Below are 54653 nucleotides of genomic sequence, written 5' to 3' on the forward strand. Positions count from 1 at the left end.
CTGCGGTCCGTCCGGCGTCGCCTTCTTCGACTTCGACGGCACGCTGATCCACGGTGACAGCCTGCCGATGTTCGTCGGTGAGGTGATCGGCCGGCGCCGCGCCGCCCTGGCTCTGGCCGACGCCATCCGCTCCGCGATGCACCGCCATGTCCGCGGCCGTGGGCCGGGCTGCGATTTTCCGGGATCGGTGAAGGCCATCTATCTGAAGCGCACCCTGCGCGGTCTGCCGGTGGCCGACGCTCTGGCAGCGGCGGAGCGGATGATCCCCCGAGTCCGCTGGCACCAGCCCATGCTGGAGGTGCTGAAGGAGCATCGCCGGCAGGGTCGCCGGGTGGTGGTCGCCACCGGCGCGCTCGACCTCTACATGCCCGCCCTTCTGCGCGGGCTGGAGGTGGACGACCTGCTGGCCACAGGGATGGAGGTGGTGGACGGCAAGCTGACCGGCCGCCTCAGCACCGCCAACTGCGTGCGCCTGGACAAGGCGGAGCGGGTGACCGCCTGGATCGCCGGCAACGGCCCGGTCGCTGCCACCTGGGGCTACGGCAACCACCCCAGCGACCTGCCGATGCTGGCGCTGATGCACAAGGGCGAAGTGATCCGCATTCGACGAAGGTCGAACCGCAGGTAGCAGCCGTTTACAACCCGCCTGCCTCCCCGCATACTCCCAGCCGTCCATAACAAAAACATGATGGACGGAGGGGAACCGTGAGCTTCAGCATCGATGCCGACATCCGGATGCCCGGCTATGGCGGGCGCCGGGCCGTGGTGGCCGATGCCGACCGCATCCAGCGCGAGGCGCTGGCCGGCCATCTGTCCGGCCGCGGTTTCCAGGTTTCGCAGACCGACGACGCGATGGCGGCGCTGACCATCATCGGTGCGGAGGCGCCGGTTGTCGCCTTGCTGCCGCTGGAGCATGAAGGCGACGAGGGCGACCGTGCCGCGGCGCTGGCGGCGATGCTCTATCCACAGACGCGCATCCTGATGACCGGCCAGCGTATGCAGAACGCCCCCTTCCCCATCCTGCCCCGCCCGGTCGACCTGACCGCACTCGACCGCTGGCTGGACGAGGCGACGGCATAGGCCCGGCCATGAGCCCTGCCGCTTTTCCCTATTGGACGCCGGCGTCTCCGAAGCCCGCCACATGCTCCAGCTTTTGCGGATTGGCGATCTGGTAGATCCGCCGGATGCGGCCATCGGCTATGTCGAAGGCCAGCACGCTGCGGAAGGAGCCGCCCAGTTCGGCCAGCAGCCCCGGTCCGCCATTCACCCGCACCGGCACGAAGCCGAACCCGACGCCCCGCTTGCGCTGGACGCCCATCAGGAAGCGGGCGATGCGGTCGGCGCCGAAGAGCGGGTTGACCGCCGTCCGCACCATGCCGCCGCCGTCGCTCAGCCACTGGGCATCGTCCGACAGCAGGGCCACGATGGCGGCATAGTCGCGCCGGACGCTGGCCTCGGCGAAGGCATCGGCCAGACGGCGTCCGGCATCCGCATCGGCGCGGGGCTCGGAGGGTGCGTTCAGCCGGTTGCGGGCGCGCCGCATGATCTGGCGGCAGGCCTCCGCCGACTTGCCGAGCGTCGCCGCGATCTCCGCGTAATCCAGATCCATCGCCTCGCGCAGGACGAAGACCACGCGCTGGTCCGGCGCCAGCCGTTCCAGCAGCAGGAGCATCGCGATCGGCACCGACTCGAACTCAGGTCCCTCGTCAGCCGCATCGGCCCAGGCGGCGACCTCCGGTTCGGGCAGCCACAGCCCGTAATAACGTTCCCGTGCCACCCGGGCGGAGCGCAGCCGGTCAAGCGCCAGCCGGGTCACAAGCGTCGTCAGAAAGGCGGGGGCCGACCCGACACTGCCGGGCGCCACTGCGGACCAGCGCAGCCAGGCGTCCTGCAACGTGTCCTCCGCCTCCGCCACCGAGCCGAGCAGCCGATAGGCCAGGGCGCGCAGCCGCGCCCGCTCGCCCGCGAAGGCGGCGAGCGCGGTGCCCGGATCGGCCAGCGCCGTCACGCCGGCATCCCGATTGCGGTGCCCTCGATATGCTGGGCGATGCCGACACGGTTCCAGGCATTGATCTGCGCCACCGTCACCGTCAGCTGGGCAATCTGCTCGGCACTGAAATGCCGCTGCAGGTCCCGGTGCGCGGCATCGATGCCGTCATGCCGGCCGCGGGTCAGCAGTTCGGCCCAGGCGAAGGCGGCGCGCTCATCCGGCAGGAACAGGTCCGAATGTTCCCACTCCGCCAGCGCGGCGATCCGCTCCTCCGACTGGCCGTCGTGGCGGGCCTCCTTGCTGTGCATGTCGATGCAATAGGTGCAGCCGTTGATCTGCGACACGCGCAGGTCGATCAGATGGATCAGGCCGGTCGGCAGGCCGCTGCCGCGGATCGCCTTGGTGGTGGCATACATCGCTGCGAACAGCGACGGGGCATCGGTGGCGACGGTGAAACGGAAAGCCATGGTTCGCATCCTCGTATGGAGTGTCATCGCCCCCATGACGGGGCGAGCCGCTCCGGCGTGACGCATGGCAGCCTCGCGCCCCGATCAAGGCTGCCGTCCCGGTCCTCAGCCTTCCGTCAGCAACTCCACGGCCTCGCGCAGGATGGCGATCTTGGCGGCGAAACGGCCTTCGGGATCGCTTTCGCCGATCAGCCGGATCATCACGCCCAGGGCATGGGCGACCTGCGGCGCCAGCCCGGCATGGCCCCGCACATGGCGGGCGAGGCCGGCCAGTGCCGTCCGATAGGGGCGCCCTTCGAACCCGTCGGTGGCAATCGACTCGAAACGGTTGGCGAGGTCGAGGATCTCGCGGTTGTCGTTCATGCTTTTTCCGCCAGATCGGATGAACAGATTTGGAGAATGGGGGTCAGATGAACAGCATGGCGCCGCCCTTGGGCGCGTCGTTCAGGAAGGTGACGACGCCGCCGGTGGAGACCGGCACGTCGGCGCGCAGCTGCACGCCCTGCGGCAGGCCTAGGGCCCGCAGCCCCATCTCGCAGGCCATCACCGTCACGCCCATGGCGACGCAGGCCTCCAGCAGTTCCTCGAAGGTGGCGAGGCCGTGGGTGGCGAAATAACGGTCGCGCGCCACCGGCGAGCTGCCGTCGTCGGCCGGGTCCAGATCGTGCCAGCCCAGCACCCCCGGCTCGCTCTCATGCACCAGGGCGCGGAGCGCACGGCCGGTGAAGAACAGCGTGACCTTGCGGTTGGTGGCCGCCGCGGCGCTGGCCATCACCAGCGCGTAATGGACGCGGTCGAAGCCGCCGGCGAACAGGACGATCGACAGGGCCGAGGTGCTCTCGGCCAAAGTGCTCTCGGCCGAAGACTGCGACATGGTGGTGGACATGGTGGGCCGCCTCCCGTCTTTCCCGCCGCGCCCGTCAGTGGACGGAGAGGTCGTGGATGGTCGGATGATCGCCGCAAAGTGCGCAGTCGGGATCCCGCTTGATGGCGATGCGCTGATAGGACGCATAGAGCGTGTCCATCATCAGCAGGCTGCCCGACAGGCTTTCGCCCAATCCCAGCAGTTCCTTCAGCACCTCCGTCGCCTGCAGCGAGCCGACGAAGCCGGCCAGCGCCCCCAGCACCCCGCCTTCCGAGCAGGACGGTACGGTGCCGCGCGGCGGCGGTTCCGGGAACAGGCAGCGATAGCAGGGGTGCGGCGCGCCCAGATGGGCCTTGAAGGTGCTCAGCTGCCCATCGAAGCGCAGGATCGCCGCCGACACCAGCGTCTTGCCGGCCAGAAAGCAGGCGTCGTTCAGCAGGAAGCGCGTGGCGAAATTGTCCGACCCGTCGGCGACCAGATCGTAGCCGCCGATCAGGTCCATCGCATTGTCGCGGTTCAGCCGCATCCGGTGGGCTTCCACCCGGACATCGGGGTTCAGCGCATGGATGCGGGCGGCGGCGCTCTCCACCTTCGGGTGGCCGAGCGTCGATTCGTCATGGATCACCTGCCGCTGCAGGTTCGACAGGTCGACCGTGTCGTCATCGACGATGCCGATGGTGCCGACACCGGCCGCCGCCAGATAGAGAAGCAGGGGCGCGCCAAGGCCGCCGGCGCCGACGACCAGCACCTTGGATCGCAAAAGCCGCTCCTGCCCGATGCCGCCGACTTCCGGCAGCACGATGTGGCGGGAATAGCGGTGAAGCTGGGTGTCCGTGAAGTCCATGGCCGGTAGCATAGCGCAAGGAGGCGCCATTGCGGCAACATTCGATGCGGCATTTTTCAATCCGCGGAGACGGGACCGCGGGCCGGAAATCGTCAGGCGGTGGTGGAGGTGGTCTTCGCTTCCGACGCCCATTGCCGCAACCGGGTCTGGCGTTCGCGCAGCGTCTTGGAGATGGCGCTTTCCTGGTTCAGGCCCGCGTCGGACAGCTCCGTGTTGCGCGGCACGAGGTTCAGCATGAAATCGGTCGGCGACTTCAAATTCGACGGCGGGACCACCACCATCGTGTATTGGCCGGGCTCCAGCTTGTAGGTCGGCTTCTGCAGGAATGACTGCTGGGAATCGGGCTTGCCCGAGTCGCTGGCGGCGACGACCTTGCCGTCCTTGTCCATCATCGCCCAACGCGTGTTGGGAAGCGATATGTTGGCGGTGAAGCTGCCGCCCTGCAGGACGTTGAAGGTGTGCTTCTGCACGCCGGTGTCGCCGTTGCCCGGCGGCTGGGCAGTGCCCTTCAGCGTCGCGCCGGCTCCCGTCACCAGGATGTTCTGCCGTTCCGTGACGTCCAGCGAATAATCGCGCACGCCCGCCGCCCGGTTGGCCTGCGAAATGGTCGCCGTGTAGGTGCCCGGCCCCAGCCGCGCGGTGGCGTCCGACGCCGATTCCTTCGACCGGATGGTCGTAACCACCTCGTTGCGGTCGTTGCGGATCTCGACGTTGGTGAAGGTGTTGTTGACCTTGAAATTGAACTCGCCGGCCTTGCTGACCGTGAAGGTCTGGGTGTCGGCATTGGCCCCGTCGGCACCGATCTTGGTCGTCTGCCCCTTGAGCTGCGAGAAGGAGCTGCTCGACAGGTTCGGGACATAGGTGGCGGCGGTCACATCCGACATGGCGGTCACTCCCCGGCGGCGCGGACGGAAATTGCTCTGCTGACGCCGGAGAGAATAGCGTAAACCGCCAATTCCGTCAAATTTCGCGCCGGAATTTCGCGGATAGGCTGCGGAGCGGGGACGGCAATGCTCCCGCTCCGCAGCGTCGGCGGTTACTCCAACCCTTCGAACAGGGCGGTCGACAGGTAACGCTCGGCGAAGGAGGGCAGGATCACGACGATCTGCTTGCCCGCATTCTCCGGACGGGCGCCGACCTCCAGCGCCGCGGCGAGCGCCGCACCCGACGAGATGCCGACCGGGACGCCTTCCAGGCGGGCGACCTTGCGGGCGGTTTCGAAGGCACGCTGGTTGGAGATGCGGACCACCTCGTCGATCAGCTCCTTCTTCAGGATGTCGGGAACGAAGCCGGCGCCGATGCCCTGGATCTTGTGCGGACCCGGCATGCCGCCGGACAGGACGGGGCTGTCCTCCGGCTCCACCGCCACCGCCTTGAAGCTGGGCTTGCGCGACTTGAGGACCTCGGCGGTGCCGGTCAGGGTGCCGCCGGTGCCGACGCCGGAGATCAGGAAATCGACCTGACCGTCGGTGTCCTTCCAGATCTCCTCCGCCGTGGTGGCGCGGTGGACAGCCGGGTTGGCGGTGTTCTTGAACTGCTGCAGCAGGTAGGCGTTCGGGTCGGCGGCCAGGATCTCCTCAGCCTTGCGGATGGCGCCCTTCATGCCTTCCGACGCCGGGGTCAGCACCAGCTCGGCACCCAGCAGCTTCAGCATCTTGCGCCGCTCGACCGACATGCTTTCCGGCATGGTCAGGATCAGCTTGTAGCCCTTGGCGGCGGCGACGAAGGCCAGCGCGATGCCGGTGTTGCCGGAGGTGGGCTCGACCAGCGTCGTGCGGCCGGGGGCGATGGTGCCGGCGGCCTCCGCGGCATCGATCATGGCGCGGCCGATGCGGTCCTTGACGCTGGCCAGCGGGTTGAAGAACTCCAGCTTGCCGATGATCTGGGCCTCGACCCCGGCATCCTCGGCGAGGCGGTTCAGCCGCACCAGCGGCGTGGCGCCGATCGTGTCGAGGATGCTGTCATAGATCTTGCCACGGAATTCGGGTGCAGCCATGATTCCACCTCTGAGATTTGTGTTATATGTAAGTTCAACACCCCAGGCCGAGCATTATCCAGCGCGGGTGGCCTGTCAAACGGGAAGTAGGGTTCAAACGGGAAGTGGGGTCTCCGGGCCGTCCGTACGACCCCGCCGATTTCGGTTGAAGCCCCAGCCGGAGCATCAGATCGTGAAGTCGATCCGGTCCTCGGTTTCGCTTTCCACCCCGGCGCGTCGGGCGCGCATGCACAGATCCTCGACCGTGATGGTGTCGAGCTTCGCCATGCATTCCTCCTGCAACTCGCCCCACAGCGGACGCACGACCTGATGGCCGAGGATGGAGCCCGCCGGCTCTTCGATGGGATCCGTTGCGGTCTCCATGGCGCGGACCACCCGCACGATCTCGCCCAGCGTGATCCGCCGCCGCTCGCGCGCCAGCCGATAGCCGCCGCGCGGCCCCCGCACCCCGGCCAGCACGCCTTCGCGCACCAGCTGCTGCAGCACCTGCTCCAGGTAACGCTTCGGGATGCCCTGGCGCCGGGTGATCTCCCCGGACTGCACCGGCTCGGTGCCCGCGTTGTAGGCGATGTCGAGGACCGCCTCGATGGCGAACATCAGCTTCTTGGAGATGCGGAGCATCACGAGCGACTCCCGGTGTTCTGACTGTGCGTGCCGCGGCAGCAAGGAAACCGGCGGATCCCGGCGGCACCGGCCTCGTACCGGCCCGCCGGTGGAAACGCCGTCATCTCCCCCAGTTCCGCCTGTTGGTTTAGAGGCGTTTTACACCTCAGATGCGGGAATTCACAACAGGATTTGTCGCAGACAGACTCGGGAAAAGCTCTCCTACACACAGGTCACGCCCGGTGGGGCGGGCGTCACGATACGGCGGCCCAGGCCACCTCCCCCAGATCCTCGCGGAAGGCGAAGCGCTTCAGATGGTCGATGACCACCCCCTGCAGGCGCTCCAGCTGTTCGGCATCCTCCATCTCGATGGTCAGCGTCAACCCTTCGGCATCCGCCGCCATCCGGCAACGGCGGTCGGGAGAGAAGGGCACCAGACCCTGGTTCTCGTCATAGGCGACCTCGAACTTGTGCGCCCAGTGCTTGCACAGCTGGGTCATGTAGCGGCGGCCGTTGGGCGTCGCGATGCGGGCGGTCGATGCGATCATGGTCTTCTTCTCCTCCAATCAGGTCCGTTCGACCGCGCGGGCGGCGGCGTCGATGGCCTCGGCGATGGCCTGGGTCTGCTCCGCCGTCAGGTCGCCACGCGACAACCGCAGCCGCAGGGCCAGCTTGAAATTCTCGACGGCGCGGACGATCTGCGGCGAGGATTCGCGCTGCTGGCGGGCCTTGGCGTGGGCGATCCGCTCGCGCACCGCGGCCACGGCGGGCTCCGCCGCCTTCAGCGCCTCCGTCCCTTCGGGCGTGATCTCGTAGAGCTTCTTGTTGCCTTCCGTCGAACCGACGCGGATGTGGCCCTGCTCCTCCAACAGGGTCAGCGTCGGGTAGACGACGCCGGGGCTGGGGCTGTAGGCGCCACCGACCATCTCCTCGATGGTCTTGATCAGGTCATAGCCAGAGCGCGGCTTCTCCGCGATCAGCCAGGACAGGACGAGGCGCAGGTCGCCATGGTCGAAGACGCGCCGCTCTCCCCGGCCGCCCCGCCCCCCGCCGAAGCCGCCACCCCGACCGCCGCCGAAGCCTTCCCAACCGCCGCGATGCCCGTGGCGGCCGCGCCCGTCCGGCGCCTCGTCGTCGAAGTCCGGACGTGAAAAACGGCGCCCGCGACCATGAAACAGATGCCGAAGCATGGAACCCTCTCTTGATGCAGTTTCGATATAACGAAAACTTAGATATATCGAAACCCGCTCTTTGACAAGGGGGTGCATTCGGGTGGCCGCACAGGCGCCCCGGCTAACCGCCGCCTCCTGCAAATCACTGTCGCCCGCCCGGCCGAAGGGGCTATAACCAACGCCCTGGCTTTGCTTTCGCGCGTGTGTGCCCTGATGCCCCTTCGGATCGAGACCTTTTCCAACGTCACCGGCGGTTCCAGCTTCTTCAAGGCGGTGGGCCATCCGCTGGCGGCACCCAAGGCAGCGATCCTGATATCGCGGCTGGCCTCATACGGCCCGGTGGCCGTCTATGACCCGCTGGGCCTGCTGTCGGGGCTGGCGGAGTTCTATGACCTGTCGGCGGTGCCGGTTTGCGGCATCTATGTCCAGGACGTGGAGCAGGTGGGCAAGGAGGTGTTCGGCCACGCGGCCCGCCCGGTGACCGACCTGCCGTCCAGCGGCGCCCGCACCGTCTTCATCGTCGCCTTCGATTCGCAGCGCTTGGAAGGCCACATCGCGCATCTGATCCCGAAACAGGCCGGCGTCGTCTCGCTGGACGCCATGCGCGTGCCGGAAGACATGCTGAACGACCCCGGCCATTACCTGTCGAAGTTCAACTGGGCGACCAATTTCGCCTGGTTCCGCGACGGCGACGGCCATCATACCCGCGTGGTGTCGGCCAACTACTGGCCGCGCTACGGCGCCAAGGGCACCCGGCTGTGGGCCTGCCTGTTCGATGGCGAGGGCCGCCCGATCGCCGACTGGACGGAGCCGATGCCGCCGACCGACGGCACCGTGGCGATCGACAGCCGGCAGGTGCGCGAGCGCTTCAACCTGTCCCCCTTCTGCGGCTCGCTGTTCCTGCACGTCATCGGCGCCGCCGGGCACGACGTGGTCAAATACGCCCTCGACACCTATGGCGACGACGACACGGTGCTGTCCTGCACCCACGACGCCAACGCCTGGCCGGCCGATCTCTATGCCGGCCTGCCCGCCCCGCGCGAGGGAGAGCGGGTGTCGTTGTGGATCCAGAACAGTCACCCGACGCCGATCCCGGCCGGCGCCGTCGGTCTGAACCTGATGGGGTCGCCGGAGATCCGCGTGCTCGACCGCGCCATCCCCGCCTTCGCCACCGTCGAGCTGGACACCGCCAGCCTGTTCCCCGAAGCGCGCTGGCCCCAACAGTTCGAGGTACAGGCTGGCAAGCATTTCGTTCGCCCGCGTTACGAGATCGTCGCCGCCGACGGCCGCCGCCGCATGGCCCACGCCAATGTGGAACGCACCGATCTGAAGCCGGACCCCAAGCTGCCGCTGCTGACCGGCGGCGCCGTGGACAAGGGCGTGGTCGGCAAGGGTCACATCCTGCCGGCGCCGCTGCTGCCGATGGGCCGCTGGCGCACCATTCTGCTGCCGACGCCGATGAGCACGGCGCAGACCGAACTGCCGGTGAAGGCCGTGGTCTATGACCGCAACGGCGCCGCGGTGGCGGAACACCGGTTCGGCAATCTCAAGCGTTCCGACAGCAGGGCACTGGACGTCACCGGGCTGGTCGCCGACAGGACGGTCATCGATAAACTAGGGGTCGATGGCTGGGGCCATGTCGAACTGGTCTATGATTTCGAAGCCGGAACGATTGCCGACGGCTGGCTGCACGCGCTGATCCGTTACGAGGACGTAAGGACCGGCCATGTGGCGGAGACCAGCTTCGGCAGCCATATGTTCAACATGGCGATGGTCTATCGCGACGAACCGCAGAGCTACCATGGCCGCCCGCCCGGCCTGTCGACCCGCCTGTTCCTGCGGTTGGGCACCGACCCGTGGGATACGCTCTGCCACCTCGTCTACCCAGCCTCGACGCAATGGCATGCCCTGTCCGACACCAAGCTGATCCTGCGCCGCCGCGACGGCGTGGAGGTGGCGCGGAAGCGGCTGGAAATCCCCTGCGGCGGCTCACGTTTCTGGCGCTATCACGAGATGTTTTCGGAAGCGGAACGGATTGCGGCGGACGATCATGCCTATGTGCTGATCCGCGACACCACCTGCCGCCTGTTCGGCTACCATGGCTGCCTTGCTGCCGGTGAAAGCGCCTTCAGCCTCGACCATATGTTCGGTTTCTAGAACCGTTCCAATCGCAAACTCCCTTCTGCCGATCACTGCGGGATCAGACCCATGGCCACCACGCACCACACCAAGGTCCTCATCATCGGCGCCGGCCCGGCCGGCTACACCGCCGCCATCTATGCCGCGCGCGCCAATCTGGAACCGCTGATGGTCCAGGGCATGCAGCCGGGCGGCCAGCTGATGATCACCACCGATGTGGAGAATTTCCCCGGCTTCGCCGATCCGATCCAGGGCCCCTGGCTGATGGAGCAGATGCAGAAGCAGGCGGAGCATGTCGGGACGAAGATGGTGTTCGACCTGATCACCGACGTCGACTTCACCCGGCGCCCCTTCGTCTGCAAGGGCGACAGCGGCGACACCTACACCGCCGACAGCGTCATCATCGCCACCGGCGCCCAGGCGCGCTGGCTCGGCATCTCGACGGAAGAGATCTATCGCGGCTTCGGCGTGTCGGCCTGCGCCACCTGCGACGGCTTCTTCTTCCGCGGCAAGGAGGTGGCGGTCATCGGCGGCGGCAACTCCGCTGTCGAGGAGGCTCTGTACCTGACCAACCACGCCTCCAAGGTGACGGTCATCCACCGCCGCAACAGCTTCCGCGCCGAACGCATCATGCAGGACCGCCTGTTCCGCCACCCGAAGATCGAGGTGGTGTGGGACAGCACGGTCGAGGAGATCGTCGGCGAGGGCGACGGGACGATGGGCAACCCGCGCGCCGTCACCGGCGTGCGCATCAAGAACGTCAAGTCGGGCGAGGAGCGCGTCATTCCGGTGGCCGGCGTCTTCGTCGCCATCGGCCATGTGCCGGCGACCGGCATCTTCCAGGGCAAGGTGAAGATGGACGACTCGGGCTACATCCTCACCGCCCCCGATTCGACCGCCACCGACATTCCCGGCGTCTTCGCCGCCGGCGACGTGAAGGACAAGATCTACCGCCAGGCGGTCACCGCCGCCGGCATGGGCTGCATGGCCGCGCTGGAGGCCGAGCGCTGGCTCGCCCACCACGAACCGGCCGCCGGTGCCCATGGCGATCCCAGCCCGGCGGGGACCTGGTGAGCTGAGGGTTAAGTTCAAGCGGCGGATGCCCCCTCCCTAACCCTCCCCCGCTGGGCGGGGGAGGGAACTCCGCCGCTATGCGCCCCCCCCTCTCCCGCGAAGCGGGGGAGGGTCGGGGAGGGGGCAAGCGGCGCACCCGCAGCAACCCCCTCCATATCCCCTATGCCCTTGACGGGCTTTGCACAAAGCCCCGACTGTGATTCCCTTGGCGTTCGAACCGCGAGGGAGTCCTCTTGCCTACGCTGAAACGCGGCCTGACCCTGCTGGTCACGGTGGCCGTCACCCTGCTGGGCCTGCTGCTGGTCACCTTCCTGATCGGGCGCGTGGTGCCGATCGATCCGGTCCTGTCGGCGCTCGGCGACCGCGCCAATGCCGAGAGCTATGCGCAGATGCGCACGCAGCTGGGCCTCGACCTGCCGCTGTGGCAGCAGTTCCTGCGCTATGTCGGCGACGTGGCTCAAGGCGACCTCGGCACCTCGGTGCTGACCTCCCGCCCGGTGCTGGAGGATGTGATGCGCGTCTTCCCGGCGACGCTGGAACTGGCGACGGTCGCCGCCATCGTGGGAGCGGTGCTGGGCATCCCCGCCGGGGTGTTTGCCGCCGTCAACCGCGGGCGCTGGCCCGATCATGCCATCCGCCTGCTTGGGCTGCTCGGCCATTCGGTCCCGGTCTTCTGGTTGGGTCTGATGGCATTGCTGCTGTTTTACGCCAAGCTGGACTGGGTGCCGGGGCCGGGGCGGGTCGACATCTTCTATGAGGGGATAGTCGATCAGGTGACCGGCATCGTCACGGTCGACGCCCTGCTGGCCGGCGAAACCGACATCTTCTGGAACGCGGTGGGGCATCTGGTTCTGCCCTCGGCCATCCTCGGCTTGTATTGCGTCGCCTACATCGCGCGGATGACGCGCGGCTTCATGCTGGACCAGCTGCGTCAGGAATACATCACCACCGCACGGGTGAAGGGCCTGTCGGAGACCCGCGTGGTCTGGGGCCATGCGCTGCGCAACATCACCGTGCCGCTGATCACCGTCATCGCCCTGTCCTATGCCAGTTTGCTGGAAGGCTCGGTGCTGACCGAGACGGTGTTCGCCTGGCCCGGCCTGGGGCTCTACATCACCAATTCGCTGCTCAGCGCCGACATGAACGCGGTGCTGGGCGGGACGCTGGTGGTCGGCGCCGTCTTCATCGCGCTGAACCTGCTGTCCGACCTGCTCTACCGCCTTCTGGATCCCCGGGCCCGATGACCGCGCGCACCGACACCCGATCCGCCGGCTGGCGCGACTGGCTGACCACCGACACGCCGCAGTCCCGTGCGCAGGCCCGGCTGGGCCGCGCCTGGGCCGGCTGGACCGCCTTCCGCCGCAACCGTCTGGCCGTCGCCGGGCTGCTGATCGTGCTGGCCCTGGTCGTCGTCGCGGCACTGGCCCCGGTTCTGGCGCCCTACCACCCCTATGCCCAGGATCTGAACAACCGGCTGCTGCCGCCGAGCGCCGCCCATTGGCTGGGCACCGACGCCTTCGGCCGCGACATCCTCTCCCGCCTGATCCACGGCGCTCGGCTGACCTTGATGATCGTCGCGCTGGTGGCGGCGACGGCACCGCTGGCCGGGCTGGTGATCGGCACGGTCGCCGGCTATTTCGGCGGCTGGGTCGATACCGTGCTGATGCGCATCACCGACATCGCTCTCGCCTTCCCGAAGCTGATCCTGGCGCTGGCCTTCGTCGCCGCGCTCGGTCCCGGCATCGAGAATGCGGTGATCGCCATCGCCATCACCTCCTGGCCGCCCTATGCCCGCATGGCGCGGGCGGAGACGCTGACCGTCCGCCGCGCCGACTTCATCAGCGCCGCCCGGCTGCAGGGCGCGTCCAGCCTGCGCATCATCCTGGGCCACATCATGCCGCTGTGCGTCGCTTCGCTTATCGTGCGGACAACGCTGGACATGGCCGGGGTGATCCTGACCGCCGCCGGCCTCGGCTTCCTCGGCCTCGGCGCCCAACCGCCGCTGCCGGAATGGGGGGCGATGATCGCCAACGGCCGGCAATATGTGCTGGAACAATGGTGGGTCGCCGCCATGCCAGGATTCGCCATCTTCATCGTCAGCCTGGGCTTCAACCTGCTGGGCGACGGGCTGCGCGACGTGCTGGACCCGAAGGGGGACTGACGATGACGGACAACACGCCCCTGCTGGACGTCTCCAACCTCCGCGTCGCCTTCCCCACCCGCACCGGCATGGCCGAGGCGGTGCGCGGCGTCTCCTTCACGCTGGGGCGGGAGAAGCTGGGCATCGTCGGCGAATCGGGATCCGGCAAGTCGATGACCGGCCGTTCCATCCTGCGCCTCGTGCCGCCGCCGGGGCGTGTCACCGCCGACCGGCTGGCCTTCAACGGCGAGGATCTGCTGGCGGCGTCGCCCAGGCGGATGCGCGACATCCGCGGCCGGCGCATCGCCATTGTGATGCAGGATCCGAAATACTCGCTGAACCCGGTGATGACCGTCGGGCGCCAGATCGCCGAGGCCTACCGCGTCCACAGCAAGGCCGGCGCGGCGGAAGCCAAGCGCCGCGCACTGGAGATGCTGGCCGCCGTGCGCATCCGCGATCCCGAGCGGGTCTATGACCGCTACCCGCACGAGGTGTCGGGCGGCATGGGCCAGCGCATCATGATCGCGATGATGCTGATCCCCGATCCCGACCTGCTGATCGCCGACGAGCCGACCTCCGCGCTCGACGTCACCGTGCAGATGCAGGTGCTGGCGATCCTGGACGACCTCTGTTCCCAGCGCGGCATGGGCATGATCTTCGTCAGCCACGACCTGAACCTCGTCGCCTCCTTCTGCGACCGCATCCTGATCATGTATGCCGGCCGGGTGGTGGAGAGTTGCCGCGCGTCGGAACTGCACGCGGCGCAGCACCCCTACACCCGCGGCCTGCTGGCCAGCCTGCCCAGGATCGACGAGCCACCCGGCGACCTGCCGGTGCTGAGCCGCGATCCCGCCTGGTCGGCCGATGGGCTGGAGGCGTAAGGATGATGATCGATATCCAGGACCTGCAGGTCCGCTTCGGTCAGGGCGCGGACGCCGTCACCGCCGTGGACGGCGTCACCCTGTCGGTGCGGGAGGGGGAAAGCTTCGGACTGGTCGGCGAGTCCGGCTCCGGCAAATCCACCGTCCTGCGTGCGGTCAGCGGCCTGAACGACGAGTGGACCGGCCGCATCGCCGTCGCCGGCACGGAGCAGGGACCGAAACGCCAGAAGGGGTTCTATAAACTCTGCCAGATGGTGTTCCAGGACCCCTACGGCTCCCTGCACCCGCGCCACACGGTGGACCGCATCCTGGCCGAACCCATCGCCATCCACGGGCTGGGCGATGCCGACGCGCGCATCGACCGGGTGCTGCGCGATGTCGGGCTTGGCCCCTCCTTCCGTTTCCGCTATCCGCACCAGCTGTCGGGCGGCCAGCGCCAGCGCGTCGCCATCGCCCGCGCCCTGGTGCTGGAGCCCCGCGTCCTGCTGCTGGACGAGCCGACCTCGGCGCTCGATGTGTCGGTCCAGGCGGAGATCCTGAACCTGCTGCGCCGCCTGCGGGCCGAGCATGGCCTGACCATGGTGCTGGTCACCCACAACCTCGCCGTCGTCGCCAATTTGTGCGACCGGCTGGCGGTGATGAACCGCGGCCGGCTGGTGGAGGAGATGACGGTGGAGGAACTGCGCCGCGGCGCCGCGCGCGAGCCCTACACCCTGCAGCTCCTGCGCGCCAGCCAGGGCTACGACCGCGCGACGGCGGAAAGCTTCCGGGATTATGCGTGAGGGAAGCGCCCCCGGTTTGCCATCACTCGGCCGCCAGAACCTGGGCAACCATGTCGGGTTGCTTTTCGATGACGCGCAGGTAGGACGCAACCGCGGCATCCGGCTCCCGCCGCCCCTGCTCCCACTCCTGTAGCGTGCGCAGCGGAATACCGAAACGCTCGGCGAACGCCTCCTGCGACAGACCGGTCGAACGGCGAACCCGCTTCGCCAAGGGCGGATGCCGCATGGCGGCGAGTTGCTCATCGGTGAAGGTTTCGTGGTCGCTCATCGGGATCACCTTAGGTCTAGGATGCCATTGCTCAGAAGTTGGCCTGGAAATAGTGGGCCGCCTCGCGTTTGTCGGCCTCCCGCACTGAAATGAATCTTACCCCCTCGGCACGTTCGGTGTAGGTGACGGCGTAGACCTTGCCATTGATCATGCCCAGCGCGTTGAAGCGCTCCTCACCATAGTCCATGGACAGATCGGGCGCTTCGATCAGATCGCGGTCGCGAAGGACCTCGGCCCCAAAGGACAGGTCCAAGCCGTGCTTGCGGCGGTTGAGCAGGTTCTTGACGGGATCGAAGGGTTCACCCATTGGACTCCACACTACGTCAATGACGGAGTTGGCGCCAGAGGGATATCACATCACCCCAGCCGCACCACGCACAGCTTGTCCTCCGCCCCCTTGGCGGTGGCCTTGTGGTCGGCGATGGCGGCGTTGACGGTGTCCGGAGTCAGCCCGTGGCAGCCGGGCGGGATCACCACGGCCACACCGCTGGCCGCCAGCAGAGGGAAGCGCCGCAGGGCGCCATAGCGGTCCTTTGCCAGGAAGCCGCCGCTGACCCGCGTTTCGGCGTCGTACAGGCTTTCGGCGTCGGAGCGGAACAGGGCCAGCAACTCCACCAGCCGGGCCAGCACGTCACCCTCTTCCCCGCCGCTGACGCCCAGGAAGAAGTCGTCGCCGCCGATATGACCGGCGAAGGCGTCGGCGTCGATGGCCGCCCCGGCGCTGCCGGCCCAGGCCTTCAGCCGCTCGCTGAACATCAGGATGGCGCGGTCGCCCTGGCGGAAGCCGAAATTGTCGTTGAAGGGCTTGAAATTGTCGAAATCCAGATAGGCCAGCACATGGCCGCGTGCACCATCGGCCAGCGCCCCTTCGATGTGGCGCAGGATCGCCGCATTGCCCGGCAGCCGGGTCAGCGGGTTCTGGTCGGTCGCCATCGCCAGATTGCGCTCATGCACCAGCCGCAGCAGCGCGCCGCTCGACAGCACGCCGGCATAGGCGCCGCCCTCCACGATCACGATCCCGTCGGCGGCGGATTCGGTGGAGAAGGCTTCGATCACCCGGTCCAGCGGGGTGGAGATGTCGCAGACCGGGGAGCGGATGACCAGATCGTCCAGCCGGTCGCCCAGGCCGCGATTGCGCAGCAGCTCCCCACCGAAACGTGAATAGACGAACCGCTTCAGGTCGCGCTCGCGGATCAGGCCGAGCGGCCGGTCGTGTTCGTCCACGATGGGCGCGATGGGGGCGCTGCCGTCGCGGCGGAAATAATCCAGCAGCTCGGTCTTGCGCGACGTGACCCGCAGCGGCGGCAGCCGCTCGATCACCTCCGACAGGCGGCGATGCGACTCGCTGGGCTGGCGCCGGTCCTGGCGGTTGAGATCCTCGACGATGGCATAGCGGTTGGGCAGCCCGGTCAAATCCACCCGCGGCCGGGCGATCAGGAAGCCCTGGGCGAAGTCGCAGCCGAGATCGCGGCAGGTGTAGAATTCGGCGACGGTCTCCACCCCCTCCGCCACGATCTGGATGCCCAGCGCATGGGCATGGCCGGCCAGAGCCGCCACCAGCGCCCGCTTGCGCGAATCCGCGTCGATGCCGGCGATGAAGAAGCGGTCGATCTTCACATAGTCGGGCCGCGCCTCGTACAGCGTGCGCAGGCCGGAATGGCCGACGCCGAAATCGTCGATGGCGATGCCGGCCCCGCCATGGCGATAGCGGTCCACCGCCGCATCCACCGCGACGCCGCTGGGCACTGGCCGGCTTTCCGACAGCTCCAGCACGATGCCGCTGTTGCGGGACGCCGTCGGGTCGCGGGCCAGCCAGGGCGAATCGGGCCGGCCGATCAGCCGGGCGTCCAGGTTCAGGAACAGCTTCGCTTCGCTCCAGCCCGCCAGCGCGCGATAGGCGGCAACGGCCTTGGCATGCAGCGCCGTCTCCACCGTCGCCAGCAGTCCGGCAGCCTCGGCGGCGTCCAGCAGCTCTCCGGCATTGGCAAAGCCGGTACGCTCGAACCCGCGCAGCAGCGCCTCATAGCCATGGCAGCGGCCGGACCGCAGCTGGACGATGGGTTGGAAGGCATAGCGCAATGCACCGACTGCCGATGCCCAATCGAACGCCGCGGCATCGCCGTCGATGGAGCGCACGGCATTCCAGCTCGCGCCAAAGGACTCGGCACGGTCGCTATCCGTCAGTCGGGCTTCGGTCCCGGCTTTGGAGGTGGTCAGCACAGTCATCGCTCGGTCCGCCAGCGCCGATCCGGCATAAGATCAACATCCGTTTGTAACAGAGCTTGTTTGCGATTTCATGACCGCAGCGTCACGTTGTTGCGCAACATGCCCTCCCACCGCAAAAGCGGAGGAACAGGCAGGATCGGGATCACCAGCGATCGCAAGCCAACTGTGCACACCATAAAATAGAGTTTCCTTCACCCGCATCATCATGCGCCCCTAAACATGCCGCGATGGGAACCGGGCGGCGGCCCGGCCGTCCCGAATCGAATCCTCGTATCGCCGCGCCCGCCTGCGCTATAGGAAGGCCCCGCCGGTTTCGAAGGCGGTTCGGGTGAGTAGGAGGCGAGCGGGATGAAGGTCGGCATCGACATGGGGGCGACGAACGCGGGCAGCGCCGCGACGCTCGACCTGGAGGAGCTGCTGGCGACCCGTCTGCTGGTGCAGGGCAATTCCGGCTCCGGCAAGTCGCACCTGCTGCGCCGGCTGATCGAACAAAGCGCCCAATGGGTGCAGCAGGCGGTGATCGACCCGGAGGGCGACTTCGTCACCCTGGCCGAACGTTTCGGCCATGTGGTGGTGGAAGCCGACGAACACAGCGAGGCCGCCCTGCAATCGGTGGCCGCCCGCGTGCGCCAGCACCGGGTTTCCGTCGTCCTGAATCTGGAAGGGCTGGACGCGGAAATGCAGATGCGCCACGCCGCCGCCTTCCTGGGCGGGCTGTTCGATGCCGACCGCGATTTCTGGTATCCGATGCTGGTGGTGGTGGACGAGGCGCAGTTGTTCGCCCCCTCCGCCGCCGGCGAGGTGTCCGACGAGGCGCGCAAGGTCTCGCTCGGCGCCATGACCAACCTGATGTGCCGCGGGCGCAAGCGCGGGCTGGCCGGGGTGATCGCCACCCAGCGTCTGGCGAAGCTGGCGAAGAATGTCGCGGCCGAGGCGTCCAACTTCCTGATGGGCCGCACCTTCCTCGACATCGACATGGCGCGCGCCGCCGACCTGTTGGGCATGGAGCGCCGGCAGGCGGAGATGTTCCGCGACCTTGAGCGCGGGCATTTCATCGCGCTCGGCCCCGCACTCTCGCGCCGGCCGCTGCCGCTGCGCATCGGCGCGGTGGAGACCCAAGGCCGCACCGGCAGTCCGAAGCTGATGCCGCCGCCCGCCACCCCGGTGGAGGATGCCCGCGACCTGATCTTCACCACAACCGAGCCGGAACCGCCGCGCTATGTGCGCCGCCCCTCGACCTCGGCCAGCGCCGACCTGATGGCGCAGCTGGCGCGCGGCCGCCCCGCCGCCCCGCCGCCGTCCCTCGGCGAAACCGAGGCCGAACAGCCCGCCCTGCTGCCGTTGGAGCCGGTGGAAACCCCCGAACAGGCCGCCGAGCGTGAGGCCCAGTACGAGGCGGTGCTGGCCGAGGTGCTGGCCGACCCGGAGGCGCCCTACCGCTCGCTGGCGGTACTGTACCAGGATTTCCTGGTGCGTTGCCGGGGCCGCGGGGTGGATGGCGACCGGCTGGCCCTTCCCGCCTTCCGCCGCCGTCTGGCCACCGCCCGCGCCGGGGCCGGCAGCGGCGACGATCCCGCCTGGCAGCGCGCGACGGAGGTCGCCGCCACCCTGGCGGAGGACATCCAACCTGTCTTCCTGCTGTTGGCCCGCGCCGCCCTGGACCATGCACCCTGCCCGTCGGACGCCGACGTGGCGCGGGCCTGCGGCAGCCGGTCGAAGGGGCGCGGACGCCGCCTGCTGACCTACATGGAACAGCGCGGCTTCATCGCCAGCCGCAGCGGCCTGGGCAACACCCGCGCCATCAGCCTGCCGGCGCTGGGCTGGGAAACCGCGCTGGGCGACCCCAATGCAGACGAAACGGCCGATGCCGCCGACGAGGGCGGACTGTTCGCGGCGGGGTGAGCCGTCAGCTCCCCGCGGATGGTGCGCTCACCGGTTTGCCGGTCTGACCCCAGCTGGTGACGAAGTCGTTGACGCCGGGCACCGCCATCATGTGGGAGTCCTTGACGTAGACGAAGCGCTTCGGCCCGAAGACGTATTCGGTCAGCGTGATGCCGGCGGTGCGGCAGCGCTGGTATTCGGCCGCACCGATCGGCCGGTCGGAGGCCACCATGTCGGGATGGTCCAGCCCGACCCCGCCGCAGAAGGCACGAAAGCCGGCGGCGGTGCCGCGGGCATCCAGGCGCGGCCTGGTGTCGGGGCCGCCGTCATATTTGGCCGCCGCCTGATCGATGGCGCCGCGCAGGGCCGGGCTGCCGACGATCCAGATGCCGCGGGCCTCGGGCGGCGGCTTGGGCACTGCCGGCGGCGGAAGCGCGGCGGTCTGTTGCGGCGGCGGCATCTGGCCCGGCATCTGGCAGCCGGCGAGCAACGCCGCAGCGGCAAATGCGAGGGCCAAACTGCGGGCCGGCGCGGAATAACGGGTCATCGGACGTCTCTCTCCTCAGGATCGTCAGGCATCCGGGCGGCGTGGCCCGGAGGGCTGACAATGAGAACGCCCCCGCCCCGCTTCAACGGCCCGGACGCCGCTTGTCCCACAAGCTGCCCCGATGCGCCGCTCGCCATCCATGAGCAATTACGATAGGATGAGCCTCACCCATGACCATCCGGAATATATCCTCATGTCCCTGACCGACCTGGAAATCGACGCGCTGCGCGCCTTCGTCACCGTGGCGGAGGCCGGCGGCTTCACCGCGGCGGCCGAACGGCTGGGCCGGACGCAGTCGGCGATCAGCGTCAAGATCAAGAAGCTGGAGGATACCCTGGGCCGCCGGGTGTTCGAGCGCACCAGCCGGTCGCTGGCGCTGACCCATGACGGCGAATTGCTGATGGGCTATGCCCGCCGCCTGCTGGACCTGAACGACGAGACAGTGCGCCGCTTCGCCGAACCGGCGGCGGAGGGCGAATTGCGGCTGGGCGTGGCCGAATATTTCCTGTCCGACCATCTGCCCCATGTGCTGCGCCGCTTCGCCAAGCTGCACCCGCGCCTGCACATCGACGTGCGGGTGGGCCTGTGCGGTGAATTGGTCTCGGCACTGGATTCGGGTGAGCTGGACCTCGTCATCTCCCGCCGCGATGCGGGCGACAACCGGGGACGCGGCATCTGGACCGAACCGATGCGCTGGGTCGCAGCCCCCGGGTTGGAGATCCCGGCCGACGGCCCCCTGCCCTTCTGCGCCCTGCCGGCACCTTGCGTCTTCCGCAACCGAGGGCTGGCGGCGCTGGGCGAGGCCGGGCGCCCCTGGCGGGTGGTCTACACCAGCGGCAGCGTCATGGGGGTTCAGGCCGCCGTCCGCGCCGGGCTAGGCGTCGCGGTGCTGAGCGAATCCTCCATACCGGAGGGCGTGCGCCGGCTGGGGGTGGAGGACGGCCTGCCCGAACTGGGCAATGTCGAGATGGCGATCTTCGGCGAGACGCCGCGCAACCGCCGCCTCGCCGAACCGCTGGTCGGCTTCATCCTGGACAGCCTGTCGACCATGTACCCGGCCCGCCCGCCGCTTGCCCTGGCGGGTTGAACGGCGGGGCGAGCCGGCCGGTCAGAAGCCTTCCAGCACCAGTTTGCCGCGGGCCTTGCCCGATTCGATCAGGGCATGGGCCTTGCGCAGGGTGGCGGCGTCGATGCGGCCCAGCGTTCCCGTCAGCGTGGTGCGCAGGGTGCCGGCATCGACCAGACGTGACACCTCGCTCAGCAGCTCATGCTGGGCGACCATATCGTCAGTCTGGAACAGCGGGCGGGTGAACATCAGCTCCCAATGGAGCGAGACGCTCTTGCGCTTCAGCAGGCGGACGTCGATGGGCTCGGGGTCGTCGATCAGGCCGATGCAGCCCTGCGGCGCCACCAGCTCCACCAGATCCTGGAAATGGCGGTCGGTCGCGGTGGTGGAGAAGATGTATTCGACGCCGGACAGCCCCAGCGCCTTCACCTGCTCCGCCATCGGCCGGCTGTGGTCGATCACGTCATGGGCGCCCAACTCGCGCACCCAGTCGGCGGTCTCCTGACGCGACGCGGTGGCCAGCACGCGGACCTTGGTCAACCGGCGGGCCAGCTGGATGGCGATGGAACCGACACCGCCGGCCCCGCCGACGATCAGCAGCGATTTTCCTTCTCCGCCGTCGCGCGGCAGGCCCAGCCGGTGGAACAGCATCTCCCACGCCGTGATGGCGGTCAGCGGCAGGGCGGCGGCTTCCGCGACGCTCAGGCTGGCCGGGCGGGCGCCGACGATGCACTCGTCGACCAGATGGAATTCCGCATTGGTGCCGGGGCGGTCGATGGCGCCCGCATAGAAGACAGCATCGCCGGGACGGAACAGGGTGACATCCGGCCCGACCGCCTCGACCACACCGGCGGCGTCGAAGCCCAGGATGCGCAGATCACCATCGGCGGGAGCGGCGTTGCGGCGCAGCTTGGTGTCGACGGGATTGACGGAAACCGCCTCCACCCGGACCAGCAGGTCGCGGCCGGTTGGGGTCGGACGGTCGATCTCGACGTCGATCAGCGCGTCGGCGTCGGTGACGGGCAGGCACTTGCGGTAACCGATGGCTTTCATGATGGCCTCGCCTTCTGGGATGGAGAAGAAGTCGAAGCGCAGGATGGCCGCGTCCACAGCATATGTTAAATTCATAGTTCTTGTTTCATCCATCCCGATCCGCGATCGATGCCGCCATCGAGCATGGAAACGCCCCGGCGGCCCGCAAGGCCGGCGCCGCTGACGGACACTCAGCCGGCGGAAGGGGAAACGCGGTCGGCGCGGTTTCGCAGGATCAGGATGGTGTGGTCGTCGTCGCGCACGACACCGTCGCGCAGCAGGACGAGGGCCGCCAGGGTGGGATCGACCTTGTGCAGGTCACGGTGGATGAACAGGGCCGGCAACCGGGCGCAGCCGCTGGTGTAGAGGACCACATGATCGCCCGGCCCCCACAGCAGGTGGACCGATGCCGGAGCCAGCGGATTGAAGCCAACCATCGCCCAGCGGGCACCGAGAGCCAGGATCTCCTGCGGACGCACCATCGCGCCGGCCAGGGTGCCGAGCGCCGTGTAATCGACCGCCTTGCCGTCGAACCGCAGGATCGCCAGGGCGGACCGGCCGATCTGCTTCAGGACCGGATCGTGGGACAGCCCCAACTCGGGCCGAGCCCTCAGATCGCGCCGGATGGCGTTGACCACCACGGGAGCGGGCAGGTCGGGCACCGTCGCGGCGACCACCGTCTCGACCTGCGCGATCACCTCCGGCGTCATTCTGGTGATCGGCCCGGACCGCGCGTCCTCACCGCCACCACCGCCCGCCTGATCCGCCGCCTGATCATCCGGCTCGGTTTCGCCGTCGATCATCAGCGCGATTCCGCAGGGACCGTCCGGTCCGCGGGCAGGAGAGCAGCGGACGAACCAATGGTCGATGAAGGGCTCGCGCCGGACGGCTGCGCCATCCTGCCGTTCGACCATCACCGATCCGGCCTCCGCCATCGCGTCGGCAGACGGAGAATCATCGGCACCGGGGCGCAGCACGCGGACCAGCAGCGCCGACCCGATGCCCGGCGTGGCATGGATGTGGAAACGGTCGGCCAACCGCCGCGCAGCCTCCAGATCGCCGCCGAGCCCCAGGGCAACGTCCGGCGGCAGTTCGGTCGTTGCAGGATCGCGGTCGTACGCCAGGCACTCGACGCCGGCTCCTGACCGCATACGGGCGATCAGCAGCGTCCCATCGGGACGGCCCAGCGCATATCCGGACAGCGCCGCCACAAGGCTGTCCAACCGGGCGGCCTCTTCGGCAGCCAGCACGCCATCGGCCCGCTCCGCCGCGATCCGTCGCGCCGTGGCGATATCGTCGGGCGACGCCACGGAAATGCGACGGTGACCATGGTCGGGGAACATCGGACCGCTCCTGTCGGCGTTCTGGTTGCTCTTCTCCAGAACTTTACAATCCTCTGCCCGCCGATCCCAACGAGAAGGACCGGGTCGGCACCGATTTTCGACGCTTCGGTCCCGGCGACGTCACTCCACCCCGGAAAGCCACTCCCGGATCGGCCGTCAGGACGCGATAGCTTCCATCATCGCCGGCTGGCGGATGGGCAGCGCACGCGGCAGGTCGCGGCTGCGCAGCATCTCCGCCGCTTCCCACAAGCGGCCCAGCCCGACGATGGACCGGCAGCCGGTCTTCTCCATGATGCGGGCGCGGTGGACCTCCACCGTCTTGATGCTGATGCCCAACTCCCAGGCGATGGTCTTGCTCTGCTTGCCTTCTACGATCAGTTCCAGCACCTCCGACTCGCGGCGGCTCAGCAGGGTGAGGCGGCGGACGGCGTCGCGGCTGCGGTCACGCTGCTCGGCATGGGGGGTGCCGGACGCAAGGCAGGCGCGCAGCCGATCCAGGAAGGCCGGGACGGCGAAGGGCCGGGCGATGCAGTCGGACGCCCCGGCCTTCATCGCGGCCACGGCGGCGTCGACGTCGCCCTGTTCGGTGACGACCAGAACCGGCAGGTCATGGCCATGCAGCGAGGCCTCGGCCATGAACTCGATGGCGGTCATGTCCGGCAGGTCGCTGCGCACGACGATGCAGGAGGAGGCGGTGCCCAGCACGGCCAGCGCGTCGGCGCCGGTGCTGTGGACGCGGCAGGCGATGCCGACGGCCCCCAGTGCCCGCGAGAGCGTGCTGCGCGACAGCAGGTCGCCGTCGACGATGTGGATGAGGCAGGCGGTATTGACGGAAACCGGCACAGGCATTTGCAGGGGCATCTTGGGACCTCCACCACAGCGGACCGGCGGACAGCGCCGGCTCCTCATGGCGACCGATCCATCTGCGAACCGCCGCCATGACCTGCATTTTAGCGGTCATCCCTTATTGACCGCCGCTGGCGCGAAGGATAGCGGGTGTGTCTAAAAGGATATCGGGGATAGTATACGCGCGAACATCCACTCAATTCGTCCAATCGGCGCGCTATCCCACCACACACCGCAAAACCAATTGGCGAGCTTCAAGAATATCCTCAACACAATTCAGGCAATCCGAATAGTCGATTGAAGAAAACCGCCTGACCGACGCCGCCCTGCGAGCGATAATAACTCTCAAACAACATCACTTCAACATGGGATGAGGAAAGTTACCCTCCTCTGGAAATAATCCGGAAATCCGTCAGACGCGGCGGCGGGTCGCCAGGACGATGCCGGCGGCGATCAGGGCAATGCCGATCCCGTGATAGAGATGCGGCTGCTCGCCCAGGAACAGAATGGCCAGCAGGCTGCCGAAGACGGGCACCAGGTGGATGGCGAGGCCCGCCGTGTTGGGGCCGAGCAGTTCCACCGCCCGGTTGAAACAGAGATAGGCGGCGATGGACGGGAACAGCACGGTATAGCCGACCGCCAGCAGCGTGATGCCGCTCGCCTGCACCGGATGCCCGCTCAGGCTTTCCCAGATATAGAAGGGCAGCAATTCCACCGCACCGATGGCGAAGGTGACGACGATGAAGCTCAGGCCATGGATCGGCGGCCGGCGGCGCAGCAGCGTGGTGTAGGCGGCATAGATCACCACCGCCGCCAGCATCCAGACATCGCCCGCGTTCAACTCCAGCCCCAGCAGCGTCGCGGGATCGCCGTGGGAGATCAGCGTCATCGCGCCGACCAGCGACACGACGATTCCCACCCCCTGCATCGCCCCGATCCGGTCGCGGAACAGGACGAGGCTCATCAGGACGATCATCACGGGCATCGACGACTGCAGCATCACGCAGTTCAGCGCGGTCGTCGTGTTCAGCGCGATGTATTGGAAGGTGTTGTAGATGCCGATGCCCAGCGTGCCCAGCAGCAGCACACTCTTCCACCGCGCCAGGATCGGCGTGATGTCGTGGCGCAGATGCGGCCAGGCGAAGGGCAGCACGATCAGCATGCCCAGGCACCAGCGCCAGAAGGCCAGCCCGATGGGCGGCACGGCCCCGGCGACCGCACGCCCCAGGACCGCGTTGCCTGCCCAGAACAGCGGCGGCAGCAGCATCAGCAGCCAGGCCTGATCGGCGAGACGGGATCCTTTGACGGGAGCGGTGCGGTCGGCTGGCATCGCGCTGTCCGTCCTCAGCTGCGGCGGCGGGGCGAGGCGAAGACGCTGGATGCGGACAACGCGGCGCTGCGGTCGCCGCCGTCTTCGGCGCGGAAGACGCTGGGGCGCGATTCGCGGCGGGGGGGACGCGGCGCGTCCTCACGACCTTCGCGGCCCTCGCGGGGCGGCTTGGCAGGCTGGCGCAGTTCGGCGTCGAGTTCGGCGATGCGCTTGACCAGCGCTTCACGGATGGCGGGGGCCGCGTGGGCTTTCAGCGTCGCCAGCTGCTCCTTGAGCTGAACCAGCTGGCGCTGCTTCTGCTCGCGGGTGCGCTTGATGGCGACGTTGTCGGAATGCTGGCCCTCGAAGGAGCGCATGGAACAGGCCCTCGTTGAAAAATACGGAAGTCAAAGGCCGGCACCCCGCGTTTGGGGGGCCGGCGAGAGGGGCGGATTATTGGGAGGCGCCCGCGCCAAAGCAAGGCGGACTTCGCCTTGACATTTCAGGATGGCGGGGGGTGGCTGCAACCTGCCCACGTACACCCGGAGTATCCCCGGCCCGAAAAGAAAAAGGACGCCCCCTTGCGGAGGCGCCCCTTTCCGAACCGTGGAACGGTCGGCAGATAGACGGACTGCGGGCCGATCAGAAGCCCATGTCGTCCATGCCGCCCATGCCGCCCGGCATGCCGCCCGGAGCAGCCTTCTTCTCCGGCTTCTCGGCGATCATCGCCTCGGTGGTGATCAGCAGGCCGGCGATCGAGGCCGCATCCTGCAGGGCGGTGCGGACCACCTTCACCGGGTCGATGATGCCGGCGGCGACCAGATCGGTGAACTCACCCTTCTGGGCGTCGTAGCCGAAGTTGGCGTCGTTCTGGTCCAGCAGCTTGCCGACGACGATGGAACCGTCGGTGCCGGCGTTGTAGGCGATCTGACGGACCGGGGCCTGCAGGGCGCGGCGGATGATGTCGATGCCGACGCGCTGCTCGTCGTTGACCGGGACCAGCTTGTCCAGCGCCTTGCCGGCGTACAGCAGGGCCGAACCGCCACCGGCGACCACGCCCTCTTCCACCGCGGCGCGGGTGGCGTGCATGGCGTCGTCAACGCGATCCTTGCGCTCCTTCACCTCGACCTCGGTCGCACCGCCGACGCGGATGACCGCGACGCCGCCGGCCAGCTTGGCCAGACGCTCCTGCAGCTTCTCGCGGTCGTAGTCCGAGGTGGTCTCCTCGGCCTGGGCGCGGATCTGGCCGCAACGGGCTTCGATGTCGGCCTTCTCGCCGGCGCCGTCGACGATCGTGGTGGTCTCCTTGGAGATCACGACCTTCTTGGCGGTGCCCAGCATGTCGAGGGTGACGTTCTCGAGCTTGATGCCGAGGTCTTCGCTGATGACCTGGCCGCCGGTCAGGATGGCCATGTCCTCCAGCATCGCCTTGCGGCGATCACCGAAGCCCGGGGCCTTCACGGCGGCGATCTTCAGGCCGCCGCGCAGCTTGTTGACGACCAGGGTGGCCAGGGCCTCGCCCTCGATGTCCTCGGCGATGATCAGCAGCGGACGCGACGACTGAACGACGGCCTCGAGGACCGGCAGCAGGGGCTGGAGGCCCGACAGCTTCTTCTCGTGCAGCAGGATGAACGGGTTTTCGAGGTCCGCGATCATCTTGTCGGCGTTGGTGATGAAGTACGGCGACAGGTAGCCGCGGTCGAACTGCATGCCCTCGACGACGTCCAGCTCGGTGTCCAGGCTCTTGGCCTCTTCCACCGTGATGACGCCTTCGTTGCCGACGCGCTCCATCGCCTGGGCGATCATCTTGCCGATTTCGGCTTCGCCGTTGGCGGAGATGGTGCCGACCTGGGCGATCTCGTCGTTGGTCGTGACCTTCTTGGCGCGAGCCTGGATGTCGGCGACGACGGCGGCGACGGCGATGTCGATGCCGCGCTTCAGGTCCATCGGGTTCAGGCCGGCGGCGACCTTGGTCACGCCTTCGCGGACGATGGCCTGGGCCAGGACGGTGGCGGTGGTGGTGCCGTCACCGGCCAGATCGTTGGTCTTCGAGGCGACCTCGCGGACCATCTGGGCGCCCATGTTCTCGAACTTGTCCGAAAGTTCGATTTCCTTGGCGACCGACACACCGTCCTTGGTGATGCGCGGAGCGCCGAAGGACTTCTCGATCACGACGTTGCGGCCCTTCGGACCCAGCGTGACCTTCACGGCGTCGGCGAGGATGTCAACGCCACGCAGCAGCTTCTCGCGCGCGGTGGGGCCGAACTTGACGTCTTTGGCAGCCATGTCTCAATTCCTTGTTACTAGTAAATTTCGAAGGATACGGGCGGAGGACTTAGGCCTCGATGACGCCCATGATGTCCGATTCCTTCATGATCAGGTAATCGACGCCTTCGATCTTCACTTCCGTGCCCGACCACTTGCCGAACAGGATACGGTCGCCGGCCTTGACGTCCAGCGCCACGACCTTGCCGGCCTCGTCACGGGCGCCGGGGCCGACGGCGATGATCTCGCCTTCCTGCGGCTTTTCCTTGGCCGTGTCGGGGATGATGATCCCACCCTTGGTCTTGGTGTCGGACTCCAGACGCTTGACGACGACGCGGTCGTGCAGCGGGCGGAACTTCATGGAATGCCTCCTTGGATCAAGGCTTGGTTCTGACTGACGTGAATTGGCGCGGGCGGCGGCTGTTAGCACTCCCACCCGGCGAGTGCCAGACAGCTAATCGAAGCAGTTTGGGGATTCAAGAGGCTCGTTTCGGAATTTGCCGCGAATGCCGGCAGCACTCACGGGTCAATGCTGCTAACACATTGATTAGAAATCAATTTCCGTGTTGCGGCTGAACTCGCGGCCGGGCAAGATTTCTTCAAAGGGTAACGCAAGCACCCGACCTTCCCGGTGCCGGCGCAGCGCCGCCGGGTTCGCATCGGAGGAACCGGACACCGCACAGCCCCGACCGATCAGCCGACCGCATGGGAGACCGCGCATGGCCAATCTCATCCTTCAGCTCCGCGATTTCCGCCTGACCACGGCCGAGATCCTCTATCACATGCCGGACCATCCCGGCCTTCTGCAGAGCTACCTGTGGCAGGATCTGGATCGGGCGCCGGAATATCCCGTGCTGCGCCGCTTTCTCGATTTCTGGCAGCGCAATCTCGACGGCAAGCTGCATTCGGTCCGGCTGGCGAGCCAGACCCTGATCACTCCCGGCGAGTTGCGCCATGCCGCCGCGGATTTCCATATTCACTGACGCCCTTCCGGCTTCCTGCATCACCACAGACGTTACGCCCTCGGCGCCCCTGTGATTGCCGTCACAGCGCCCGCCCTCCCGGATAGCTAAAATTTTAGCGAATTCCGGCGGTGGAGATTGCGGAGGGCGCGATGATGGCGGAGCGCAGGACAAAGTCCTGGAACGAAGGCTGGAGTGATCGTGATGCAGGCGGCGGCCTGTCCGGCGAGGTGGCCGACGAGGCGGCAGACGGCACCGACCCCCATCCGGCCGTCGGACAGCCGACTTGCAGGCCTTCGAGTTGGCAGGATCGCGAGGGCAGGCTGGTGGAGGCGCTGCTGGAATGCACGACCATCGCCGGACTGTTCGCGCTCCTGTTCGCCCTGTTCGTGTTGTTCGGCGCAGCGCATACCCTGGCCCCCTGAATCTCACACCTCCTGAATCTCACACCTCGCAACCTGGCTGATTGCGACAGTTTGAAATCTATCCTTCCCGGCTCGCGGGTGTATCGCCTAGGATCGCCCCCATTAAGGGCGGATTAAGTCCGCCTGACTCGCGAAGCGGGAGTTTCCAGTCATGACCACCAAGCCGGTCTGCCAAGCCGCGGTCGACCTCGTGAAGCATTTCGAAGGTCTGTATCTCGAAGCCTATCTCTGCCCGGCGGGCGTTCCCACCATCGGCTACGGCCACACGGCCGGCGTGAAGATGGGCCAGACCATCACCGCCGATCAGGCCGACAGCTTCCTCGCCTCCGACCTGACGGAGGCCGCCGGCCATGTGGACGCGCTGGTGACGGTGCCGCTCAACGACGACCAGCGCGGCGCCCTGTCCTCCTTCGTCTTCAACCTGGGGGCCGGCAGCCTGCAAAGCTCGACCCTGCTGAAGCTGCTGAACGCCCGCGACTATGACGAGGCCGCAGGCCAGTTCGGCCGCTGGGTCTATGCCACGGTGAACGGCAAGAAGACCCAATTGCCGGGCCTCGTCGCCCGCCGGGCGGCCGAGACGGCGCTGTTCCAGGGCCAGACCGCCCAGGCCCAGGGCGGCATCGGCACGGCCTGAGCGGACACCGCCCGCCCCAAACAGGACAAGTGGCGTTTGACGGAGCAGGATGTTCGCACCACATTGGCGAACATCCCACCGCCGTGCTCCGGATTACCGCCGTGACCGCCATTGCCTCCGACAGCCTCGCCTCCTCCGCCCGCCCCAATCCGAATCGGCCGATTGCCGTCTGGCTTCTGGTCTGCGCCGCCATGGTGCTGGCCATGGCCGTGATCGGCGCCATCACCCGGCTGACCGAATCCGGCCTGTCGATGGTGGAATGGAAACCGTTGATCGGCATCCTGCCGCCCTTGTCGGAGGCGGAGTGGAACCGGGTCTTCGACCTCTACAAGCAGACGCCAGAGTTCCGCATCTACAACAGCCACATGGATCTGGCGGGGTTCCAGTCGATCTTCTGGTGGGAGTGGTTCCACCGGCTGTGGGGCCAGTTGATCGGCTTCGTCTTCCTCATCCCCTTCCTGCGCTTCTGGATGCAGGGCCGCATCTCGCCCGAACTGTGGCCGAAACTGATGGGCCTGTTCCTACTGGGCGGGCTGCAGGGCGGCATCGGCTGGTTCATGGTGAAGAGCGGGCTGGTCGATGCGCCGAACGTCAGCCATTACCGGCTGGCCCTGCATCTCGGCACCGCGATCCTGATCTACGCCTTGCTTCTGCGCACTGCGCTGGGGCTGCTCGACCCGCTGCCGCTGGCGGGGTGGCGTCCGGAGGCTGCCGGCCTGCGCCGCCTTGCCGGCTGGGCGCTTGGGCTGGTCGCCGTCACCATCGTCTGGGGCGCCTTCGTTGCCGGGTCGGACGCCGGCCTCGCCTACAACACCTTCCCGCTGATGGCCGGCCACTGGATTCCGCCGGAGGTGAACACCCTGACCCCCTGGTGGGTCAATCCGTTCGAGAACACCGCGGCGATCCAGCTCATCCACCGCACACTGGCGATCCTGACCGGCGTCGTGGTCCTGGTGCTGTCCGCCCGCGTCTTGAACGCCCGCCTGCCCGGCCGCGCCGGCCGCGCAGCATTGGCGTCGGCCGCCATGATCCTGCTGCAGATCGCGCTGGGCATCGTCACGCTGCTGACCGTGGTGTGGCTCCCGGTCGCCGCCGCCCATCAGGCGGGCGCCATCCTGGTGGTGTCGATGCTGGTGTGGCTGCAGTTCGAACTGCGGCCGGTGCGGGGGGAGTAACGCGCGCTGTAGTCTTGCCGGACTGCGGGTATGTCCGGCAAGATTTACACGGATTACACGGATTTAGACACGGATTACACGGATTTTTTTATGGCTTGCCAGAGCAGATGCCCTTCGGCAAGCCGTGGCTCCCCGGAAGAACATCCGTGAAATCCGTGGAAGAATTGCCGAGCACGCCCGCACCCGGCAAAAGCGCGAAGGTCACGCCCCTTCGGCCAGATCGTACATCGCATCGATGTCCGCGATCAGGACCTTGTTGCCTTCCTGCAACGAGATCACGCCCGCAGTCTTCAACTGGGTGAAGGTGCGGCTGACCGTCTCGGTGGTCAGGCCCAGATAGTCGGCGATGTCGGCGCGGCTCATCGGCACGAAGACCGGGTTTTCCTTGTGGCCGCGGCGGGCGGCCCGCTGCGACAGCATCAGCAGGAAGGAGCAGATCTTCTCCTTCGCCGTCTTGCGGCCCAGCAGGAGCATCTGGTCCTGCGCGGCGGCCAGCTCGTTCGACGCCATGGAGAACAGGCGCCGCTGCATCTTGGGGAATTCCTCCAGCAGCGCGTCGATCTTCTTGCGCGGGAAGCGGCAGAGCGAGGCGCTGGTGACGGTCTCCGCGGTATAGGCATAGCTGTCGTTGACGGCCAGCCCCAGGAAGTCGCCGGTCACCAGGAAGCCGGTGATCTGGCGGCGCCCGTCCGGCAGCAGCTTGTACAGCTTCACCGTACCGGAGGTGACGTTGTAGAGCGCGTCGGCCGCGTCGCCTTCGGCGAACAGGGTGTGGCCGGCATCCATGCGCACATTCTGCAGAATATCGGCAAGGCGGCGCAGCTCCTCCGGTTCCAGCGCGGCGCAAACCGTCAGGCTGCGCACGGGACAGGCCCCGCAGGGATTCATTTCCGTCGCAGCGCTCTTTTCCCGAGCGCGAACACTATCAAAAGGTGGCATGGACGAACCCAGCCTTTCATTCCGCATGGGCTCATATTGGTGGCAATCGTCGAGAATCGCAACCTCGCACGCATACAACCTTTCCTTTGCCCATACGGGCTTTGGCACTATTGCCTCCGGACGGCCTCCGGGGCGGCCGGATCGGTCCCCGGCCGGGAGGCCGCCGGCAGGTCGTCGTCGAACAGGACGCGGTGCGCCGCGCCGTCGAGATCGTCAAACTGGCCGGACTTCAGCGCCCACAGAAAGGCCGTCAGCCCCAGACCGCCCAGGCTGAGCGCGATCGCGATCAGATAGAGAAGCTCGTCCATCACCCGAATCCTTACCCGGCAGATCCCGCCCAGCCATATCCTGGACGGGAATATCCTTGACGACGGCACCGCGGGCCAGCCGCAGCGCGTTGAGAATGACGATCAGCGACGACGACGACATGGCGAGCGCCGCCAGCAGCGGCGTCAGCATTCCGCCCATCGCGAGCGGCACGGCGCAGAGGTTATACACCAGCGCGATGCCGAAATTCTGCCGGACCAGACGGCCGGACCGGCGGGCGACCTCCACCGTCTCGACGATCGGGCGCAGCAGGCGGCCCTGGAACACCACGTCCGCCGCGGTCTGGCTGACATCCACCGCGGTGGATGGCGACATCGACACCGCCGCCGCAGCCAGCGCCGGGGCATCGTTCAGCCCATCGCCCACCATCAGGACGGTGCGTCCCTGGGCTGCCAGCTCGGCCAGCACGGTGGTCTTGTCGGCAGGCGTCTGCTCGGCCCGCCAGTCGGCGATGCCCAGCCGTTCCGCCACCGCCGCCACCGCCCCCTTGCGGTCGCCCGACAGCAGCCGCACCTCCAGCCCGCGCGCCTTCAGCGCCGCCACCACGGCGGCGGCGTCCGGCCGTGGAGCGTCGAGGAACAGGATCCGCCGCGGCTCCTCGCCCGGACGGGCAAGCCACAGCTCCGGACCGGCGGCGTCCTCCGCCTCCAGCGGCGCGCCGGTGAAGCGGCGGCTGCCCAGCCGCACCTCCCCATCCGGGGTCTGCAGCGACAGGCCGGCACCGGCGATCTCGCGCACGCCTGCGGCCACCGGCACCTGCGGCGCGGCGGCGGCGAGCGCGCGGGCCAGCGGATGGCGGCTGGCCGCGGCCAGCGAGGCCGCCAGCGCCAGATCATCCGCCGGCACTCCGTCCAGCTGGGGCACCGGGCGCCCTTCGGTCAGGGTGCCGGTCTTGTCGAACACCACCGTGTCGATGGCGGCGAGTCGTTCCAGCGCGGTCGGGCTCTTCAACAGGGTGCCCTGGCGCATCAGCCGGCCGCTGGCGATCACCTGCACCACCGGCACCGCCAACGCCAGCGCGCAGGGGCAGGTGATGATCAGCACGGCGATGGCGTTCATCAGCGCGTCCTGCCACATCGCCCCGCCCAGCAGCATCCAGGCACCGAAGGTGCTCAAGGCTGCCAGATGCACCACCGGGGCATAGAGCCGCGACACCCGGTCGGCGATGGCGACATATTTGGCGCGGCCCTGTTCGGCCACCTCCATCAGCCGGACGATCTCGGCCAGCAGCGTGCCCTCCCCCACTGCGGTGACGGTCAGGCGCAGCGGCGCGGTCAGGTTCAGCGTTCCGGCGAAGACCTGGTCGCCCGGCCTTGCGGTGCCCGGCACCGTCTCGCCGGTGATCAGGCCGGTGTCGAGGTCGGAGATGCCGTCGGACACCCGCCCGTCCACCGGAATGCGCTCGCCCGCCGCGACCAGGATGGTGGTACCGCTGGTGACCTGTTCCGGCGGCACGACGGTGCTGGTGCCGTCCTCGCGCAGGATGGTGACGGCGTTGGCGCGCAGGCCCAGCAGCTGTTCCGCCGCCGAGCGTGCCCGGCCGCGCGCCCGCTGGTCGAGATAGCGGCCGATCAGCAGGAAGAACAGCAGCATCACCGCGCCGTCGAAATAGGCGTGCTCGCCGCTGTGGATCGTCTCGAACAGGCTCATGCCGGTGGCCAGCAGGACACCGATGGTGATCGGCACGTCCATGTTGGTGCGCCCATGGCGCAGGGCCGACAGCGCCGAGCGCGCGAAGGGACGCAGCGCATAGGCGATGGCCGGCATGCAGATCAGCGCCGAAATCCAGTGCATCAGGTCGCGGGTGGCGGTGCCCATGCCCTGGCTGTGGCCGGCCCAGACCGACACCGACAGCAGCATGACGTTGCCCATGGCGAAGCCCGCCACGGCCATGGCGCGCAGAAGCTCCTTCTCGCCCTTGGCCTGGACGCCGCCCAACCGGTCCGGATCGAAGGGCACGGCGCGATAGCCCAGCTGCGCGACGGTGCCGACCACCGCGTTGGCGTCGGTGGCCTTGGGGTTCCAGCGCACCGTCAGCCGGCGCGTCGTCATGTTCATGCGGGCATGGCCGACGCCCGGCTGGCGGCTGAGCGCCGATTCGATCAGCCAGACGCAGGCCGCGCACTGCATGCCGTCGACCATCAGGTGCAGGCTACGGCTGCCGTCGGACTCCTCGCGCGCATGCGGTTCGTAATCCACCGTCGGGGTGTCGTCGGGGCGCAGCGGGCGCGCGGTGGGATCGACGCTGCGGCGCTCGTAATAGCGTTCCAGCCCCAATCCGCGGACGAGATCGTAGGCGGCGGCGCAGCCGGTGCAGCAGAAGGGGCCGGCCCCGTCGGTGGCGGTCGTGTCGGAGTTGCCGTTGGTGGCGGCTTGCTCGCCCAGTTCCTGTCCGCAATGGAGGCAGACGCTCATCTCACATCACCCCGATGATCCCGGCCCGACGATCGTTGCCGATCGGCCCCTTCCAAGGTCACTGCACCCAGACGCGCTTCTGGTCCTGATAGTCGCCGGTGGCGTGGGTGATGACGAAACGCATGTCCCACTGGCCTTCCAGGTCCAGCTCCACCGGGGCGCCGTACCGGCCCTCGCCCAGATAGGGCAGGGTCAGCGTCCTGTCGTGGCCGACGGTGGTCGGACGGATCATCGACACGGTGACGACGGCATCCTTCAGGACACGGCCCTCCTTGTCGCGGGCGGTGATGGCGACCAGGGCCTTGCGCGGCTCGGTGCTGGTGAATTCCGCCTGCACCTGCCAGCCGCGTTCGGCCTGGGCGCGGGCGCCGGCGAGATCTTTGTTGTAGTTGATGCCCTTGATGAAGTGGTTCTCGGTCTGCACCCCGGTCCAGCTCGACACGGCGAAATGGACCATGATCGCATTCACCGCCAGAACGATCATGAAGAGCCCGACGAAGATCCAGGGGATGTACCATCCCTTCTGGCGCGGCTGCTTCACACGCTTCGGAGCGGCGGAACGGTTTCCGGTGGTCGTGCTGATGGTCATGGTCGCTGGCTGCCCTTCGACTGGTCGGCGGCTTCTGATCGGCAAATCCTGCTGGCCGGTCGGGGCACTATGGCGACCGATTGCCGCAGGTACATTGCGCTGGATCAAATGACAGGAAGTTCACGGAACCGCCAGCCGGCAGGCCGTTTCCCATAGGAAAAAGGCGCCGGGGAGCGAACTCCCCGACGCCCTTCCGGTCGGTTCCGAACTTGTCCCCGGATCGGGATCGGCTTACTTGCCGCCGCCCAGGTTGTGGACGTAGACCGCCAGCGACTTGATCGTCGCATCGTCCAGGCGCTTGGACCAGGCCGGCATCATGCCGGCGCGGCCGTTGGTCACCGTGTCCATCAGCGTGGCCTTGTCGCTGCCATAGAGCCAGTTGGCCTGCTTCAGCGGAGGAGCGCCGATGCCGTCGAGACCGGCGGCGACCGAACCCTGACCCGCGTCGCCATGGCAGGCGGCGCAGTTCTCGTCATAGACGGTCTTGCCCTTGGCGACCTTGCCCGCATCGGCGGTCTTGCCGTTCAGCGACAGCACATAGTCCGTCACCTGATCGATCTGGTCGCGGTTGAGGATGCCGTCCTTGCCGAAGGCGGTCATGCCGACGTTCGGCACGCCACGGGTGTCGCCGTCTTCCGAACGGATGCCGTGCTGGATGGTCTTGTAGATGTCGGCCGAGGAGCCGCCCCACAGCCACACGTCGTCGGCCAGCGTCGGGAAGCCCTTGGCACCCTGGCCGCCGGCGCCGTGGCAGGCGGCGCAGTTCTCGTTGAAGTAGGACCGGCCGCCGGCCATGGCGAAGCCCAGCAGGTCCTTGTCCTTCTGGATTTCGTCGACCGACTTGGCGGCGATGGCGGTCAGGTACTTGGCCTGGCCGGCCTTCGCCTCCGCCATCCTGGTGTCGAGTTCTTCACGCTGCGAATAGCCGAGGATGCCCTTCGTGTAGGTCTTGCCCAGCGGCCAGGCCGGGTAGAACACGTAGTACACCAGCGACCAGGCGATGCAGACGTAGAAGAGGTACAGCCACCACTTGGGCAGCGGGTTGTTCAGTTCGCGCAGTCCATCCCACTCGTGGCCGGTGGTCTCGACGCCGGACAGCTCGTCCTTGTAATTCTGTGCCATGGTCTAAAGCTCCTGACCATCATCCTTGAGCGGGATCTGGGCGGCGTCGTCGAAGGTGCGGCGGTTGCCGGGCCACATGGCGTAAACCAGGATGCCCGTCAGCAGCAGCGTCAACCACACCGTCCAGAAGGACCGAAGCATCACCGTGATCGAATCCAAGTCCATGGATTCCTCCCCCGATTACTGCTGCAGCTGCTTCGGCGACTGGTACTTGGTGAAATCCACCATGGTGCCCAGCACCTGCAGGTAGGCGACCAGAGCGTCCATTTCGGTGACGGTCTTGTTGCCGGTGAAGTTCGCGACCACGGCCTTCGGATAGCGCTTGGCCAGGCCGGCGGTGTCGCCGTCCGGATTCTTCTGCGCTTCCAGGTCGGCCTTGGCGTTGGCGATCTGCTCGTCGGTGTAGGGAACGCCGACGATCTTCAGCGCCTTCAGGTGGTCGGCGATGTCGCCGTAGCTCAGCGGACGGTCCTTCATCCAGGCATAGCCCGGCATGATGGACTCCGGCACGACGGCGCGCGGATCCACCAGATGGGCGACCTGCCAGTCGTTGGAGTATTTGCCGCCGACACGGGCCAGGTCCGGACCCGTGCGCTTGGAGCCCCACTGGAACGGATGGTCGTACATCGACTCCGCAGCCAGCGAGTAGTGCCCATAGCGCTCGACCTCGTCACGGAACGGACGGATCTGCTGGCTGTGGCAGTTGTAGCAGCCTTCACGGTAGTAGATGTTCTGCCCGGCCAGTTCGAGCGGGGAGTAGGGACGGACCCCCTCCACCTTCTCGATGGTCGATTCGATGGTGAAGAGCGGGACGATCTGGACCAGACCGCCGATCGACACGGTGATCAGCACGAGCACGATCAGAAGAAGCGTGTTCCGCTCGATCAGGTCGTGGCTGAATCCCTTTTTTTCCTGAGCCATTTCTCGCATCCTTCCCTAGCGTCAGGCCGCGCCGACCGCCGCCTTGTGCGGGGTGGTGACATAGGGCTTCTCGATGCGGACATCGCCCTTCGCCGTGCGCCACAGGTTGTAGACCATGATGAGAGCACCGGCGACGAACAGGACGCCGCCCATCGCGCGGATCACGTAGAACGGGTGCATCGCCGCGACGGTCTCCACGAAGGAGTACTGCAGGAAGCCCAGGTTGTCGTAGGCGCGCCACATCAGGCCCTGCATGATGCCCGACACCCACATGGCGGTGATGTAGAGCACGATGCCGACGGTGGCGGTCCAGAAGTGGTAGCTGACCAGACGCATGCTGTAGAGCTGCGAGCGCTTCCACAGCACCGGCACGAGATAGTAGATCGCGCCGAAGGAGACGAAGGCGACCCAGCCGAGAGCGCCGGAGTGCACGTGGCCGACGGTCCAGTCGGTGTAGTGCGACAGGGCGTTGACCGGCTTCACCGACATCAGCGGGCCTTCGAAGGTCGACATGCCGTAGAAGGCGACCGAGGTGACCAGGAAACGCAGGACCGGGTCGGTGCGCAGCTTATCCCAGGCGCCCGACAGGGTCATGATGCCGTTGATCATGCCGCCCCAGGACGGCATCCACAGCATGACCGAGAAGGTCATGCCCAGCGTCTGCGCCCAGTCCGGCAGGGAGGTGTAGTGCAGGTGGTGCGGACCGGCCCAGATGTAGAGGAAGATCAGGGTCCAGAAGTGGACGATCGACAGGCGGTAGGAGTAGACCGGCCGCTCGGCGCGCTTGGGCACGAAATAGTACATGATGCCCAGGAAGCCGGCGGTCAGGAAGAAGCCGACCGCGTTGTGGCCGTACCACCACTGCACCATCGCGCTCTGCACGCCCGACACGAAGGTGTAGGACTTCATGCCGAACAGCGACACCGGGACGTTGACGTTGTTGCCGATGTGCAGGATGGCGACGGTCAGGATGAACGCCATGAAGAACCAGTTCGCCACATAGATGTGCGACTCGCGCCGCGTCATCACGGTGCCGATGAACTGGACCGCATAGAGCACCCAGACGACCGTCAGGTACAGGTCGAGGATCCACTCGGGCTCGGCGTATTCCTTGCCCTGGGTGTAGCCCAGGACATAGCTCAGCGCCGCGAGCACGATGAAGACGTTGTAGTTCCAGAAAACGAACTTCGCCAGCCCTTCGCCCCCGAAGAGATGCTGACGGCAAGTCCGTTGAACCGAATAGAGCGAAGTGGCGAACAGCACATTGCCGCCGAACGCGAAAATCACGGCCGAGGTGTGGACGGGGCGCAGGCGCCCGAAGCTCGTCCACTCCAGCCCGAGATTCAGCGCCGGGAAGGCCAGCTGCAGAGCGATGAAGGTGCCGGCCAGGAAACCGACCACGCCCCAGAACACTGCAGCGATCACGAAGAGTCGGATGGCGTCCTCATGGTAACGCACGTCTTCCGACACCCGCTGGCTGCCCAGGGTGGCCCCTGAAGTCAGAGTCGCTGATGTCATACAATCTCTCCCGTTTGCCCCGGGCGGCCGCGAGGCCGCGCCTTCTGGGTTGCACCACCACTGGGTACGTACTGTTAAGGAGCGGGACAGGTTGCACTCGGGAATGCCAAGCGGGACGCCGGGCGCGCCTGTCTCCAATGGCCCCCACTATGTGTATGGGGGGGTTCAACAACATTGATCTACGTCAACGACCCTGGCGGCCCCGCCCTGCCATCGTTCAGTGTCCTTGCAATCGGCCGGACTGAAATGGACGACGGTTTTATCGCGAAACCCCTTGGTCGACGCCAGATCGATCAGGCCTACCCGCTGGTCTGCGCAATCGCGCCGGGCCTGGGGGTCGACCAATGGCGCGCATTTGCCGCAGCGCTGTTGGGCACTGCACCCAAGGGTAGTGGCCCCGGAAGCTCCGGCCCGCCGGCGGAGGCCGGCATCATCACCGTGCAGAACGCCCTGGGCTATATGCACGGCCTGTTTTCCTACAGGGTGGAGCCGAACCTGCGCCACGGCCGGGTGCTGAGCGTCGACAACTTCGTGGTGCTGGACCTGTTCGACCTGGCCGGCATCGCCGAGACTCTGCTGCGGGCGATGGACCTGCTGGCCCGGCGCCTCGGCTGCGCCGCCATCCACACCACGCTGCCCGAGCGCTACCTCGTACGGGACTCCCGGCGCAACCCGATCCCCGACTGTTTCCGCACCGAGGGGCACCGGCAGGAGACGATCCGCTTCAGCAAGGATCTGGCGGTCGTCAACGACAACGCCCCCGCGGTGGCGGGCGGGCTGCACGGGGTGGAGTAGCACCGGGCGGCCGGGCGTTACCCGGGCGATGCAGGGATCCGTTGCGCGGCGGCGATTTGCCGTTAGGATGCCTGCCCATGAGCGACACCGGCACCAAACCCGTCAAGAAATACCCGCCGATCCACCTGCAGGCCGGCCGCCAGCGGCGCGTCATGCAGGGGCATCCCTGGGTCTATTCCAACGAAGTCCAGATGGACACCATCGCCAAGGCGGTCCCGCCCGGCAGCCCGGTGCGGCTTCTGGACCCCGGCGGGACGCCGCTGGGCATCTACACCTTCAATCCGCACACGCTGATCGCCGCGCGGCTGCTGTCGGGCGATCCGGCGACCGTGGTTGATCGCGCCTTCATCGCAGACCGGATGCGCCGCGCGGTCGAGTTGCGCGAGCGGCTGTTCTCCCGTCCCTTCTACCGCGTGGTCCATGCCGAGGCCGACGGTCTGCCCGGCCTGATCGTCGACCGTTTCGACGATGTGGTGACGGTGCAGGCCAACTCCGTCTTCATGGACAACCGGATCGACGACATCCTGGCCGCCATCGAAGAGGTGATGGCCCCGCGCGCGATCATCCTGCGCAACGACGGCAGCCAGCGCGCGCTGGAAGGGCTGACGGAGGAGACCCGGCTGGCCAAGGGCGAGCTCGACGGCCCGATCCGGCTGGAAGAGAACGGCGTGACCTTCTTCGCCAACCCGCTGGACGGCCAGAAGACCGGCTGGTTCTACGACCAGCGCGACAACCGCGCCTTCATCGCCTCGCTCGCCAAGGGCGGCCGGGCCATCGACTTCTACAGCTACAATGGCGGCTTCGGCATCCAGTGCGCGGTGGCCGGCGCCACCCAGGTGGTTGCGGTCGACCGCTCCGCCCTGGCGCTGGAGAACGCCACCCGCGCCGCCGAGGCGAACGGCGTCGCCGAGCGCTTCGAGGCGCGCAAGGCCGACGCCTTCCAGGAGATGGAGCGGCTGGGCGCCGCCGGCGAGACTTTCCAGGTGGTGGTGGCCGACCCGCCGGCCTTCGTGAAATCGAAGAAGGATCTGGGAGCCGGTTGCCGCGCCTACCGCAAGATGGCGCGTCTGGCCGCAAAGATCACCGCGCCCGGCGGCTTTCTGCTCTGCGGGTCGTGCAGCCACAACGTCGATCCGCCGACTTTTGCCGAGCAGGTCGCCCGCGGCCTGCACGACGCCGGCCGCACCGGCCGCATCCTGCGCAGCGCCGGGGCCGGTCCGGACCACCCGGTCCACCCGCACCTGCCGGAGTCGGCCTATCTCAAGGCCATCGTGCTGCAGCTGGATTGAGAGCGTTCAGGCTTCGATTGCCCCCACCCTGACCCTCCCCCGCTGGGCGGGGGAGGGGATAAGCGCTTGATCGGAAGAGCGACGGCAGTCCCTCCCCCGCCCAGCTCCCACACAAAGCTATGCTTTGTGCTGACGCGGCAGGCGGACCGTAGGTCCGCTGAGAGCGGGGGAGGATAGGTGGGTGTCCAACGTCCTCACCGCTCGAACAACCCCACCAGTTCCACATGGGCCGACCAGAGGAACTGGTCGACCGGCCAGACCTTCACCAGACGATAGCCGCCATCCACCAATACCCTTGCATCGCGGGCGAAGCTCGACGGATTGCAGGACACCCCCACCACCCGTGGCACTTTGCTTCCGGCCAATGCCGCCGCCTGGGCCGCCGCACCGGCGCGCGGCGGATCGAACACCACGGCATCGTAACGATTGAGGTCCTTGGCGCTCAGCGGGGTCTCGAACAGGTCGCGCCGCTCCACCGTCAGCCGCAACCCCTGGACCGAGCGGCCGAGCGCCGCCACCGCCGGCTCGTCACCTTCCACCGCATGAACCGCGGCTTGTTGCGAAAGCGGAATGGAAAAGGTGCCGATGCCCGCGAACAGGTCGGCGATGCGGGCCGCCGGCCCCACCCCCTCGCGCACAGCGGCGACCAGGGCGGCTTCGCCCTCGGCGCTGGCCTGCAGGAAGGCGCCGGGCGGCGGCTGGATCGGAACGCCTGCGAAACGAATGAAGGCCGGGCGTCGGTTCGCCACCGGTTCCGGTGCGGTGCGGTCCGTGGGCTGCCAGGCGATGCGGGCGATGCGCTCCGGCTCGAAAGCGACCAGCGCCTCGCGGGCGGTGCGATCCAGGCTGCGCGGCCCGACCAGCAGCAGGTCGGCCCCGCCCTCCAGATCGGTCAGCACCACGTCGGCGTCGCCGCCGTCGGGCAGGATCTCCGCCAGCATAGCACGCAGCGGCTCCACCAGGGCGAACAGGCGGGGCGCCAGCACCGGACACTCCTCCAGATCGACCAGACGGTGGCTCTGCCGCTCGTTGAAGCCGAACCAGACACGCTTGCCACGCTTCAGCGCCGCAAAGCGGGCGCGGCGGCGGGCACCGGCCGGCGTACGCGCCAGCGGCTCGAACGGAACCTCGCCCAGCCCGACCCTCTCCAGCGCTCCGCGCACCATCCCGACGGTCCAGGTCTCGTACGTCGCATCGTCCATCTGCTGAAACGTACAGCCGCCGCAACGGCCGAAATGGCGGCAGGGCGGCGTCCGGCGACCAGGACCGGCGTCAAGGATTTCAACAAGTTCCGCCCGTACGCCTTCCCCCTTGCCGTCGCTGTCGGCAATGCGTACGCGCACGCGGTCGCCGGCCACCGTATAGGGCACGAACAGACGCAGGCCGTCGGCGAAGGCCACCCCGTCACCGCGGGCGCCGACATCGGTGATGGCCACCTCCAGGTCCCGCGTTTCGGCAGGAGCATGGGGAGTCTTGCGGGCGGGCTGGCGTCCCTTGGCGAAGGGGCGCTTGGCGGGTCGCGTCATGGCGGATTCCGATGGTGCGGGGCTATGGCGCCCCCCTTTACGCCTCCAGCAGCTTGGCGCGCAACGGTTCCGGAATGGGGGTCGGGCGATGGGCCGCCTTGTCGACGATCACCGCCACGGCTTCCTGGGTGGCGATGCAGCGGTCGCCCAGGAAGATGGCGCAGCCCAGAGTGATCGAGCTGGTGCCGACCCGCAGCGTCCGCGCACCGACCCGCACCGTGTTGGGATAGAGCAGCTCCGCCTTGTATTCGATCAGGCTGCGGGCCAGCACGACGGTCCAGGGAACCTCGTCGGTGAAGCCGCCGGCCTCGTGCAGCAGGGCGACGCGCGCCTGCTCGAAATAGACGCCGATGGCGTTGTTGTTGACGTGCCCCACCGCGTCGAGGTCGTTGAAGCGCACTCGCTCCTCCCACCAGAAGCGATAGAGGCCGGGGCTGGTCAGGTCGGGCGTGCCGGTCATGCTGTTCCCTTGCCGTATAGGTCAGTTCTCTTCCGGACTGTGGCGTATGGCCGGGGGTGGCGCAAGCCCGGCCTCCCGTTTACGGCCGCTATTTGCGGCGGACCCCGCGAATTCCCGCGCCAACCGCCGATTGGGCGTGTTATTGGAGTCGGACCAACCCTCCGCAACGGACCGGACGATGAGCAAGGACACCACCAACCAGACGGCCGAGGCGCTGTTCGAAAAGGCGCTGTCGATCGCCGAAAAGCATCTGGATGAGGCGATCAAGGAAGGTGGCCCGCTCGGCCCCTACATCGCCGTCGCCATGATCGAGGCCGCGGTGAACGCCGCCGTGGACGAGACCAGCCACGAAGACGTGATCGACATGCTGCGCGACCTCGCCGCCCAGATCGAGGCGGACGCCGACGAGGCGGAAGAGGACTGAGTCTCAGGCCGACTCCAAGGCTTCTGCGGGACCTGCCTGCCGGCGCGCCTCGCGCCGGCGCAGGATCTCGTAGACGACGGCGCCCAGGATGGTCAGCGCGATCAGCACCAGCGACAGCGCGTTGACCGCCGGGGTCAGGCCGGTCCGCACCTTGGTCGCGATGTAGACGGTCAGGGTGGTGTCCAGCCCGCGCACGAACAGCGTGGTGTTGTAGTTCTCGAAGCTCTGCAGGAAGGCCAGCAGGGACGCCGACAGGATCGCCGGCATCAGGTACGGCAGCGTGATGCGCCGGAACACCTGCCCATGCGTGGCGCCGAGGTCGAGCGCCGCCTCCTCCAGCACCGGGTCGAACCGCTCCAGCCTTGCCGAGAACAGCAGCATGGCATAGGCGGCGATGAAGCTGGACTGCGCGACCACGGTCAGGAACAGCCCGCCGCTGACCCCGAACCACTCCCGCCAGAACACCAACGTCGAAATGCCGACGATCACCCCCGGCGTCAGCAGCGGCGATACCATCAGCGCATAGAGAAAGGTCTTGGCCCGGCTGTGCAGCCGGTCGAGCAGCAGGGCCGCCGCCAGCCCCAGCGGCACGGCCAGCGCGATCACGCCTGCCCCCACCAGCAGGCTGGTGCCCAGCGCCGCCCACATGCGCTGGTCGTCCCACAGCGCCTGGAACCAGCTCAGCGTGAAGCCCATCCAGGGCGTCACGGTGGGAAAGCGGCTGCTGTTGAAGGTCGCCGCCGCCATGATGCCCAGCGGCAGGAACAGATAGCCGAAGAACAGCACCAGATAGGCACCGGTCAGCAGGCGGCGGAGGCGAGCGGCGGTCATGGTTGCGGGCTCATTTCGCGATATCCGCCAGCCCGACGCGGAACAGCCGCATCGCACCGAGGATGAAGCCGATGCACAGCACCAGCAGGATGAAGGCGTAGGCCGCCCCCTGGTTCCAGTTCCCGCCCTCGAAGAACCAGTTGTAGATGATCTCGGTGAACCAACGGCTGTTCGGCCCGCCCAGCAGGGCCGGCACGGCATAGCTGCCGGCCGCCAGCATGAAGGTCATGATGCAGCCGACGGCGATGCCGGGCTTCGCATGGGGCAGCACGATGCGGCGGTGGATGCGCAGCCAGCCGGCGCCCAGATCCCGCGCCGCCTCGATCTGGTTGCGGTCCAGCGATTCGATGGCGTTGTAGAGCGGGAAGACCATGAACAGGATGTAGACATACACCATGCCGACGATCACCCCGCCGTCGCCGCCCAGGAAGCGCTGCGGCTCGTCGATGATGCCGAGCCCCAGCAGGATCGCGTTCAGCGGCCCGTTGAAGGCCAGGATGATGTACCAGGAGAAGGTGCGCAGCAGCTCGTTGATCCAGAAGGGCACGACCAGCATCAGGATCAGCAGCGGCAGCCGCCGCTTCGGCGCCACCTGCGCCAGATAGAAGGCGACCGGATAGCAGACGGCCAGCGTGGTCAGCGTGACCAGGGCGCTGGCCCAGATCGTCTTCAGGAAGATCGCCAGATGGATGCTGTTGGTCCACAGGGTCAGGTAATTCTTGACCGTGAACACATCCTCAGGTCCGCCGAGCTTGGACGGCGGCAGCGACGGCCGGAAGGAGAAGCCGATCATCATCAACTGCGGCAGCACCACCAGCAGCGCCAGCCACAGCGCCACCGCCAGCAGGATCGCCCCGGTCAGGACCGGGCCGTACCGGCGAAGAATCTCCGTCATTCGGGCACTGCTCCAGCCTGTTGGACCGGCCCGACGCCTATCATGGCGATTCCCGCCGGCGCAAGCGCGGCTATATGACGATGACGTTCAGCCGAGATTGTGCTTGGCCACCACCGCGGCGAAATCGTCGCCGAAATGCTCGCCGACGCGGATGACGGAGACGCCGTGCGGGATTTCCTTCAGCGACGGGTGGTCGAGGTTCAGCGAGGTCAGCAGAGCCATCGGCACTTGGTGGGTCACGCTCATGGCGCGCAATCCGCGGATCAGGTCGAGGCCGGACAGGCCGTCCATCACCATCGAGGCGATGACCATGTCCGGGGGCACGCGGACGGCAAGGCTGATCGATTCGATGGGGTCGGTCACCGTCATGGTGCGGAAGCCGCAGGCCGCCAGCTCCGTCCCCAGCTTCTTGGCGACGACCTTGGAGGGGGTGACCAGCATGATCTCGACGTTGCGGACCTCGACGTCGGTGACCTGGAATTCGTAGCGCACCGGCAGGGCGCGGATGATCCGGTTGGTCTCGGCCAGCAGCGGCTGTTCGGCGCGGTCGACCAGTTCGGAGATGCGGTCGATGAAGATCTGGGCGTCGATCAGCTGCTTCTCGTCCAGCCGCTTCAGGCCGCTGAGGTAATCCTCCAGACGGTGGGCGACGAGGCTGACGGTGGGATAGCCGAAGCTGGTGCCCATGCCCTTGAAGTTGTGGGCCTCCAGCCGCAGCACGCCGATGGTCTCGACATCGCTGCGCTGGCCCTTCACGCGGTCCGCCAGCGTCGCGTTCATCAGCTCCAGCCGATCGCGCGCATCGTCCACGAACTCCATGCGCAAGCGGTCTTCGAGGTCGTCGGTCGACAGGTACGAGGCCATGGAGCGGATTCCGGCACGGGGGAAAGGAGTACCCCGAAGGTACACCAAAACGGTGCGCCGAAACAGACGCGGCGCGCCCCTATGTGCAGGGACGCGCCGCGCGTAACGAAATCACCGGGTCATGAAACGGTCAGAGCCGCGCCAGCAGCCCCTGGAACCAGGCCAGACGGTCTTCGGCCTGGGCGATGTCCAGATCGAGCCAGGAGGCGAAGTGGCTGTCGCTGCCGACGTCGCTGCCGACATCGGCCCGCTTCAGATCGCCCAGCCGGGCCAGCTCGGTCTCGCAGAGAGCCACGAGATTGTCGATCTGGTCGCGCTGCGACTCGACGTCCAGCAGGTGCAGGAAGCGCAGCTTCAGCGCGATGACCAGCTTGTTCAGCCCGTCGGCCGACGGCGCGCGGACATTGGCACGCATCAGCGTCCCGAACTCCGCCCGGCCGGCGTCGGTCGGCCCCAGCAGGGCATTGTCTTCCATGCCGCTGCCGTCCAGCGCCTCGATCAGCCCCTCGTAGCGCAGCATCTCCAGCGAGGTGCCCATCAGGTCCAGCGACGGCCCCATGATGCGGTCGAGGAAATGACGCACCGAGCCGGCCAGATCGGCGTAGCGCAGCGGACCGCCCTGGATCAGGGTGCCCAGGACGACGAGGCGCACGGCCTCCTTCGGCATCAGCGAGTTGTCACGGTACATGGCGAACCCCCTGGGCGATGCCCCGGAAAGACAAAAGGACGGCACGGCCGCAGCCGGCCCGCAGCGAAGAAACTGCGAACCGGTCGCAACACTATCCCTAAGTTAGGGATGGCCGACCCATATGTCCAGAGGACAAAATGTCCCTACCGACAAAGGGGCTATTGAGGGGGAGCTTTCGCCTCAGGCCGCGAGCCGCAAATCCAGCCGGCTCCACACGTCCAGCAGCGCGTCCACCAGCATGCCCATCTGCGCATCGCTGTGCAGCGGGGTCGGGGTGAAGCGCAGCCGCTCCGTTCCGCGCGGGACGGTGGGGTAATTGATCGGCTGGACGTAGATGTTATGCCTCTCCAGCAGCTCGTCCGAGGCCCGCTTGCAGCGATGGGCATCGCCGACCATCAGCGGAACGATGTGGCTGACCGACGGCATCACCGGCAGGCCGGCATCGGCGAACATCCGCTTCAGGGTGGCCGCACGCTCCTGATGCTTCGTCCGCTCGGTCTGGCTGTTCTTCAGGTGGCGGATGGAGGCCAGGGCGCCCGCTGCCAGGACCGGCGACAGCGAGGTGGAGAAGATGAAGCCGGCGGCGAAGCTGCGGACGCAGTCGATCAGCGCGGTGGAACCGGTGATGTAGCCGCCCTGCACGCCGAAGGCCTTGCCCAGCGTTCCTTCGATGATGGTCAGCCGGTCCATGGCACCGTCGCGCTCGGCCACGCCGGCGCCGCGGGCGCCGTACATGCCGACGGCGTGCACCTCGTCCAGATAGGTCATGGCGCCGTGCTTGTCGGCGACGTCGCACAGGTCATGGATGGGGGCGATGTCGCCGTCCATCGAGTAGACGCTTTCGAACGCCACCACCTTGGGCCGGCCGGGAGCGATGCCGGACAGCAGCTCGTCCAGGTGCTTGGGATCGTTGTGGCGGAAGATGTGCTTCTCGGCGCCCGAGTTGCGGATGCCGGTGATCATCGAGTTGTGGTTCAGCGCGTCCGACAGGATCACGCAATTGGGCAGGATCTTGCCCAGCGTGGTCAGCGTCGCGTCGTTCGACACATAGCCCGAGGTGAAGAGCAGCGCCGCTTCCTTGCGGTGCAGGTCGGCCAGTTCGCGCTCCAGCAGCACATGGTAGATGTTGGTGCCGGAGATGTTGCGGGTGCCGCCGGCACCGGCGCCGACCTGGTCCAGCGCGTCGTGCATCGCCTTCAGCACGTTGGGGTGCTGGCCCATGCCGAGATAGTCGTTGGAGCACCAGACCGTGACCGGACGCTCGCGCCCGTTGGAATCGCGGAAGGTCGCCGTCGGGAAGTTGCCCGCATGGCGTTCCAGATTGGCGAACACCCGATAGCGGCCGTCCTGCTTCAGGGTCGCAATCTGGTTGCGGAAGAAAGTCTCGTAATCCATCGCGCGTTCCCGTTCGCGTTCATTCACACGGTCGGCTGCACCGGTTGAAGGCATATGGGCTAGGCCATTCGGTCGGCGCATCGAAGAGGATGGCATGATCCTTACCGTCACGCCACCCGGCATTGATCGAAATCAAGCCAATGTCATATGGGACCTTCGCACAAGTGGCAGGCACCCATGTCCTGCGGATGCCGTATGTCGGCTTCCCGCCGACAGCACGGCCATGTGACCCTTGACTTGACCGAAACGGCAATTACAGGGGCGGAACCTTTCGGCATAACCATGGCTGCAATCAAGGAATATGTGCGTATGTCCGCACCGCCCCCAGCGAACGGTTGCGGCACACATGCAGCAGCATTCCGGGGTTGTGTCCATTTTCAACAAATCTGTTGAAGGGGAAAAAATATCGCTGCCATCATCTCCTGCGAGCAGGCCAGCAGGGAGGGCAAGATGGCGAAGCGGATCGTCCTGTGTTTCGACGGCACCTGGAACACGCCAGGCAGCGGCAATCGGCCCGACAAGGACAACGAGGCGGCGACCAACGTCTGGAAATTCCACAAGTCGGTTCTCGGCAACGCCCCCGACGGCATGGCGCAGATCAGCCATTACGACTCCGGCGTCGGCACCGACGACGAGGGCGGGTTCCTCCATGACTGGTTCGACAAGGTTTTCGGCGGCGCCTTCGGCCTCGGCATCGACAAGAAGATCAAGGACGGCTACCGCTTCCTCGCCTCGGAGTACAATGACGGCGACCACGTCTTCATTCTGGGCTTCTCGCGCGGCGCCTACACCGCCCGCAGCCTCGTCGGCCTGATCCGCAATGCCGGGCTGCTGCCGGCCGACAAGTTGAACCAGACCGACGCGGCCTATGCGCTCTACCGCAAGCGGGACGACGGCCCCGACGTGGACGAGGCGAAGCAGTTCCGCGATACCCATGGATCGACGCCGATCCCCATCCATTTCCTCGGTGTCTGGGACACGGTGGGCGCGCTCGGTGTGCCGCTCGGCATCTGCGACCATCTGGACGAGGAGCTGTACGGCTTCCACGACACCGAACTCAGCAGCCTTGTCCGCAACGCCTTCCAGGCGCTGGCGATCGACGAGCACCGCAAGACCTTCGCCGCCAACCTGTGGGATCCGAAGGACAAGCCGGCACAGCGGATGGAACAGCGCTGGTTCGCCGGCTGCCATTCGAATGTCGGCGGCGGCTATGACGACGACAGGCTGTCGGACATCGCGCTGAAATGGATGATGGAGCACGCCGAATCCTGCGGGCTGGCCATCGACCCCATCTGGGTGCCGGAGGTGACGACCGACAACGCGCTGGGCACCATCGTGGATTCCTATGCCCGCTTTCTGGACGGGGTCGGCAAGCTGGTGGAGCCGCGCCATTACCGCCCGGTCTGCGTCCTGCCCTACGGCGAAGAGAACCTGCACGCATCGGTGCCGCAGCGCGCCGCCGGCGATGCGGGCTATGCGCCTCCCAATATCGGCTACCGCAAGGCGCTGGTCCAGTTCGGTGCCGTGCGGGCGGCGGAGCCGGCCACGGCCAGCTGACGGGGGCCCCGGCTGACCGGAAGGACCCGACGGAAAACGGGGCGGAGCCGTCCTCCGGCGCCCGCCCCGTTTTCCTTGGCTTGATCGGTCCTTACTTGGTGCCGAACATGCGGTCGCCGGCATCGCCCAGGCCGGGAACGATGTAGGCGTCCTCGTTCAGGTGGCTGTCCAGGGCGGCGGTGAAGACCTTCACGTCCGGATGCGACTCGTGGAAGCGGCGCACGCCTTCGGGGGCGGCGACCAGCGCCATGAAGCGGATGTTGTGGTCGTCGACGCCATGGCGGTTCAGCACGTCGCAGGCATGGGCGGCGGAATTGCCGGTCGCCAGCATCGGATCGACGACGATGAACAGCCGCCCCTCGGCCGGCGGCAGCTTCACCAGATATTCGTGCGGCTGCTTGGTCTCGTGGTCGCGGTAGAGGCCGATATGCCCCTCGCGCGCCGACGGCACCAGTTCCAGCAGACCGGCCGACATGCCGAGCCCGGCGCGCAGAACCGGCACGACTGCCAGCTTCTTGCCCAGGATCACCGGCGCGTCCATCGGCTGCAGCGGCGTCTCGATCCGCTCGGTGGTCAGCGGAATGTCGCGTGTCAGCTCATAGCCCATCAGCAGCGAGATCTCGCGCAGAAGGGTGCGGAACCCGCCGGTCGACCGCTCCTTGTTCCGCATGTGGGTCAGCTTGTGCTGGATCAGCGGATGGTCGAGGATGAACAGGTTGGGGAACTCGGGCTGGGTGCGCATGGAATCCGGATCGCGGCTGACAATAAGGTTGGCCCGATCGTACCGCGCCAGAGGGGCCGGGGCCAAGGGGGCTGACCGGACAGCTGCCGTTAACCCCTATCCACGCCCCGCCTTCGCCGCCGCCGGCTTCGGTTCCGGACGGTCGATGCCGTAGCGGATCACGCGGTTGCGGCCGGAATTCTTGGCCTGATAGAGCGCGCGGTCGGCACAGACCACCAGATCGTCCACGGTGAGGTCGGACACCGCCTCCACCAGCCCGAAGGAGGCGGTGACGGGGATCACCCGGCCATCGGGCAGCACCACCGGCGAGCGCATCAGGTCGACGCGCAGCCGCTCGATCACCTCATAGCCCTCGTCAAGCCTGGTTTCCTTCAGGCAGACCAGGAACTCCTCGCCGCCCATGCGGAAGGCCTCGTCGAAGCTGCGGACGCCGCGGCTGATGACGGCGGCGGTTGCGGCCAGCACCCGGTCGCCGATGTCGTGGCCGTAGCTGTCGTTGATGCCCTTGAACTTGTCGATGTCGCACAGCGCGACGCAGAAGGGCTGGCCGGTGCGGCTGTAGCGGTTGTGCTCGCGCTCCAGCGCCTCGCCCATGCCGCGCCGCGTGCGCAGGCCGGTCAGCGGGTCCAGGCCGGAGGCGGCGGCGGCGAAGGCGCGCTCCATCCGGCGCAGATGCAGCATGAACTCCTCGAAGCGGCCGATCACCCCTTCATACTCGGCCTCGGTCGGCGGCTCGCCGCCGGACGCCTTCAGCAGGATCAGCCGGGCCTGCCGGTGCATCTGCTCGTGCAGGTTGGCCAGCTTCTGCACCGCCGGCTGCTGCAGCAGGTCGTCGCGGCGCGCGGCCTGGCACCATGCCTCGAAGGAGGCCGGGGCCGACGACCGCTCCCCGCCGCGGCCCTCACGGTAGAAAACGGCGCGCTGCCACTGGCCGACCCAGCGCAGATGCTCGTCGAGCACGGCGCCGAGCGCCTCGGTTGTGGACGGAGTGGTCGAATCGCTCATGGGCGCATCCTACCCGACGGCGCAAGGTCCCGCCATGCGATCAAGATAAGCCGAAGCATTCGTCTAAAACAGGTCGCTTTCGGGCAAAACGTCCCTAAAGCCCCGTGACCGTCGACAGGAAGGCGCGGACCAGCGCCGGATCCTTGTGGCCGGGGCGGTCCTCCACGCCCGACGACACGTCGACCTCGGTGGCGCCGGTGACGCGCACCGCCTCCGCCACATTGTCGGCCGTCAGACCACCCGACAGCATCCAGGGGCGCGGCCAGCTGCGGCCGGCCAGGATCGTCCAGTCGAAGGCGATGCCGTTGCCGCCGGGCAGTGCCGACACCTTGGCCGGCGGCTTGGCATCGAACAGCAGCCGGTCGGCCACCTCCGCCGCCTCCAGCGCCGCGGTCAGGTCTTCCGGCCCGCCGACCCGGATCGCCTTCATCACCGGCAGGGCATAGCGGGCCTTGATCTCGGCGATGCGGCGCGGCGTCTCGCTGCCGTGCAGCTGGATCAGGTCGAGCGGGACCTGCCCGGTGACATGTTCCAGGAACTCGTCGTCGGGATCGACGAATAGCCCGACGGAGCGCACGCCGGTCGGCAGCAGCCGCGCCAGTTCCGCCGCCATCGGCGGCGCGATGGCGCGCGGGCTGCGCGGGTAGAAGACGAAACCGACATAGCGCGCCCCGCCGGCGACGGCGGCGCGCAGGCTCTCGGGCTCGGTCAGGCCACAGATCTTGGCGGCGACGGTCATGCGGTCCCCCCAAAATTATCATGGATTTCGGCGACGATGCGGCGGGCGGCGGCGGCCGGGTCGGGATCGGCGGTGATCGGGCGGCCGATGACCAGATGGTCGGCCCCGGCGGCCAGCGCCTCCGCCGGGGTCATGATGCGCTTCTGGTCGTTGGTGGCGGCCCAGGCCGGGCGGATGCCGGGCACCATCAGGATGAAATCGGGTCCGCAGGCCGCGCGGACCAGCGCCACCTCGGCCGGGGAGCAGACGACGCCGTCCACCCCGGACGCCTTGGCGAGCCTGGCCAGCCGCACCACCTGGTCTGCCACCGGCACCGACTGCCCGACGGCACCGAGATCGCCCTCGTCCAGGCTGGTCAGAACGGTGACGGCCAGGATCTTCGGACGATCCGCACCGGCAGTCGCCGCCGTCTCCGCCGCCGCGCGCATCATCGCCGGCCCGCCGGAGCTATGGATCGTCATGAAGGCCGGCTTCAGCGGCAGCGCCGCGCGCACGCCGCCCGCCACCGTGTTGGGGATGTCATGCAGCTTCAGGTCGAGGAACAGCGGCGGCCCGTCCTCCCCCACCACGGCGCGGACGCCGGCCGGCCCCTGGGCGATGAAGAACTCCAGCCCCAGCTTGATGCCGCCGACGGCCCCGGCCACCTGCCCGGCGATGCGGCGGGCGGCGTCGATCTCGGTGGTGTCGACGGAGCAATAGATGCGCGAGGCTGGCGCGGTCATGGGCAGGCGGTCTCCAGAAACCCGAATGCGAATGGTGCGGCACCCTAGCAAGGGATGGGGCCATGCGCCAGTTTCAACCCCTCTGCTCCCCCCACTGCTCCGCCGTCCACCGTTCCAGCGCTGCGAACAGGCCGGCGGCGGTGGCGCAGGCGACGGCCAGCGCCGCCGGATCGGCAAGCTCCTCCTCCAGCCGGACCATCAGCGCCTTCCAGGCGCCGGCCATGTCCAGCCCGTCCGACGCCAGGAAGCGCGCGCCGCGCCGGGCATCGAACCCCAGAGCGCGGGTGATCCCCGGCAGCATCGCCCGACCGCCATGGGCCGAGCCGTCCAGGACGTAGCGCGCCGCCAGCCGGGCCGGCGAGTTGTCGAGCGGCGGCAGGCCCCCCAATTCCGGCAGCGCGTCCGGATCGGTGCCGAGAACCCGCAAATCCTGGCGCAGCAGCGCCATCCGCGCCGAACCAGCCTCCCCCAGCGCCCGCTCGACCGGCGCGTTGAAGCCATGGAGCACGGCCAGCGCGCGGGCATACTGGTCGGCCGTGATGTCCGGCCGGACCAGCGGCTGCAGGACTGCCGCCTTGTCCAGCCGGTCGTGGCTTTCCCGCGTCGCGGCGCGCAGCGCCTGCCTTGCCGGTCCCATGCCTCCCGTTCCCCGTTCCGGTCAGGTCGGCGCCAGCACGCCGGGCAGCGGCGTCGGCCCCTGACTGGACTCCTGCTGCCGCGCCCACAGGGCGGCATAGGCGCCGCGGGCGGCCAGCAGGTCGGCATGACGGCCGCGCTCGATCACCCGGCCGGCCTCCAGCACCAGGATCTCGTCGGCGTCGATCACGGTGGACAGCCGGTGGGCGATGACCAGCGTGGTTCGGCCGCGGCTGACCTCGCGCAGGTTGGCCTGAATTTCGCGCTCCGTGTGGGTGTCGAGCGCGCTCGTCGCCTCGTCGAACAGCAGGATCGCCGGGTCCTTCAGGATGGTGCGGGCGATGGCGACGCGCTGCTTCTCGCCGCCGGACAGCTTCAGCCCGCGCTCGCCCACCGTGGTCTGATAGCCGTCGGGAAGCGCCATGATGAAGTCGTGGATGTGGGCCAGCCTTGCCGCCCGCTCCACCTCCGCCGGGCTGGCGCCGGGGCGGCCATAGGCGATGTTGTAGAAGACGGTGTCGTTGAACAGCACGGTGTCCTGCGGGACGATGCCGATGGACGCCCGCAGCGAGGCCTGGGTGACGTCGCGGAGGTCCTGTCCGTCGATCGTCACCCGACCGCCATTGACGTCGTAGAAGCGGAACAGCAGCCGGCTGATGGTGGATTTGCCCGCCCCGGACGGGCCGACGATGGCGACCGTCTTGCCAGCCGGCACGGTGAAGCTGACATCCTTCAGGATCGCCCGGCGCGGGTCGTAGCCGAACTCCACATTCTCGAAGCGCAGCTCCGCCCCGTCGATCTGCAGCGGCTTGGCATGGGGCGAGTCGGCCACCTCGCGGTCGACCGCCAGAAGCGTCACCATCGATTCGATGTCGATCAGCGACTGCTTGATCTCGCGATACACGACGCCGAAGAAGTTCAGGGGCTGGTAGAGCTGCAACAGGTAGGTGTTCACCAGCACGAAGTCGCCCAGCGACATCGTGCCGTCGGCGATGCCCTTGGCGGCCATGCCCATCACCACCGCCAGCCCCAGCGAAATGATCGCCGACTGGCCGACATTCAGCAGCGACAGGCTCTGCTGGCTGCGCACGGCCGCCGCCTCATAGCTCTGCAGGGCGCCGTCATAGCGGCGGGCCTCATGCTCCTCGTTGCCGAAATACTTGACCGTCTCGTAGTTCAGCAGGCTGTCGATGGCCTTGGTGTTGGCCTTGCTGTCGGTGTCGTTCATCAGGCGGCGGAACTTGATCCGCCATTCCGACACGAAGAAGGTGTAGAGAATGTAGCCCATCACCGTGACGAAGGTGGCCAGCGCGAACCAGACG

At 67.6% G+C, this 54653-nt stretch carries 60 protein-coding genes (2 of these 60 only partly in view); 18 read left to right on the forward strand and 42 right to left on the reverse strand.

Translation table 11 applies throughout. The features are described from left to right. Both AZOLI_RS11570 and AZOLI_RS11575 read left to right on the forward strand, forming a co-directional pair. On the forward strand, positions 1-628 hold the 3' portion of the coding sequence (locus AZOLI_RS11570; RefSeq protein ID WP_014248830.1) for an HAD family hydrolase. 116 nt of this gene lie to the left of the window's left edge; the window shows 628 of its 744 coding nt (coding positions 117-744); its start codon lies beyond the left edge, outside the window; the stop codon is at positions 626-628. Between the two features lie 77 nt (positions 629-705). Next, positions 706-1080, forward strand: a complete 375-nt coding sequence (locus AZOLI_RS11575; protein WP_014248831.1) for a hypothetical protein — start codon at positions 706-708, stop codon at positions 1078-1080. A gap of 28 nt (positions 1081-1108) precedes the next feature. Here AZOLI_RS11575 and sigJ read toward each other — a convergent pair whose 3' ends face one another. From sigJ to AZOLI_RS11625, 10 genes are all read right to left on the reverse strand, one after another. Next, complete coding sequence (sigJ, locus tag AZOLI_RS11580; RefSeq protein ID WP_014248832.1) at positions 1109-2008, reverse strand: RNA polymerase sigma factor SigJ; 900 nt, start codon at positions 2006-2008, stop codon at positions 1109-1111. Next, positions 2005-2457, reverse strand: coding sequence for a carboxymuconolactone decarboxylase family protein (locus AZOLI_RS11585; protein ID WP_014248833.1), 453 nt, complete (start codon positions 2455-2457; stop codon positions 2005-2007). The genes sigJ and AZOLI_RS11585 overlap by 4 nt, the downstream gene beginning before the upstream one ends. Before the next feature lie 105 nt (positions 2458-2562). Next, complete coding sequence (locus AZOLI_RS11590; RefSeq protein WP_014248834.1) at positions 2563-2820, reverse strand: hypothetical protein; 258 nt, start codon at positions 2818-2820, stop codon at positions 2563-2565. 43 nt (positions 2821-2863) lie between these two features. After that, on the reverse strand, positions 2864-3343 hold the full coding sequence (locus tag AZOLI_RS11595; protein WP_014248835.1) for a DsrE family protein: 480 nt from the start codon (positions 3341-3343) through the stop codon (positions 2864-2866). 34 nt (positions 3344-3377) lie between these two features. Continuing rightward, positions 3378-4166: a HesA/MoeB/ThiF family protein gene (locus tag AZOLI_RS11600; RefSeq protein ID WP_044550077.1), complete on the reverse strand. Its 789-nt coding sequence runs from the start codon at positions 4164-4166 to the stop codon at positions 3378-3380. Positions 4167-4258: 92 nt separating this feature from the next. Further along, positions 4259-5050, reverse strand: coding sequence for a hypothetical protein (locus AZOLI_RS11605; protein WP_014248837.1), 792 nt, complete (start codon positions 5048-5050; stop codon positions 4259-4261). Positions 5051-5202: 152 nt separating this feature from the next. Next, positions 5203-6162, reverse strand: a complete 960-nt coding sequence (gene cysK, locus AZOLI_RS11610; RefSeq protein ID WP_014248838.1) for a cysteine synthase A — start codon at positions 6160-6162, stop codon at positions 5203-5205. 165 nt (positions 6163-6327) lie between these two features. Further along, on the reverse strand, positions 6328-6783 hold the full coding sequence (locus AZOLI_RS11615) for an RrF2 family transcriptional regulator (protein ID WP_014248839.1): 456 nt from the start codon (positions 6781-6783) through the stop codon (positions 6328-6330). A 236-nt stretch (positions 6784-7019) separates the two neighbouring features. After that, positions 7020-7313 carry a DUF2218 domain-containing protein gene (locus tag AZOLI_RS11620; protein WP_014248840.1) on the reverse strand — a complete coding sequence of 98 codons (294 nt, stop codon included), beginning with the start codon at positions 7311-7313 and terminating at the stop codon, positions 7020-7022. A gap of 18 nt (positions 7314-7331) precedes the next feature. Continuing rightward, a complete protein-coding gene (locus AZOLI_RS11625; RefSeq protein WP_014248841.1) occupies positions 7332-7955 on the reverse strand; it encodes a PadR family transcriptional regulator in 624 nt (207 codons plus the stop codon). A 195-nt stretch (positions 7956-8150) separates the two neighbouring features. Between AZOLI_RS11625 and AZOLI_RS11630 the strand changes: the two genes are divergently transcribed. The 6 genes from AZOLI_RS11630 (at position 8151) to AZOLI_RS11655 (ending at position 14953) form a co-directional block, all read left to right on the forward strand. Then, positions 8151-10094, forward strand: coding sequence for a hypothetical protein (locus tag AZOLI_RS11630; RefSeq protein ID WP_014248842.1), 1944 nt, complete (start codon positions 8151-8153; stop codon positions 10092-10094). A gap of 51 nt (positions 10095-10145) precedes the next feature. Further along, a complete protein-coding gene (gene trxB / locus AZOLI_RS11635) occupies positions 10146-11150 on the forward strand; it encodes a thioredoxin-disulfide reductase (protein ID WP_014248843.1) in 1005 nt (334 codons plus the stop codon). Positions 11151-11383: 233 nt separating this feature from the next. After that, entirely contained in the window at positions 11384-12394 is a 1011-nt protein-coding gene (locus AZOLI_RS11640; protein WP_014248844.1) for an ABC transporter permease, read from the forward strand. Beyond that, on the forward strand, positions 12391-13311 hold the full coding sequence (gene nikC / locus AZOLI_RS11645; protein WP_014248845.1) for a nickel transporter permease: 921 nt from the start codon (positions 12391-12393) through the stop codon (positions 13309-13311). The genes AZOLI_RS11640 and nikC overlap by 4 nt, the downstream gene beginning before the upstream one ends. A gap of 2 nt (positions 13312-13313) precedes the next feature. Further along, entirely contained in the window at positions 13314-14171 is an 858-nt protein-coding gene (locus AZOLI_RS11650) for an ABC transporter ATP-binding protein (protein ID WP_014248846.1), read from the forward strand. A 2-nt stretch (positions 14172-14173) separates the two neighbouring features. Continuing rightward, positions 14174-14953 (forward strand): ABC transporter ATP-binding protein, encoded by a 780-nt coding sequence (locus AZOLI_RS11655; protein WP_014248847.1) that lies wholly within the window; start codon positions 14174-14176, stop codon positions 14951-14953. A gap of 22 nt (positions 14954-14975) precedes the next feature. Here the strand turns inward: AZOLI_RS11655 and AZOLI_RS11660 are convergent, their stop codons facing one another. From AZOLI_RS11660 to AZOLI_RS11670, 3 genes are read right to left on the reverse strand one after another with little or no spacing between them, the layout of a single operon-like run. Continuing rightward, entirely contained in the window at positions 14976-15221 is a 246-nt protein-coding gene (locus tag AZOLI_RS11660) for a helix-turn-helix domain-containing protein (protein WP_014248848.1), read from the reverse strand. A gap of 31 nt (positions 15222-15252) precedes the next feature. Then, positions 15253-15528 (reverse strand): BrnT family toxin, encoded by a 276-nt coding sequence (locus AZOLI_RS11665; RefSeq protein WP_014248849.1) that lies wholly within the window; start codon positions 15526-15528, stop codon positions 15253-15255. 50 nt (positions 15529-15578) lie between these two features. Then, positions 15579-17447 (reverse strand): GGDEF domain-containing protein, encoded by a 1869-nt coding sequence (locus AZOLI_RS11670; RefSeq protein WP_014248850.1) that lies wholly within the window; start codon positions 17445-17447, stop codon positions 15579-15581. A 348-nt stretch (positions 17448-17795) separates the two neighbouring features. Between AZOLI_RS11670 and AZOLI_RS11675 the strand changes: the two genes are divergently transcribed. After that, positions 17796-19349: an ATP-binding protein gene (locus AZOLI_RS11675; RefSeq protein WP_014248851.1), complete on the forward strand. Its 1554-nt coding sequence runs from the start codon at positions 17796-17798 to the stop codon at positions 19347-19349. A 4-nt stretch (positions 19350-19353) separates the two neighbouring features. Here the strand turns inward: AZOLI_RS11675 and AZOLI_RS11680 are convergent, their stop codons facing one another. Continuing rightward, positions 19354-19875, reverse strand: a complete 522-nt coding sequence (locus AZOLI_RS11680) for a substrate-binding domain-containing protein (RefSeq protein ID WP_044550081.1) — start codon at positions 19873-19875, stop codon at positions 19354-19356. Positions 19876-20068: 193 nt separating this feature from the next. Here AZOLI_RS11680 and AZOLI_RS11685 point away from each other — a divergent pair, with 193 nt between their 5' ends. Beyond that, the gene (locus AZOLI_RS11685) at positions 20069-20962 is read left to right on the forward strand and encodes a LysR substrate-binding domain-containing protein (protein ID WP_044550835.1); all 894 of its coding nucleotides are present in this window, start codon (positions 20069-20071) and stop codon (positions 20960-20962) included. 21 nt (positions 20963-20983) lie between these two features. On the opposite strand, the gene AZOLI_RS11690 is transcribed toward AZOLI_RS11685, so the two are convergent. The 7 genes from AZOLI_RS11690 to groES all read right to left on the reverse strand — a co-directional run bounded on the left by AZOLI_RS11690 (position 20984) and on the right by groES (position 28097). After that, the gene (locus tag AZOLI_RS11690; protein ID WP_044550838.1) at positions 20984-21994 is read right to left on the reverse strand and encodes a zinc-binding alcohol dehydrogenase family protein; all 1011 of its coding nucleotides are present in this window, start codon (positions 21992-21994) and stop codon (positions 20984-20986) included. A gap of 170 nt (positions 21995-22164) precedes the next feature. Beyond that, entirely contained in the window at positions 22165-23316 is a 1152-nt protein-coding gene (locus tag AZOLI_RS11695; protein ID WP_014248854.1) for a hypothetical protein, read from the reverse strand. Between the two features lie 156 nt (positions 23317-23472). Further along, positions 23473-24177: a response regulator transcription factor gene (locus tag AZOLI_RS11700; RefSeq protein WP_014248855.1), complete on the reverse strand. Its 705-nt coding sequence runs from the start codon at positions 24175-24177 to the stop codon at positions 23473-23475. 397 nt (positions 24178-24574) lie between these two features. After that, positions 24575-25492 carry a DMT family transporter gene (locus AZOLI_RS11705; RefSeq protein WP_014248856.1) on the reverse strand — a complete coding sequence of 306 codons (918 nt, stop codon included), beginning with the start codon at positions 25490-25492 and terminating at the stop codon, positions 24575-24577. A 14-nt stretch (positions 25493-25506) separates the two neighbouring features. Continuing rightward, positions 25507-25848 (reverse strand): hypothetical protein, encoded by a 342-nt coding sequence (locus tag AZOLI_RS11710; protein ID WP_014248857.1) that lies wholly within the window; start codon positions 25846-25848, stop codon positions 25507-25509. 265 nt (positions 25849-26113) lie between these two features. Next, entirely contained in the window at positions 26114-27757 is a 1644-nt protein-coding gene (groL, locus tag AZOLI_RS11715) for a chaperonin GroEL (protein ID WP_014248859.1), read from the reverse strand. A 49-nt stretch (positions 27758-27806) separates the two neighbouring features. Continuing rightward, on the reverse strand, positions 27807-28097 hold the full coding sequence (gene groES / locus AZOLI_RS11720) for a co-chaperone GroES (protein WP_014248860.1): 291 nt from the start codon (positions 28095-28097) through the stop codon (positions 27807-27809). Positions 28098-28455: 358 nt separating this feature from the next. Between groES and AZOLI_RS11725 the strand changes: the two genes are divergently transcribed. The 4 genes from AZOLI_RS11725 (at position 28456) to AZOLI_RS11740 (ending at position 30932) form a co-directional block, all read left to right on the forward strand. Then, positions 28456-28719, forward strand: coding sequence for an usg protein (locus AZOLI_RS11725; protein ID WP_014248861.1), 264 nt, complete (start codon positions 28456-28458; stop codon positions 28717-28719). A 131-nt stretch (positions 28720-28850) separates the two neighbouring features. Then, positions 28851-29123 (forward strand): hypothetical protein, encoded by a 273-nt coding sequence (locus tag AZOLI_RS11730; protein ID WP_014248862.1) that lies wholly within the window; start codon positions 28851-28853, stop codon positions 29121-29123. Between the two features lie 151 nt (positions 29124-29274). Continuing rightward, positions 29275-29757, forward strand: coding sequence for a lysozyme (locus AZOLI_RS11735; RefSeq protein ID WP_014248863.1), 483 nt, complete (start codon positions 29275-29277; stop codon positions 29755-29757). A gap of 101 nt (positions 29758-29858) precedes the next feature. Continuing rightward, positions 29859-30932, forward strand: coding sequence for a COX15/CtaA family protein (locus AZOLI_RS11740; RefSeq protein WP_014248864.1), 1074 nt, complete (start codon positions 29859-29861; stop codon positions 30930-30932). A 201-nt stretch (positions 30933-31133) separates the two neighbouring features. Here AZOLI_RS11740 and AZOLI_RS11745 read toward each other — a convergent pair whose 3' ends face one another. From AZOLI_RS11745 to ccoN, 8 genes are all read right to left on the reverse strand, one after another. Then, positions 31134-31820, reverse strand: coding sequence for a Crp/Fnr family transcriptional regulator (locus tag AZOLI_RS11745; protein ID WP_081505934.1), 687 nt, complete (start codon positions 31818-31820; stop codon positions 31134-31136). Positions 31821-31978: 158 nt separating this feature from the next. Next, positions 31979-32179: a cbb3-type cytochrome oxidase assembly protein CcoS gene (gene ccoS, locus AZOLI_RS33240; protein ID WP_014248866.1), complete on the reverse strand. Its 201-nt coding sequence runs from the start codon at positions 32177-32179 to the stop codon at positions 31979-31981. Further along, entirely contained in the window at positions 32085-34613 is a 2529-nt protein-coding gene (locus AZOLI_RS11750; protein WP_014248867.1) for a heavy metal translocating P-type ATPase metal-binding domain-containing protein, read from the reverse strand. The genes ccoS and AZOLI_RS11750 overlap by 95 nt, the downstream gene beginning before the upstream one ends. A gap of 58 nt (positions 34614-34671) precedes the next feature. Beyond that, positions 34672-35202 carry a FixH family protein gene (locus AZOLI_RS11755; protein ID WP_014248868.1) on the reverse strand — a complete coding sequence of 177 codons (531 nt, stop codon included), beginning with the start codon at positions 35200-35202 and terminating at the stop codon, positions 34672-34674. A gap of 231 nt (positions 35203-35433) precedes the next feature. Next, positions 35434-36324 (reverse strand): cytochrome-c oxidase, cbb3-type subunit III, encoded by an 891-nt coding sequence (gene ccoP, locus AZOLI_RS11760; protein ID WP_014248869.1) that lies wholly within the window; start codon positions 36322-36324, stop codon positions 35434-35436. Positions 36325-36327: 3 nt separating this feature from the next. Further along, a complete protein-coding gene (locus AZOLI_RS11765; protein WP_014248870.1) occupies positions 36328-36489 on the reverse strand; it encodes a cbb3-type cytochrome c oxidase subunit 3 in 162 nt (53 codons plus the stop codon). Positions 36490-36504: 15 nt separating this feature from the next. Beyond that, on the reverse strand, positions 36505-37245 hold the full coding sequence (ccoO, locus tag AZOLI_RS11770; RefSeq protein WP_014248871.1) for a cytochrome-c oxidase, cbb3-type subunit II: 741 nt from the start codon (positions 37243-37245) through the stop codon (positions 36505-36507). Between the two features lie 21 nt (positions 37246-37266). Beyond that, positions 37267-38763 carry a cytochrome-c oxidase, cbb3-type subunit I gene (ccoN, locus tag AZOLI_RS11775; RefSeq protein WP_014248872.1) on the reverse strand — a complete coding sequence of 499 codons (1497 nt, stop codon included), beginning with the start codon at positions 38761-38763 and terminating at the stop codon, positions 37267-37269. Between the two features lie 246 nt (positions 38764-39009). Here ccoN and AZOLI_RS11780 point away from each other — a divergent pair, with 246 nt between their 5' ends. After that, on the forward strand, positions 39010-39558 hold the full coding sequence (locus tag AZOLI_RS11780) for a hypothetical protein (RefSeq protein WP_014248873.1): 549 nt from the start codon (positions 39010-39012) through the stop codon (positions 39556-39558). A 77-nt stretch (positions 39559-39635) separates the two neighbouring features. Next, entirely contained in the window at positions 39636-40847 is a 1212-nt protein-coding gene (locus AZOLI_RS11785) for a class I SAM-dependent rRNA methyltransferase (RefSeq protein ID WP_014248874.1), read from the forward strand. Positions 40848-41041: 194 nt separating this feature from the next. On the opposite strand, the gene AZOLI_RS11790 is transcribed toward AZOLI_RS11785, so the two are convergent. Both AZOLI_RS11790 and AZOLI_RS11795 read right to left on the reverse strand, forming a co-directional pair. After that, the gene (locus AZOLI_RS11790) at positions 41042-42373 is read right to left on the reverse strand and encodes a class I SAM-dependent RNA methyltransferase (protein ID WP_014248875.1); all 1332 of its coding nucleotides are present in this window, start codon (positions 42371-42373) and stop codon (positions 41042-41044) included. A 37-nt stretch (positions 42374-42410) separates the two neighbouring features. Continuing rightward, entirely contained in the window at positions 42411-42833 is a 423-nt protein-coding gene (locus AZOLI_RS11795; RefSeq protein ID WP_014248876.1) for an acyl-CoA thioesterase, read from the reverse strand. A 178-nt stretch (positions 42834-43011) separates the two neighbouring features. Here AZOLI_RS11795 and AZOLI_RS11800 point away from each other — a divergent pair, with 178 nt between their 5' ends. After that, positions 43012-43257 carry a hypothetical protein gene (locus tag AZOLI_RS11800; RefSeq protein WP_014248877.1) on the forward strand — a complete coding sequence of 82 codons (246 nt, stop codon included), beginning with the start codon at positions 43012-43014 and terminating at the stop codon, positions 43255-43257. A gap of 3 nt (positions 43258-43260) precedes the next feature. On the opposite strand, the gene AZOLI_RS11805 is transcribed toward AZOLI_RS11800, so the two are convergent. The 5 genes from AZOLI_RS11805 to hemA form a co-directional block, all read right to left on the reverse strand. After that, a complete protein-coding gene (locus AZOLI_RS11805; RefSeq protein WP_014248878.1) occupies positions 43261-44088 on the reverse strand; it encodes an ABC transporter permease in 828 nt (275 codons plus the stop codon). Positions 44089-44098: 10 nt separating this feature from the next. Then, complete coding sequence (locus AZOLI_RS11810; RefSeq protein WP_014248879.1) at positions 44099-44983, reverse strand: ABC transporter permease; 885 nt, start codon at positions 44981-44983, stop codon at positions 44099-44101. 87 nt (positions 44984-45070) lie between these two features. Further along, the gene (locus AZOLI_RS11815) at positions 45071-45847 is read right to left on the reverse strand and encodes an Hpt domain-containing protein (RefSeq protein ID WP_014248880.1); all 777 of its coding nucleotides are present in this window, start codon (positions 45845-45847) and stop codon (positions 45071-45073) included. 130 nt (positions 45848-45977) lie between these two features. Further along, a complete protein-coding gene (locus tag AZOLI_RS11820) occupies positions 45978-46535 on the reverse strand; it encodes a hypothetical protein (protein WP_014248881.1) in 558 nt (185 codons plus the stop codon). A gap of 180 nt (positions 46536-46715) precedes the next feature. Beyond that, complete coding sequence (hemA, locus tag AZOLI_RS11825) at positions 46716-47930, reverse strand: 5-aminolevulinate synthase (RefSeq protein ID WP_014248882.1); 1215 nt, start codon at positions 47928-47930, stop codon at positions 46716-46718. Between the two features lie 450 nt (positions 47931-48380). Here hemA and AZOLI_RS11830 point away from each other — a divergent pair, with 450 nt between their 5' ends. Then, on the forward strand, positions 48381-49487 hold the full coding sequence (locus tag AZOLI_RS11830; protein ID WP_014248884.1) for a DUF2235 domain-containing protein: 1107 nt from the start codon (positions 48381-48383) through the stop codon (positions 49485-49487). A gap of 91 nt (positions 49488-49578) precedes the next feature. Here AZOLI_RS11830 and upp read toward each other — a convergent pair whose 3' ends face one another. The 6 genes from upp to AZOLI_RS11860 all read right to left on the reverse strand — a co-directional run. After that, positions 49579-50229: a uracil phosphoribosyltransferase gene (upp, locus tag AZOLI_RS11835; protein ID WP_044550094.1), complete on the reverse strand. Its 651-nt coding sequence runs from the start codon at positions 50227-50229 to the stop codon at positions 49579-49581. 96 nt (positions 50230-50325) lie between these two features. Further along, on the reverse strand, positions 50326-51234 hold the full coding sequence (locus AZOLI_RS11840) for a diguanylate cyclase (protein ID WP_014248886.1): 909 nt from the start codon (positions 51232-51234) through the stop codon (positions 50326-50328). A gap of 94 nt (positions 51235-51328) precedes the next feature. After that, positions 51329-51973 (reverse strand): phosphoribosylanthranilate isomerase, encoded by a 645-nt coding sequence (locus AZOLI_RS11845; RefSeq protein WP_014248887.1) that lies wholly within the window; start codon positions 51971-51973, stop codon positions 51329-51331. Beyond that, on the reverse strand, positions 51970-52695 hold the full coding sequence (gene pyrF / locus AZOLI_RS11850; protein ID WP_014248888.1) for an orotidine-5'-phosphate decarboxylase: 726 nt from the start codon (positions 52693-52695) through the stop codon (positions 51970-51972). The genes AZOLI_RS11845 and pyrF overlap by 4 nt, the downstream gene beginning before the upstream one ends. 73 nt (positions 52696-52768) lie before the next feature. Further along, a complete protein-coding gene (locus tag AZOLI_RS11855) occupies positions 52769-53332 on the reverse strand; it encodes a biliverdin-producing heme oxygenase (RefSeq protein WP_014248889.1) in 564 nt (187 codons plus the stop codon). Between the two features lie 21 nt (positions 53333-53353). Continuing rightward, on the reverse strand, positions 53354-54653 hold the 3' portion of the coding sequence (locus tag AZOLI_RS11860; protein WP_014248890.1) for an ABCB family ABC transporter ATP-binding protein/permease. Its footprint extends 575 nt past the window's final position; only the last 1300 of its 1875 coding nucleotides appear in the window; its start codon lies off the right edge, out of view; its stop codon occupies positions 53354-53356.

Source organism: Azospirillum lipoferum 4B (assembly GCF_000283655.1).
Classification (GTDB): Bacteria; Pseudomonadota; Alphaproteobacteria; order Azospirillales; family Azospirillaceae; genus Azospirillum; species Azospirillum lipoferum_C.

Excerpts from the sequence above, each read along its gene's own strand:
- AZOLI_RS11690 (WP_044550838.1), bottom strand. The coding sequence starts at position 21,994 with ATGAAAGCCATCGGTTACCGCAAGTGCCTGCCCGTCACCGACGCCGAC.
- AZOLI_RS11810 (WP_014248879.1), bottom strand. The coding sequence starts at position 44,983 with ATGACGGAGATTCTTCGCCGGTACGGCCCGGTCCTGACCGGGGCGATC.
- pyrF (WP_014248888.1), bottom strand. The coding sequence starts at position 52,695 with ATGACCGCGCCAGCCTCGCGCATCTATTGCTCCGTCGACACCACCGAG.
- AZOLI_RS11650 (WP_014248846.1), top strand. The coding sequence starts at position 13,314 with ATGACGGACAACACGCCCCTGCTGGACGTCTCCAACCTCCGCGTCGCC.
- AZOLI_RS11620 (WP_014248840.1), bottom strand. The coding sequence starts at position 7,313 with ATGATCGCATCGACCGCCCGCATCGCGACGCCCAACGGCCGCCGCTAC.
- AZOLI_RS11585 (WP_014248833.1), bottom strand. The coding sequence starts at position 2,457 with ATGGCTTTCCGTTTCACCGTCGCCACCGATGCCCCGTCGCTGTTCGCA.
- ccoO (WP_014248871.1), bottom strand. The coding sequence starts at position 37,245 with ATGGCTCAGGAAAAAAAGGGATTCAGCCACGACCTGATCGAGCGGAAC.
- AZOLI_RS11815 (WP_014248880.1), bottom strand. The coding sequence starts at position 45,847 with ATGGCCTCGTACCTGTCGACCGACGACCTCGAAGACCGCTTGCGCATG.
- nikC (WP_014248845.1), top strand. The coding sequence starts at position 12,391 with ATGACCGCGCGCACCGACACCCGATCCGCCGGCTGGCGCGACTGGCTG.
- AZOLI_RS11680 (WP_044550081.1), bottom strand. The coding sequence starts at position 19,875 with ATGACCCGTTATTCCGCGCCGGCCCGCAGTTTGGCCCTCGCATTTGCC.
- AZOLI_RS11800 (WP_014248877.1), top strand. The coding sequence starts at position 43,012 with ATGAGCAAGGACACCACCAACCAGACGGCCGAGGCGCTGTTCGAAAAG.
- AZOLI_RS11670 (WP_014248850.1), bottom strand. The coding sequence starts at position 17,447 with ATGACTGTGCTGACCACCTCCAAAGCCGGGACCGAAGCCCGACTGACG.
- AZOLI_RS11750 (WP_014248867.1), bottom strand. The coding sequence starts at position 34,613 with ATGAGCGTCTGCCTCCATTGCGGACAGGAACTGGGCGAGCAAGCCGCC.
- AZOLI_RS11755 (WP_014248868.1), bottom strand. The coding sequence starts at position 35,202 with ATGACCATCAGCACGACCACCGGAAACCGTTCCGCCGCTCCGAAGCGT.
- AZOLI_RS11780 (WP_014248873.1), top strand. The coding sequence starts at position 39,010 with ATGGACGACGGTTTTATCGCGAAACCCCTTGGTCGACGCCAGATCGAT.
- AZOLI_RS11625 (WP_014248841.1), bottom strand. The coding sequence starts at position 7,955 with ATGCTTCGGCATCTGTTTCATGGTCGCGGGCGCCGTTTTTCACGTCCG.
- AZOLI_RS11685 (WP_044550835.1), top strand. The coding sequence starts at position 20,069 with ATGTCCCTGACCGACCTGGAAATCGACGCGCTGCGCGCCTTCGTCACC.
- AZOLI_RS11745 (WP_081505934.1), bottom strand. The coding sequence starts at position 31,820 with ATGAATCCCTGCGGGGCCTGTCCCGTGCGCAGCCTGACGGTTTGCGCC.
- AZOLI_RS11660 (WP_014248848.1), bottom strand. The coding sequence starts at position 15,221 with ATGAGCGACCACGAAACCTTCACCGATGAGCAACTCGCCGCCATGCGG.
- cysK (WP_014248838.1), bottom strand. The coding sequence starts at position 6,162 with ATGGCTGCACCCGAATTCCGTGGCAAGATCTATGACAGCATCCTCGAC.
- AZOLI_RS11705 (WP_014248856.1), bottom strand. The coding sequence starts at position 25,492 with ATGCCAGCCGACCGCACCGCTCCCGTCAAAGGATCCCGTCTCGCCGAT.
- hemA (WP_014248882.1), bottom strand. The coding sequence starts at position 47,930 with ATGGATTACGAGACTTTCTTCCGCAACCAGATTGCGACCCTGAAGCAG.
- AZOLI_RS11735 (WP_014248863.1), top strand. The coding sequence starts at position 29,275 with ATGACCACCAAGCCGGTCTGCCAAGCCGCGGTCGACCTCGTGAAGCAT.
- ccoP (WP_014248869.1), bottom strand. The coding sequence starts at position 36,324 with ATGGCACAGAATTACAAGGACGAGCTGTCCGGCGTCGAGACCACCGGC.
- AZOLI_RS11595 (WP_014248835.1), bottom strand. The coding sequence starts at position 3,343 with ATGTCCACCACCATGTCGCAGTCTTCGGCCGAGAGCACTTTGGCCGAG.
- AZOLI_RS11665 (WP_014248849.1), bottom strand. The coding sequence starts at position 15,528 with ATGGGTGAACCCTTCGATCCCGTCAAGAACCTGCTCAACCGCCGCAAG.
- AZOLI_RS11600 (WP_044550077.1), bottom strand. The coding sequence starts at position 4,166 with ATGGACTTCACGGACACCCAGCTTCACCGCTATTCCCGCCACATCGTG.
- AZOLI_RS11855 (WP_014248889.1), bottom strand. The coding sequence starts at position 53,332 with ATGGGACCGGCAAGGCAGGCGCTGCGCGCCGCGACGCGGGAAAGCCAC.
- groL (WP_014248859.1), bottom strand. The coding sequence starts at position 27,757 with ATGGCTGCCAAAGACGTCAAGTTCGGCCCCACCGCGCGCGAGAAGCTG.
- AZOLI_RS11805 (WP_014248878.1), bottom strand. The coding sequence starts at position 44,088 with ATGACCGCCGCTCGCCTCCGCCGCCTGCTGACCGGTGCCTATCTGGTG.
- AZOLI_RS11605 (WP_014248837.1), bottom strand. The coding sequence starts at position 5,050 with ATGTCGGATGTGACCGCCGCCACCTATGTCCCGAACCTGTCGAGCAGC.
- AZOLI_RS11675 (WP_014248851.1), top strand. The coding sequence starts at position 17,796 with ATGAAGGTCGGCATCGACATGGGGGCGACGAACGCGGGCAGCGCCGCG.
- AZOLI_RS11730 (WP_014248862.1), top strand. The coding sequence starts at position 28,851 with ATGATGGCGGAGCGCAGGACAAAGTCCTGGAACGAAGGCTGGAGTGAT.
- upp (WP_044550094.1), bottom strand. The coding sequence starts at position 50,229 with ATGCGCACCCAGCCCGAGTTCCCCAACCTGTTCATCCTCGACCATCCG.
- AZOLI_RS11765 (WP_014248870.1), bottom strand. The coding sequence starts at position 36,489 with ATGGACTTGGATTCGATCACGGTGATGCTTCGGTCCTTCTGGACGGTG.
- trxB (WP_014248843.1), top strand. The coding sequence starts at position 10,146 with ATGGCCACCACGCACCACACCAAGGTCCTCATCATCGGCGCCGGCCCG.
- AZOLI_RS11700 (WP_014248855.1), bottom strand. The coding sequence starts at position 24,177 with ATGCCCCTGCAAATGCCTGTGCCGGTTTCCGTCAATACCGCCTGCCTC.
- AZOLI_RS11830 (WP_014248884.1), top strand. The coding sequence starts at position 48,381 with ATGGCGAAGCGGATCGTCCTGTGTTTCGACGGCACCTGGAACACGCCA.
- AZOLI_RS11710 (WP_014248857.1), bottom strand. The coding sequence starts at position 25,848 with ATGCGCTCCTTCGAGGGCCAGCATTCCGACAACGTCGCCATCAAGCGC.
- ccoN (WP_014248872.1), bottom strand. The coding sequence starts at position 38,763 with ATGACATCAGCGACTCTGACTTCAGGGGCCACCCTGGGCAGCCAGCGG.
- AZOLI_RS11845 (WP_014248887.1), bottom strand. The coding sequence starts at position 51,973 with ATGACCGTCGCCGCCAAGATCTGTGGCCTGACCGAGCCCGAGAGCCTG.
- AZOLI_RS11615 (WP_014248839.1), bottom strand. The coding sequence starts at position 6,783 with ATGCTCCGCATCTCCAAGAAGCTGATGTTCGCCATCGAGGCGGTCCTC.
- AZOLI_RS11790 (WP_014248875.1), bottom strand. The coding sequence starts at position 42,373 with ATGACGCGACCCGCCAAGCGCCCCTTCGCCAAGGGACGCCAGCCCGCC.
- AZOLI_RS11785 (WP_014248874.1), top strand. The coding sequence starts at position 39,636 with ATGAGCGACACCGGCACCAAACCCGTCAAGAAATACCCGCCGATCCAC.
- AZOLI_RS11655 (WP_014248847.1), top strand. The coding sequence starts at position 14,174 with ATGATGATCGATATCCAGGACCTGCAGGTCCGCTTCGGTCAGGGCGCG.
- ccoS (WP_014248866.1), bottom strand. The coding sequence starts at position 32,179 with ATGGACGAGCTTCTCTATCTGATCGCGATCGCGCTCAGCCTGGGCGGT.
- AZOLI_RS11725 (WP_014248861.1), top strand. The coding sequence starts at position 28,456 with ATGGCCAATCTCATCCTTCAGCTCCGCGATTTCCGCCTGACCACGGCC.
- AZOLI_RS11820 (WP_014248881.1), bottom strand. The coding sequence starts at position 46,535 with ATGTACCGTGACAACTCGCTGATGCCGAAGGAGGCCGTGCGCCTCGTC.
- AZOLI_RS11590 (WP_014248834.1), bottom strand. The coding sequence starts at position 2,820 with ATGAACGACAACCGCGAGATCCTCGACCTCGCCAACCGTTTCGAGTCG.
- groES (WP_014248860.1), bottom strand. The coding sequence starts at position 28,097 with ATGAAGTTCCGCCCGCTGCACGACCGCGTCGTCGTCAAGCGTCTGGAG.
- AZOLI_RS11795 (WP_014248876.1), bottom strand. The coding sequence starts at position 42,833 with ATGACCGGCACGCCCGACCTGACCAGCCCCGGCCTCTATCGCTTCTGG.
- AZOLI_RS11840 (WP_014248886.1), bottom strand. The coding sequence starts at position 51,234 with ATGAGCGATTCGACCACTCCGTCCACAACCGAGGCGCTCGGCGCCGTG.
- AZOLI_RS11695 (WP_014248854.1), bottom strand. The coding sequence starts at position 23,316 with ATGTTCCCCGACCATGGTCACCGTCGCATTTCCGTGGCGTCGCCCGAC.
- AZOLI_RS11630 (WP_014248842.1), top strand. The coding sequence starts at position 8,151 with ATGCCCCTTCGGATCGAGACCTTTTCCAACGTCACCGGCGGTTCCAGC.